53 protein-coding genes (2 of these 53 running past the window's edge) are annotated in these 56809 nt (G+C 76.7%); 27 read left to right on the top strand and 26 right to left on the bottom strand.

The window, feature by feature from the left end; translation table 11 throughout:
• From D0Z06_RS26725 to D0Z06_RS11825, 5 genes are all read left to right on the top strand, one after another.
• Positions 1 to 122: the 3' portion of a hypothetical protein gene (locus tag D0Z06_RS26725; protein WP_255419347.1), read on the top strand. Its footprint begins 13 nt before the window's first position; 122 of the gene's 135 nt are visible here — the last part of the coding sequence; its start codon lies off the left edge, out of view; its stop codon occupies positions 120 to 122.
• Positions 119 to 1432, top strand: coding sequence for an allantoinase AllB (allB, locus tag D0Z06_RS11840; protein ID WP_117377576.1), 1314 nt, complete (start codon positions 119 to 121; stop codon positions 1430 to 1432). The genes D0Z06_RS26725 and allB overlap by 4 nt, the downstream gene beginning before the upstream one ends.
• Positions 1433 to 1524: 92 nt before the next feature.
• Entirely contained in the window at positions 1525 to 2658 is a 1134-nt protein-coding gene (alc, locus tag D0Z06_RS11835; RefSeq protein ID WP_117377575.1) for an allantoicase, read from the top strand.
• 52 nt (positions 2659 to 2710) lie between these two features.
• Entirely contained in the window at positions 2711 to 3016 is a 306-nt protein-coding gene (locus tag D0Z06_RS11830) for a DUF4333 domain-containing protein (protein ID WP_158579961.1), read from the top strand.
• Between the two features lie 44 nt (positions 3017 to 3060).
• Complete coding sequence (locus tag D0Z06_RS11825) at positions 3061 to 4497, top strand: 8-oxoguanine deaminase (protein ID WP_117377602.1); 1437 nt, start codon at positions 3061 to 3063, stop codon at positions 4495 to 4497.
• On the opposite strand, the gene egtE is transcribed toward D0Z06_RS11825, so the two are convergent.
• The 9 genes from egtE to egtA form a co-directional block, all read right to left on the bottom strand.
• Positions 4494 to 5636 (bottom strand): ergothioneine biosynthesis PLP-dependent enzyme EgtE, encoded by a 1143-nt coding sequence (egtE, locus tag D0Z06_RS11820; protein ID WP_117377573.1) that lies wholly within the window; start codon positions 5634 to 5636, stop codon positions 4494 to 4496. The two genes, D0Z06_RS11825 and egtE, sit on opposite strands and share 4 nt — an antisense overlap.
• Positions 5637 to 5642: 6 nt before the next feature.
• Positions 5643 to 6428, bottom strand: coding sequence for an anti-sigma factor (locus D0Z06_RS11815; RefSeq protein WP_117377572.1), 786 nt, complete (start codon positions 6426 to 6428; stop codon positions 5643 to 5645).
• Entirely contained in the window at positions 6409 to 7053 is a 645-nt protein-coding gene (locus tag D0Z06_RS11810) for an RNA polymerase sigma factor (RefSeq protein ID WP_117377571.1), read from the bottom strand. The genes D0Z06_RS11815 and D0Z06_RS11810 overlap by 20 nt, the downstream gene beginning before the upstream one ends.
• The gene (locus D0Z06_RS11805; protein WP_117377570.1) at positions 7050 to 7709 is read right to left on the bottom strand and encodes a class F sortase; all 660 of its coding nucleotides are present in this window, start codon (positions 7707 to 7709) and stop codon (positions 7050 to 7052) included. Before D0Z06_RS11805 ends, D0Z06_RS11810 begins: the two co-directional genes overlap by 4 nt.
• A 24-nt stretch (positions 7710 to 7733) precedes the next feature.
• Positions 7734 to 8555, bottom strand: coding sequence for a DUF4397 domain-containing protein (locus D0Z06_RS11800; protein WP_117377569.1), 822 nt, complete (start codon positions 8553 to 8555; stop codon positions 7734 to 7736).
• Positions 8556 to 8966: 411 nt separating this feature from the next.
• Entirely contained in the window at positions 8967 to 9935 is a 969-nt protein-coding gene (gene egtD / locus D0Z06_RS11795; RefSeq protein WP_117377568.1) for an L-histidine N(alpha)-methyltransferase, read from the bottom strand.
• A 28-nt stretch (positions 9936 to 9963) separates the two neighbouring features.
• Positions 9964 to 10656, bottom strand: coding sequence for an ergothioneine biosynthesis protein EgtC (gene egtC, locus D0Z06_RS11790; protein ID WP_117377567.1), 693 nt, complete (start codon positions 10654 to 10656; stop codon positions 9964 to 9966).
• Between the two features lie 3 nt (positions 10657 to 10659).
• The gene (egtB, locus tag D0Z06_RS11785; RefSeq protein ID WP_117377566.1) at positions 10660 to 11979 is read right to left on the bottom strand and encodes an ergothioneine biosynthesis protein EgtB; all 1320 of its coding nucleotides are present in this window, start codon (positions 11977 to 11979) and stop codon (positions 10660 to 10662) included.
• Entirely contained in the window at positions 11976 to 13241 is a 1266-nt protein-coding gene (gene egtA, locus D0Z06_RS11780) for an ergothioneine biosynthesis glutamate--cysteine ligase EgtA (protein WP_117377565.1), read from the bottom strand. The genes egtB and egtA overlap by 4 nt, the downstream gene beginning before the upstream one ends.
• Before the next feature lie 165 nt (positions 13242 to 13406).
• Between egtA and D0Z06_RS11775 the strand changes: the two genes are divergently transcribed.
• The 5 genes from D0Z06_RS11775 to D0Z06_RS11755 all read left to right on the top strand — a co-directional run bounded on the left by D0Z06_RS11775 (position 13407) and on the right by D0Z06_RS11755 (position 17639).
• The gene (locus D0Z06_RS11775; protein WP_117377564.1) at positions 13407 to 13910 is read left to right on the top strand and encodes a DUF309 domain-containing protein; all 504 of its coding nucleotides are present in this window, start codon (positions 13407 to 13409) and stop codon (positions 13908 to 13910) included.
• On the top strand, positions 13907 to 14749 hold the full coding sequence (locus D0Z06_RS11770) for a tryptophan-rich sensory protein (RefSeq protein WP_117377563.1): 843 nt from the start codon (positions 13907 to 13909) through the stop codon (positions 14747 to 14749). The genes D0Z06_RS11775 and D0Z06_RS11770 overlap by 4 nt, the downstream gene beginning before the upstream one ends.
• 41 nt (positions 14750 to 14790) lie before the next feature.
• Positions 14791 to 15603 carry a class I SAM-dependent methyltransferase gene (locus tag D0Z06_RS11765; RefSeq protein ID WP_147332030.1) on the top strand — a complete coding sequence of 271 codons (813 nt, stop codon included), beginning with the start codon at positions 14791 to 14793 and terminating at the stop codon, positions 15601 to 15603.
• A gap of 10 nt (positions 15604 to 15613) precedes the next feature.
• Positions 15614 to 16054 (top strand): SRPBCC domain-containing protein, encoded by a 441-nt coding sequence (locus D0Z06_RS11760; protein WP_117377561.1) that lies wholly within the window; start codon positions 15614 to 15616, stop codon positions 16052 to 16054.
• A gap of 73 nt (positions 16055 to 16127) precedes the next feature.
• A complete protein-coding gene (locus D0Z06_RS11755) occupies positions 16128 to 17639 on the top strand; it encodes an NAD-dependent malic enzyme (protein WP_117377560.1) in 1512 nt (503 codons plus the stop codon).
• Positions 17640 to 17690: 51 nt separating this feature from the next.
• Here the strand turns inward: D0Z06_RS11755 and D0Z06_RS11750 are convergent, their stop codons facing one another.
• Positions 17691 to 18362 (bottom strand): zinc metalloprotease, encoded by a 672-nt coding sequence (locus D0Z06_RS11750; RefSeq protein WP_147332029.1) that lies wholly within the window; start codon positions 18360 to 18362, stop codon positions 17691 to 17693.
• A gap of 120 nt (positions 18363 to 18482) precedes the next feature.
• The gene (locus D0Z06_RS11745; RefSeq protein ID WP_158579960.1) at positions 18483 to 19691 is read right to left on the bottom strand and encodes an amidohydrolase family protein; all 1209 of its coding nucleotides are present in this window, start codon (positions 19689 to 19691) and stop codon (positions 18483 to 18485) included.
• A 133-nt stretch (positions 19692 to 19824) separates the two neighbouring features.
• Here D0Z06_RS11745 and D0Z06_RS11740 point away from each other — a divergent pair, with 133 nt between their 5' ends.
• Positions 19825 to 20679 carry an Fpg/Nei family DNA glycosylase gene (locus tag D0Z06_RS11740; protein WP_117377557.1) on the top strand — a complete coding sequence of 285 codons (855 nt, stop codon included), beginning with the start codon at positions 19825 to 19827 and terminating at the stop codon, positions 20677 to 20679.
• A gap of 93 nt (positions 20680 to 20772) precedes the next feature.
• Positions 20773 to 21420 (top strand): HAD family hydrolase, encoded by a 648-nt coding sequence (locus D0Z06_RS11735; protein WP_233517615.1) that lies wholly within the window; start codon positions 20773 to 20775, stop codon positions 21418 to 21420.
• A gap of 67 nt (positions 21421 to 21487) precedes the next feature.
• Here the strand turns inward: D0Z06_RS11735 and D0Z06_RS11730 are convergent, their stop codons facing one another.
• The 3 genes from D0Z06_RS11730 to D0Z06_RS11720 all read right to left on the bottom strand — a co-directional run bounded on the left by D0Z06_RS11730 (position 21488) and on the right by D0Z06_RS11720 (position 24707).
• Entirely contained in the window at positions 21488 to 22705 is a 1218-nt protein-coding gene (locus D0Z06_RS11730) for an MBL fold metallo-hydrolase (protein ID WP_233517614.1), read from the bottom strand.
• 32 nt (positions 22706 to 22737) lie between these two features.
• Positions 22738 to 23304, bottom strand: a complete 567-nt coding sequence (locus D0Z06_RS11725; RefSeq protein ID WP_117377555.1) for a copper chaperone PCu(A)C — start codon at positions 23302 to 23304, stop codon at positions 22738 to 22740.
• A 95-nt stretch (positions 23305 to 23399) separates the two neighbouring features.
• Positions 23400 to 24707 (bottom strand): Rieske 2Fe-2S domain-containing protein, encoded by a 1308-nt coding sequence (locus tag D0Z06_RS11720; RefSeq protein WP_117377554.1) that lies wholly within the window; start codon positions 24705 to 24707, stop codon positions 23400 to 23402.
• 157 nt (positions 24708 to 24864) lie between these two features.
• Between D0Z06_RS11720 and D0Z06_RS11715 the strand changes: the two genes are divergently transcribed.
• Positions 24865 to 25278, top strand: a complete 414-nt coding sequence (locus tag D0Z06_RS11715; protein WP_199522260.1) for a DUF485 domain-containing protein — start codon at positions 24865 to 24867, stop codon at positions 25276 to 25278.
• On the top strand, positions 25271 to 26884 hold the full coding sequence (locus D0Z06_RS11710) for a solute symporter family protein (protein WP_117377552.1): 1614 nt from the start codon (positions 25271 to 25273) through the stop codon (positions 26882 to 26884). Before D0Z06_RS11715 ends, D0Z06_RS11710 begins: the two co-directional genes overlap by 8 nt.
• 236 nt (positions 26885 to 27120) lie before the next feature.
• Here D0Z06_RS11710 and D0Z06_RS11705 read toward each other — a convergent pair whose 3' ends face one another.
• The 3 genes from D0Z06_RS11705 to D0Z06_RS11695 form a co-directional block, all read right to left on the bottom strand.
• Positions 27121 to 27345 (bottom strand): hypothetical protein, encoded by a 225-nt coding sequence (locus tag D0Z06_RS11705; RefSeq protein WP_117377551.1) that lies wholly within the window; start codon positions 27343 to 27345, stop codon positions 27121 to 27123.
• A gap of 92 nt (positions 27346 to 27437) precedes the next feature.
• Entirely contained in the window at positions 27438 to 28298 is an 861-nt protein-coding gene (locus tag D0Z06_RS11700; protein WP_117377550.1) for a manganese catalase, read from the bottom strand.
• A 184-nt stretch (positions 28299 to 28482) separates the two neighbouring features.
• Positions 28483 to 29202 (bottom strand): sensor histidine kinase, encoded by a 720-nt coding sequence (locus D0Z06_RS11695; RefSeq protein ID WP_117377549.1) that lies wholly within the window; start codon positions 29200 to 29202, stop codon positions 28483 to 28485.
• A gap of 63 nt (positions 29203 to 29265) precedes the next feature.
• Here D0Z06_RS11695 and D0Z06_RS11690 point away from each other — a divergent pair, with 63 nt between their 5' ends.
• Positions 29266 to 29943, top strand: coding sequence for a response regulator (locus tag D0Z06_RS11690; protein ID WP_117377548.1), 678 nt, complete (start codon positions 29266 to 29268; stop codon positions 29941 to 29943).
• Between the two features lie 84 nt (positions 29944 to 30027).
• Entirely contained in the window at positions 30028 to 31335 is a 1308-nt protein-coding gene (locus D0Z06_RS11685; RefSeq protein ID WP_117377547.1) for a glutamate mutase L, read from the top strand.
• Here the strand turns inward: D0Z06_RS11685 and D0Z06_RS11680 are convergent.
• Positions 31286 to 32851 carry a PH domain-containing protein gene (locus D0Z06_RS11680; RefSeq protein WP_233517613.1) on the bottom strand — a complete coding sequence of 522 codons (1566 nt, stop codon included), beginning with the start codon at positions 32849 to 32851 and terminating at the stop codon, positions 31286 to 31288. The two genes, D0Z06_RS11685 and D0Z06_RS11680, sit on opposite strands and share 50 nt — an antisense overlap.
• Before the next feature lie 100 nt (positions 32852 to 32951).
• Positions 32952 to 33464, bottom strand: coding sequence for a PH domain-containing protein (locus D0Z06_RS11675; protein ID WP_117377546.1), 513 nt, complete (start codon positions 33462 to 33464; stop codon positions 32952 to 32954).
• A gap of 85 nt (positions 33465 to 33549) precedes the next feature.
• Between D0Z06_RS11675 and D0Z06_RS11670 the strand changes: the two genes are divergently transcribed.
• Entirely contained in the window at positions 33550 to 33879 is a 330-nt protein-coding gene (locus D0Z06_RS11670) for a rhodanese-like domain-containing protein (protein WP_233517620.1), read from the top strand.
• Between the two features lie 244 nt (positions 33880 to 34123).
• The gene (locus D0Z06_RS11665) at positions 34124 to 35692 is read left to right on the top strand and encodes a glycosyltransferase family 39 protein (RefSeq protein ID WP_117377545.1); all 1569 of its coding nucleotides are present in this window, start codon (positions 34124 to 34126) and stop codon (positions 35690 to 35692) included.
• Positions 35693 to 35768: 76 nt separating this feature from the next.
• On the opposite strand, the gene D0Z06_RS11660 is transcribed toward D0Z06_RS11665, so the two are convergent.
• Positions 35769 to 36929, bottom strand: coding sequence for a glycosyl hydrolase family 8 (locus tag D0Z06_RS11660; protein WP_158579959.1), 1161 nt, complete (start codon positions 36927 to 36929; stop codon positions 35769 to 35771).
• A gap of 503 nt (positions 36930 to 37432) precedes the next feature.
• On the opposite strand from D0Z06_RS11660, the gene D0Z06_RS11655 reads away from it, so the two are divergent.
• Genes D0Z06_RS11655 through D0Z06_RS11630 form a run of 6 tightly spaced genes read left to right on the top strand, consistent with a single transcriptional unit; the run spans position 37433 to position 44755 of the window.
• A complete protein-coding gene (locus D0Z06_RS11655; RefSeq protein ID WP_117377543.1) occupies positions 37433 to 37942 on the top strand; it encodes a GtrA family protein in 510 nt (169 codons plus the stop codon).
• Between the two features lie 53 nt (positions 37943 to 37995).
• On the top strand, positions 37996 to 38727 hold the full coding sequence (locus D0Z06_RS11650; RefSeq protein WP_158579958.1) for a dolichyl-phosphate beta-glucosyltransferase: 732 nt from the start codon (positions 37996 to 37998) through the stop codon (positions 38725 to 38727).
• Positions 38724 to 40223 carry a glycosyltransferase family 4 protein gene (locus D0Z06_RS11645; protein WP_158579957.1) on the top strand — a complete coding sequence of 500 codons (1500 nt, stop codon included), beginning with the start codon at positions 38724 to 38726 and terminating at the stop codon, positions 40221 to 40223. Before D0Z06_RS11650 ends, D0Z06_RS11645 begins: the two co-directional genes overlap by 4 nt.
• Positions 40213 to 41514 carry a glycosyl hydrolase family 8 gene (locus D0Z06_RS11640; RefSeq protein ID WP_117377540.1) on the top strand — a complete coding sequence of 434 codons (1302 nt, stop codon included), beginning with the start codon at positions 40213 to 40215 and terminating at the stop codon, positions 41512 to 41514. The genes D0Z06_RS11645 and D0Z06_RS11640 overlap by 11 nt, the downstream gene beginning before the upstream one ends.
• Positions 41515 to 41521: 7 nt before the next feature.
• On the top strand, positions 41522 to 43153 hold the full coding sequence (locus D0Z06_RS11635; protein ID WP_117377539.1) for a glycosyltransferase family 2 protein: 1632 nt from the start codon (positions 41522 to 41524) through the stop codon (positions 43151 to 43153).
• An 18-nt stretch (positions 43154 to 43171) separates the two neighbouring features.
• On the top strand, positions 43172 to 44755 hold the full coding sequence (locus tag D0Z06_RS11630) for a glycosyltransferase family 39 protein (protein ID WP_117377538.1): 1584 nt from the start codon (positions 43172 to 43174) through the stop codon (positions 44753 to 44755).
• 3 nt (positions 44756 to 44758) lie between these two features.
• Here the strand turns inward: D0Z06_RS11630 and D0Z06_RS11625 are convergent, their stop codons facing one another.
• The 4 genes from D0Z06_RS11625 to D0Z06_RS11610 all read right to left on the bottom strand — a co-directional run bounded on the left by D0Z06_RS11625 (position 44759) and on the right by D0Z06_RS11610 (position 49702).
• Entirely contained in the window at positions 44759 to 45691 is a 933-nt protein-coding gene (locus D0Z06_RS11625; RefSeq protein WP_158579956.1) for a glycoside hydrolase family 6 protein, read from the bottom strand.
• Between the two features lie 464 nt (positions 45692 to 46155).
• On the bottom strand, positions 46156 to 47769 hold the full coding sequence (locus D0Z06_RS11620; protein ID WP_117377536.1) for a long-chain fatty acid--CoA ligase: 1614 nt from the start codon (positions 47767 to 47769) through the stop codon (positions 46156 to 46158).
• Positions 47770 to 47801: 32 nt separating this feature from the next.
• Positions 47802 to 48494 (bottom strand): DNA alkylation repair protein, encoded by a 693-nt coding sequence (locus D0Z06_RS11615; RefSeq protein WP_199522259.1) that lies wholly within the window; start codon positions 48492 to 48494, stop codon positions 47802 to 47804.
• Positions 48494 to 49702, bottom strand: a complete 1209-nt coding sequence (locus D0Z06_RS11610) for a cytochrome P450 (RefSeq protein ID WP_117377535.1) — start codon at positions 49700 to 49702, stop codon at positions 48494 to 48496. The genes D0Z06_RS11615 and D0Z06_RS11610 overlap by 1 nt, the downstream gene beginning before the upstream one ends.
• 53 nt (positions 49703 to 49755) lie before the next feature.
• On the opposite strand from D0Z06_RS11610, the gene D0Z06_RS11605 reads away from it, so the two are divergent.
• The gene (locus tag D0Z06_RS11605; protein WP_117377534.1) at positions 49756 to 50694 is read left to right on the top strand and encodes a DUF5926 family protein; all 939 of its coding nucleotides are present in this window, start codon (positions 49756 to 49758) and stop codon (positions 50692 to 50694) included.
• Between the two features lie 220 nt (positions 50695 to 50914).
• Here the strand turns inward: D0Z06_RS11605 and D0Z06_RS11600 are convergent, their stop codons facing one another.
• Positions 50915 to 52354, bottom strand: a complete 1440-nt coding sequence (locus tag D0Z06_RS11600; RefSeq protein WP_199522258.1) for a M20/M25/M40 family metallo-hydrolase — start codon at positions 52352 to 52354, stop codon at positions 50915 to 50917.
• Positions 52351 to 53811 carry an MFS transporter gene (locus D0Z06_RS11595; RefSeq protein WP_117377533.1) on the bottom strand — a complete coding sequence of 487 codons (1461 nt, stop codon included), beginning with the start codon at positions 53809 to 53811 and terminating at the stop codon, positions 52351 to 52353. The genes D0Z06_RS11600 and D0Z06_RS11595 overlap by 4 nt, the downstream gene beginning before the upstream one ends.
• Positions 53812 to 54055: 244 nt before the next feature.
• On the opposite strand from D0Z06_RS11595, the gene chvE reads away from it, so the two are divergent.
• Positions 54056 to 55201 (top strand): multiple monosaccharide ABC transporter substrate-binding protein, encoded by a 1146-nt coding sequence (gene chvE, locus D0Z06_RS11590; protein ID WP_117377532.1) that lies wholly within the window; start codon positions 54056 to 54058, stop codon positions 55199 to 55201.
• A 159-nt stretch (positions 55202 to 55360) separates the two neighbouring features.
• Positions 55361 to 56809, top strand: the 5' portion of a protein-coding gene (mmsA, locus tag D0Z06_RS11585) for a multiple monosaccharide ABC transporter ATP-binding protein (protein WP_117377531.1). Its footprint extends 90 nt past the window's final position; only the first 1449 of its 1539 coding nucleotides appear in the window; it begins with the start codon at positions 55361 to 55363; its stop codon lies beyond the right edge, outside the window.

Below are 56809 nucleotides of genomic sequence, written 5' to 3'. Positions count from 1 at the left end.
ACGACACCGTCCGGCTGCCGCTGCCCGGGGGCTGGGTGGCCACCGCCGGGGACGACCGCCTGCACCGCGTCACCGCCGCGCTCTCCGGGCCGGGCGCCGGCGCGGGGGATGAGGTCGCGTGACGCTCGTCGTCCGCGCCCGGCGCGTGGTCACGCCCGAGGGGGAGCGGCCGGCGGCCGTGCACACCGCCGGCGGCCGGATCACGGCGGTCACCGCCTTCGACGACGCGCCGCCGGGAGCGCTCACCCTGCCCGACGACGAGGTGCTGCTGCCCGGCCTCGTGGACAGCCACGTGCACGTCAACGAGCCGGGCCGCACCGAGTGGGAGGGGTTCGCCTCCGCGACGCGGGCCGCTGCCGCGGGGGGCGTCACCACGATCGTGGACATGCCGCTGAACTCCGTCCCCCCGACGACCTCCGTCGAGGCGTTGCACGTGAAACGGCGGGCCGCCGAGGGCCAGGTGGCCGTCGACGTCGCGTTCTGGGGCGGGGCGGTGCCGGGCAACGCCGACCAGGTGCGGCCGCTGCACGCGGCCGGGGTGGTCGGCGTCAAGTGCTTCCTGCTCGACTCCGGCGTCCCGGAGTTCCCGCCGCTGGACGACGCGGGACTGCGCGCCGCCCTGGCCGAGGTGGCCGCCGCCGACGGGCTGCTCGTCGCCCACTGCGAGGACGACCGGGTCGTCGCCGCCGCGCCGCCACCGGCGGGCACCAGCTACGCGGCCTTCCTCGCCTCCCGCCCCGCCGCGGCGGAGGAGACCGCGATCGGCCGGCTGGTGGCCGCGGCCCGGGAGACGGGGGCGCGGGTGCACGTCGTCCACCTGGCCGACGCCGACGCCCTGCCACTGCTGCGCCGGGCCCGGGCCGAGGGCGTGCGGGTCAGCGCCGAGACCTGCCCGCACTACCTGACCTTCGCCGCCGAGGAGGTGCCCGACGGGGCGACGTCGTTCAAGTGCTGCCCGCCCATCCGGGAGGCCGCGCACCGGGAGGCGCTGTGGGCGGCGCTGGCCGACGACGACGTCGAGCTGGTGGTCAGCGACCACTCGCCGTGCACCCCGGAGCTCAAGCGCCTCGACGTGGGCGACTTCGGGCTGGCCTGGGGCGGCATCGCCTCGCTGCAGGTCGCGCTCCCGGTGGTGTGGACGGGCGCGCGGGCGCGCGGGCTCACCCTCGGGCACCTGGCCCGCTGGATGGCCGAGGCCCCGGCCCGGCTGGCCGGGCTGCCGGGCAAGGGGGTGATCGCCGTGGGCCGGGACGCCGACCTGGTGGCCTTCGCGCCCGAGGAGCGGTGGACGGTCACCACCCTGCTGCACCGCCACCCGGTCACGCCCTACGCCGGGCGCAGGGTCACCGGGGCGGTCCGCCGGACGTGGCTGCGGGGCGAGCCGGTCGACGGGGCACCCCGCGGCCGGCTGCTCCGCCGCGGGGTGCCCTGAGCCCCGGGCCGCCCGCGCGACGGGCCGGGGCGGGACGGCGACCACCGGCCCCCGGCCGTGCCAGAGTGACTCCCCCCGCACCGAGGAGCCCGATGACCGACCCCGCCCGGCCGGCCGACCCCACCCGGCTGCCCGACCTCGCCTCCCGCGCCCTGGGCGGTGCCGTCGTCGCCGCCGACGACGAGTTCTTCGCCGCCAAGGAGAACCTGCTGCTGCCGCACCCGCCGCAGGCCCGCGGCGACTTCGGGCACCACGGCAAGGAGTACGACGGCTGGGAGACCCGCCGCCGCCGGTCGCCCGGCAGCGACCGGGCGGTGGTGCGGCTCGGCGCGCCGGGCGTCGTGGCCGCCGTGGTGGTCGACACCGCGCACTTCACCGGCAACTTCCCGCCCCGGGCGTCGGTGGAGGGCGCCGCGGTCGAGGGCCACCCGGCGCCGGCCGAGCTGCAGCGCGCCGACTGGCGGCCGCTGGTGCCGCTGTCGGACCTCGCCGGTGACACCGCGAACGTGTTCCCCGTCGAGCCCGACCGGCGGGTCACGCACGTCCGGCTGACCATCCACCCCGACGGCGGGGTGGCCCGGCTGCGGGTGCACGGCACGCCGTTGCCCGACCCGCGGCTGCTGGACGCCGGGCCCGTGGACCTCGCGGCGACGGAGAACGGCGGCCTGGTCACCGGGGTCAGCGACGAGTTCTACGGCCGGCCGCAGCAGCTGCTCGCCCCCGGCCCGGCCCGCTCGATGGGCGAGGGCTGGGAGACCCGCCGCCGCCGCGACGACGGCCACGACTGGGTGGAGCTGGCGCTGGCCTGCGAGGGGGTGGTGACCCTCGCCGAGCTCGACACCTCCTGGTTCCTGGGCAACGCACCGGCCTCGGCGGCGCTGACCGGGAGCGGCCCGGACGGCGACGTCGTCGTCCTGCCCCGGACGCGGCTGCAGCCCGACACCCGGCACCGGTTCCCGCTGGCGAGCGGGTCGGCGGTGCACCGGGTGCGGCTCGACGTCTTCCCCGACGGCGGCATGGCCCGGCTGCGGCTGTGGGGCCGGCCCACCCCGGCCGGCCGGGCGGCACTGGGCCGGCGCTGGTTCGACGCGCTGCCCGACGTCCCGGCGATCGAGGTGCTGCAGGCTGCGGGCGTGCCGGCCGCCGAGGCCGGGCGGCTCGTCGGGTCCCGGCCGCTGGGGGACGACCTGCCCCCCGCGGTGGCCCGCCTGGTCCTCGGCGGCTGACGGCGGCCGGCCGGTGTCCCGCACCCTCCCCTCCGCGCGCTCAGGAGCCCCCGTGTCCCCCGTCGCCCGCCGACCCGGCCGGCTCGCTGCCCTCGCCCTGCTCTGCCTCGCCCTGGCCGGCTGCGGGTCCGGCATCGAGCGGGCCGAGCTGGAGGACCTGGTCGCCCGCACCCTGGAGGGCGAGTTCGACGCCCCGGCCGACGTCTCCTGCCCCGACGGTGGCCTGGCGGCCGAGGTCGACGCCGCGACCGAGTGCACCGCCGTCGACCCGGGGACCGGCGAGGAGCGCACCCTGCGCGTCCGGGTCGCCTCGGTCGACGAGGACACCGCCGAGTTCGAGATCGTGCCCGTCGGGTGACCGGCGTGGCAGCGGTGCGGGCGCGGCCGGGCAGGATGCCCGCCATGGGGACCGCCGACCTGCTCGTGCACGACGCCGAGCTGCTGGCCACCGTGGACGCCGGCCGCCGGGAGCTCGCCGGCGGCTGGGTCGCGGTGACCGGCGGGGTGGTGAGCGGCGTCGGCGGGCCCGGGGACCCGGCGCCGCGGGCCGCCCGCCGGGTGGACGCCCGCGGCTGCCTGGTCACCCCGGGGCTGGTGAACACCCACCACCACCTGTACCAGAACCTCACCCGCGCCTACGCGCCCGCGCTGACCGGCGGGCTGTTCGACTGGCTGGTCACCCTCTACCCGCTGTGGGCCCGGCTGGACGAGGAGGCGGCCTTCGTCAGCGCGTGGGTCGGCCTCACCGAGCTGGCGCTGTCGGGCTGCACCACCTCGACCGACCACCTGTACGTGCACCCGCGCGGCGCCGGTGACCTCGTCGCCGCCGAGGTGGCCGCGGCCCGCGACCTGGGCGTGCGGTTCCACCCGACCCGCGGCTCGATGTCGCTGTCGGTGGAGGACGGCGGGCTGCCACCGGCCGCCGTCGTCCAGGACGACGACGAGATCCTGGCCGAGTCGCAGCGGCTGGTGGCGGCGCACCACGACCCCTCGCCGCACGCCCTCGTCCGTGTCGCGCTGGCGCCCTGCTCACCGTTCAGCGTCTCCCCGGCGCTGATGACCCGGACCGCCGAGCTGGCCGAGTCCCTCGACGTCCGGCTGCACACCCACCTCGCCGAGACCCGCGACGAGGACGCGTTCTGCCTGGCCACCTTCGGCCGCCGCCCGGTCGACCACCTGGCCGACGTCGGCTGGCTGGGCGAGCGGGTGTGGCTGGCCCACGCGGTGTGGCCCTCCGCCGACGAGGTGACCCGGCTGGGGGCGGCGCGGGTGGGGGTGGCGCACTGCCCGTCGTCCAACATGGTCCTGGGCAGCGGGCTGGCGCCGGTCGCCGAGCTGCGCGCCGCGGGGTCGCCGGTGGGGTTGGGGGTCGACGGGTCGTCGTCGGCCGACGCGGCGTCGCTCTGGCTCGAGGCCCGGACGGCGATGCTGCAGGGCAAGCTCCGGCACGGGGCGGCCGCGATGTCGGCCCGGGACGCCCTGGAGATGGCCACCCGCGGGGGCGCGGCCTGCCTGGGCCGGGCCGGCGAGATCGGCGAGCTGTCGGTGGGCGCCTGCGGGGACCTCGCCGTCTGGCCGCTGGACGGGGTCCGCTTCGCCGGTGCGCTGTCGGACCCGGTCGAGGCGTGGCTGCGCTGCGGGCCGGTCGCGGCCAGGCACACGGTGGTCGCCGGGCGGTTCGTGGTGGAGGACGGCGTCCCCGTGCACCCGGGGCTGGCCGAGCAGCTCGCCGTCCACCGCCGGGTCGCGGCGGGGATGCAGTTCGAGGACCCCGCTGCCCCCCACCGCTCGCAGGCTCGCGGCGGGCCCCTGCAGCGGGGCCGCACCGATGTGCCCTAGAGGGCGGTGGCCAGGGCCTCCAGGTCGTCGACCGTGGCGTCCAGGTGCGGGGAGACCCGCAGCACCGGGCCGGTCATCTCACCCGGCGCCCGCTCGCGGCCGATGGCGGTGGTCACGATGCCCTGCTCGGTGAGCAGCCGGGCCCGGGTGGTGACGACGTCCACGCCCTCCGGCGGGCGCAGCGTCGTGGTCGCCGTCGGCTCGTCCACCGGCTCGACGACCCGCCAGCCCGCGACGCCCTCGAGCACCTCGCGCGTGGCCCGGCCCAGGCCGGCCAGCCGTGCCCGGACCCGCTCCGGACCGGCCGCCAGGTGCTCCCCGACCGCCAGCACCAGCCCGACGCGGCCGGCGACGTGCGCCTCCCCCGACTCGAACGCGCGCAGCGGTGGCAGGTCCGCCGCGCCGGCCAGCAGGGGCACCAGCTCCCCGGCCACCGGCGGCCGCACGCACAGCACCCCCACCCCGCGCGGGCCGGCCAGCCACTTGCGCGAGGTCGAGTAGACGACGTCGGCGCCGACGTCGGTGTCCACGTGCCCGAGCGACTGCGCCGCGTCGAGGACCAGCGGGACGCCGGCGGCCCGGCACCGCGCGGCCACCTCCGCGGCGGGCTGGACGAGGCCGCGGTGGCTGCCGATGTGGGTCAGGTGCACCACCCGGGGCGGGTCGGAGGCCAGCAGCCGGGACAGGCCGTCGAGGTCCACCCGGCCGAGCCCGTCGACCGGCAGCGGGCGCGGCGCGAGCCCGGCGGCGCGCAGCAGGGCGGTGTTGGGCGCGTACTCGCCGGGCAGGCAGGCCACCGCGGCGCCCGGCGGCAGCCGCCAGCCGGTGAGCAGCGCGGCCAGGGCGGCCTGCGCGGACTCGACGAAGACCACGTCGGCGGCAGCCATCCCGACCAGCCCGCCGAGCACCGACCGGCCCTGCTGGAGCAGGTGCTCGGCGGTGGCCTCGGCGACGTAGCCGCCCAGCTCGGCCTCGTGCCGGGCGTGGTGCGCCACCGCCTCGAGCACCCGGTGGCTCTGCCGGCTGCAGGCAGCGCTGTCGAGGTGCCGGCCGGCCGGGCGCGGGCGGGCCGAGCGCCACGCGGCCCCGAGGTCGTCGTGGGCCGGGTCCACCGCCGGGCCGGTCGGGGCGTGCGTCACCGGGCCTCAGGACTCGAGCACGCCACGGGCCACGGAGTCCCCGGAGTGCGACGGGTCGCCGTCCAGCGGCTCGACGGAGACGTCGACCACCGGGTACTCGCCGATGTCGATGCCGGTGGGCAGGGCGAGGCTGGCCTCGTCCCCGCCCTGCACGACCCCGACCGGGACCAGCCGGGAGACCGCCTCGTCGAGCAGCCACACCTCGTAGTAGCCGTCGGGGACGTCCGCGGCGTCGAGCTGCAGCTCCAGGACCCGGCTGCCGTCGTCCCGCTCGACGACGGTGGCCTCACCGGTGGCGCCGCGGTCGTCGAGCGGCGCGAGCGCGGCGGCGGCCACCTGCAGGCCCTCGTCGCCGTCGGCGGTGCCCAGGGCGACCGCGGCGGCCCCGACCCCGATGCCGACCACCAGCGCGGCCGCGGTCGCCAGCAGCAGGCGGGAGAAGTTCGGCCGCACCACGGACCCGCCGGACGGGGACCGCGGGCCGGGCGGCGGGGGAGCCGGTGCCGGCAGGGGCGCTGGGCGCGCGGGGGCGGTGCCCCCGGCCACGAGCTCGGGCCGGGGCACCACCGAGACGCCGGTGGCCCCGGCGATCGCGGCCCAGACGGCCGGCGGCGGGGCGACCGACCCCTGCGGTGCCGCGAGCTCGGGGACGGCGAGGGCGTCGACCCCCCGCTGCAGGGAGGCCACCTCGGCCCGGCACCGGTCGCACCCGGCGAGGTGCGCCGCGTCGGTGTCCGGCAGCGGCTCGCGGAGCGCGGCCAGCGCCAGCTGCTCAGGCGTGCAGTGCGGCACCGTCCACCTCCAACCGCATCCGCAGGCGCTCCAGTGTGCGCCTGATGTGGCTCTTGACCGTCCCGAGGGGCAGACCCGTGCGATCGGCGATCTGCGCGTGGGTCAGGTCCTCGAAGAAGGCCAGCTCGATGATGCCCCGCTGGGGCTGGCCGATCTGCTCCAGCTCGCCGAGCAGCAGCACGCGGTCGGCCACCGTGCTGTCCACGGTAGGCGCGGCCGGCCCGGTCGCGGCCTGCGCCTCGGCCAGCGCGGCCTCGGTGGCGCGGCGCTGCCGGTCGCGACGGGCCCAGGTGTCGGCGATCTTGTGCCGGCAGATGCCCACCAGCCAGGCGGGCAGCGGGGCCTGGTGCGGGCGGAAGCCGGCGCGGCCGGTCCAGGCGGAGACGAAGACCTGCTGGGTGACGTCCTCGGCGTCCGGGCCCGGGCCGAAGGCGCGCACGGCCATGCCGTGGACCTGCCCGGCGAACCGCTCGTAGGCCCAGGCGAGGGCCTGCTCGTCCCCCGCGGCGAAGCGGCGGCCGATCTCGGCGTCGTCCGGCCAGGGCGAGCCGGGCGGCGGGCCGTCGTCCGGGATCACGTCCGCGACCCTAACGCGACGGCCGTCCCGCTCGAGGAGCTCGGTCATGCCAGGGGCTCCGCGACGACCACGACGTTGTCCCGGTAGCTGCCGAGTTCCGGCAGGAACGGCCCGCCGCAGGTGATGAGCACCAGCCGGGGTGGGCCCGCACGGGCGAAGAGCCGGTCCAGGGGCAGCTCCTGCTTGTGCAGGACCTCCCGGGAGACCACCCGCCAGCGGCTCGCCGTCCCGGCGGAGTCGGTCACCTCGACCTCCGTGCCGACCTCGGCACCGCGCAGCGGGGCGAGCTCGCCGAGCCCCTGGTCGGCGTCGTCCACGTGCCCGGCGAGGACCGCCGAGCCCGCGCCGCCGGGTTCCGGGCCGAAGCGGTACCAGCCGACGCGGGAGACGTCCTCGGGCAGCTGCATCTGGCCGTCGTCGGCGACGCCGACGGGGTCGACCGGGGCGTCGACGCCGAGCGCCGGCACCAGCAGGCGGGCCGGGGCGGGTACGGCGGCGGCGGTGGGCGCGGCGTCCCGGAGCGGCACCGGGGGGAGGTCGGCCGGCCCCGGCGCCGCCGGGGGCGGTGCCGGCGCCGGCGCTGCGGGGAGGACCTGCTCCACCGGCGCGCCCGCCGCCACCGGTTCCCGGTTCAGCTGCCAGGCCGTCGGCACCCCGACGGCCACGGCCAGGCCCAGGACCGCACCGGCGGCGGCGGGTCGCATGGTGGTCCCTCCCTCGCGGACGGGTCAGCGCCGGGCGGTCGCCATCCGGCCCGCGGCGACCCCGGCGGCGGCGAGGCCGGCGATCGACAGGGCGACCAGCGGCGCCGGCATGCCGTCCTCCTCGGCGGCCAGGCCCGCGGAGCCGCCCGGGACGCCGGACGGCGCGGAGTGGCTGCCGCTGATCGACTGGACGGCCAGCTCGTAGCCGGCGTCCTGCGAGCCCCACGCGTAGACGATCGTGGTGGCCCCCTCCGCCAGCTCGAGGTCGGCCGGGCCGATCACCGGGTCGGTCCCGCCGTCGGGCACGACGGAGGCGCTGATCGTGCCGGCCGGCACGGTGAGGGTCGCCTCGTTCGGGTTGCTGAGGTTGTCGACGACGACCTGGTCACCGGCGAGGACGTCGACCGCCGGGGCCGCCGCGACGTGCCGCACGGTGACCCGCGCCTGGCCCGCCTCCACCGCCGAGGTGTCGTTGACGAACGGCGTGAGGGCCGGGTTGCCCTCGGCGTCCAGGTGCGCGGCGACGGTGGCGTTGGCCCCCGCGGGCACCGACACGCCGCTGGCCGACAGGAGCGGGTCGCCCGAGTCGTCGGCCGCGTCGGCCGGGTAGAGCGCCAGGTCGTACGTGCCACCGGGCACCTCGAGCGGGCCGGCGAGGGTGCCGGGCTCGAAGTCGTCGATCAGCCGCTCGCCGTTGGCGTACACGTCGACCGGGGTGTCCGGGACTCCGTGCAGGACCGACACCGTCGCGGTGTGGTTGTCGGCCAGCGCGGGCGCCGCGCCGAGGCAGAGGAGCGCGCCGGTGGCGCCGGTGGCGAGGGCGACGGTGGTGCGGGTCCGGGTCATGGGTTGCCGTTCCTTCCGTGGTGTCTGACTGCTCTGTCACCACGTCCTTCCGGCGTTCCCGCAGGTCCGGATGCAGCCCGCGCGAGATTTCCTGGCGGGCCACCCTGTCGCGCCCCGCCGGGTGCGCTGCTCCCGCCGCTGCACACCTCGACGGCTCCTCCGTCTCTGGGTGCCGTGGCACTCAGAGACGGAGGGGCCGGGCCGCGAGGTGCACCGGCGCGCCCGGCCCCCGTCCCGAGGCTCGCCCCGAGCCTGTGAGGGGTGGGGAGGACGGGCGGCCCTCCTGCAGGGGCCCGCCGCGGCCCCGTCCCGGGCACCACCCCGAGCGTGCGAGGGGTGGGGAGGACGGGCGGCCCTCCTGCAGGGGCCCGCCGCGAGCGTGCGAGCGGTGGGGGGCAGGAGGGTCCTTTCTCAGGCGGGGACCGAGAGGGAGACCGCGAAGTCGCCGCCGGGGTCGGTCCACCAGGCCAGCGTCCGCAGCCCGGCCGCGGCGAGCTCCGCCTCGACCCGCTCCCGGCGGAACTTCGCCGACACCTCGGTGCGCATCTCCTCCCCGGCGGCGAAGGGGACGTCGAGGTCCAGGTCGGCCACCCGCACCACCTGGGCCACCCGGGAGCGCAGCCGCATCTCGATCCACTCCTCCGCCGGGTCCCACAGCGCCACGTGGTCGAAGGTCGCCGGGTCGAACCCGGCGTGCAGCTCCCGGTTGAGCACCGCCAGCACGTTGCGGTTGAAGGCGGCGGTCACCCCCGCCGCGTCGTCGTAGGCGCGCACCAGGCGGCCGGTGTCCTTGACCAGGTCGGTGCCGAGCAGGAACGAGTCGCCGGGGGACAGCGTGCCGGCCAGCTCGGCGAGGAACGCCGCCCGCGGTCCGGGTTCGAGGTTGCCGATCGTCGACCCGAGGAAGGCGACCAGCCGGCGCCCCTCGCGCGGCAGCTCGCCGAGGTGCCGGGTGAAGTCGCCGACCACCGCCCGGACCTCGACGCCGGGGTACTCCCGGGTCAGGGCCTCGCCCGCGGCCCGCAGCACCGACGGGTCGACGTCGCACGGCACGAACCGGCGCAGCGTGCCCGCCGCGCGCAGCGCGCTGAGCAGCAGGCGGGTCTTCTCCGACGTCCCGCTGCCGAGCTCGACGAGCACGTCGGCCCCCGAGAGGACGGCGACCTCCCCGGCCCGCGCCTCCAGCACCGCGCGCTCGGCCCGCGTCGGGTAGTACTCGGGCAGCCGGGTGATCTCGTCGAACAGCTCGCTGCCGCGCGCGTCGTAGAACCACCGGGGCGGCAGCGACTTCGGCGTGGCGGTCAGCCCGGCGAGCGCATCGGCGCGCAGCGCCGCGGCCGCGTCACCGGGTGCGAGGTGGGAGGTCAGCGAGATCGTCACGGGGCTCCTCGTCTCGGGCGTGCGGGGCTCAGGAGGTCAGCGCGGTCACGGTCAGCCCGTCGGGGGTGACCTCGACCAGCGACCGGTCGGGGAGGTCGGCCCACGCCGGGTCGTCGTCCCACGGCTCGCTGGCCAGGGCCGTCCCCTCGGCGGTGACCAGGGCCGAGAGGGTGTCCCCCCACGTGGTGGCCAGCAGCCGGGTGCCGTCGGCGGCCAGCAGGTTGAGCCGGGCCGCGGGGTCGGCGGCGGCCACCTCCCGCACCGTCGCCCCCAGGGCGTCGAGGCCCCGGTCGAAGACGAGGGCGGCCAGCAGGGCGCTGTCCACCGTCGACTCGGCGTCCCGCACCGGCGGGAGGGCGCCGCGCTCCACCCGGCCGTTGTGCGACAGCAGCCACCGGCCGTCGGTGAACGGCGCCGCCGCGCTCTCCTCCAGCGGCATGCCGACCGTCGCCGAGCGGACGGCGGCGACCACGCAGCCCGAGGCCAGCACGGGCGCCACCGAGGCGAACGACGGCTCGGCCCACAGCGGCCGCGCCGAGCGCCAGCGGGCCGGCCCGGGCCGGCCGGGGGTGAAGAACCCGACCCCCCAGCCGTCGGCGTTCACCGTGCCGTACCGCTGCCGGCGCGGCGCCCAGGACTGCACGAGCAGCGAGGACGGCGGCTCGAGCACCAGCGAGGCCAGCGAGCGGGGTCGGCCGAGCCAGCCGAGGTGGCGGCACACGGCTCAGGCGCCCGGCTCGTCGGCCGACCAGGCCAGCCGGAACCCGGCGAAGACCTGCCGGCGGAACGGGTGGTCCCAGTTGCGGAAGCTCGGCCGCAGGATCGAGGGCCCCACCGCCCAGGAGCCACCGCGCAGCACCCGGTAGCCACCGCCGAAGAACGGCGCGGAGTAGTCGGCGTAGAGCATGGGGCGGAAGCCGGGCCAGGGGGTGAGGTCCGAGGAGGTCCACTCCCACACGTCGCCCAGCAGCTGCTCGGCGCCGCAGGGGGAGGCGCCGGCCGGGTAGGCGCCCACCGGTGCCGGGCGCAGCGCCGCGCCGCCCAGGTTGGCCAGCGCCGGCGTCGGCTCGGAGTCGCCCCACGGGAACCGCCGGCGGCGGCCGGTCGCCGGGTCCCAGACGGCGGCCTTCTCCCACTCCGCCTCGGTGGGCAGCCGCGCGCCGGCAGGGGCGGCGCCGGTGCCGCCGGCCCAGGCGGCGTACGCCTCCGCCTCGAAGGCGGTGACGTGCTGGACCGGTTCGTCCGGGGGGAGCTCCTCGACGACGCCGAAGCGGGTGCGGCTGCCGTCGGTGCCCCAGAACTGCGGCCGCTCCAGCCCTGCCTCGACCCGGTGCGCCCAGCCCCGCGGCGACCACCACCGCGGCTGGTCGTACCCGCCGTCGGCCACGAAGGCGGCGTACTCGGCATTGGTGACCGGGACCCGGCCGAGGCGGTAGGCCGGCACGTGCACGCGGTGGGCGGGCCGCTCGTTGTCCAGCGAGAACGGCTCGTCGGCGGCGTCCGCGCCGAGCACGAACTCGCCGCCCGCCACGGCCACCGCGGTGCCGGCCACGCCCGGGCGGCCCGGGGGCAGCGGGCTGCCGGTGCCCAGCAGCGGCGGGCCGGTGCGGACGCCGAGGGCCTGCAGCATCGTCTCGTCGTGCTGCTGCTCGTGGCTGACCACCATCGCGAAGGGGAAGGGGTCGCCGTCGTCGTCCCGGCCGAGCCGCTCGAGCCGGTCGAGCACCCGGCCGCGCACCTCGGCGCAGAAGGCGCGGGCCTCCACCGGCGGCAGCAGCGGCAGCCGGGCGCGCTGCGCCCGCGGGTGGGTGAACGCGTCGTAGAGGGCCTCCACGTCCGGGGGCAGCAGCCCCCGGCAGGCCGCGTTCCCGCCGCGCAGCAGCCAGAGGTCCTCCTGCTGGCCGACGTGCGCGAGGTCCCAGACCAGCGGGGACAGCAGCGGGGTGTGCTGGCGGAGCAGCTCGGGCTCGTCGTGGTCGGTGAGCAGCAGCGTGCGCGCCCGGGCGGCGGCGAGCTCCCCGGCCAGGTGCTCCTGCAGCGTCATCGGTCGTCCTCCGGGGTGCGGGTGGCGGTCAGCAGGGCGGCGGCCGGCCCGCCGGCGCGCGCGGCGGCGCGCAGCTCGTCGCCGGGGCAGGAGCCGCGGTCGACGGCGTCGGCCAGCGCGGTGAGGTCGGGGCGCAGGGCGGCGGGGGCGGTGTCCACCGCGGCGGCCAGGCAGGCCCGGGCCGCGGCGTGCAGCGCGGGGTCGGCGAGCCCGCGGGCGGCCGCGCGGTCCCAGGCGCCGGCGACCGGTGCCGTGGCCTCGGCCGCCCGCCCGGCCGCGGCCGGCTCGTCGAGCAGCACGGCGGTGAGCGCGGCCAGGGCCGGCCACCAGGGCTCCGGGGCGGCGTCGAGGTAGCGGATCTCCAGGAAGCCGCGCAGCCGCACGGGCGGGAAGAGGGTGGTGAGGTGGTAGTCGAGGTCGGCGGCGGTCGGGCGGCGCCCGCCGAGCGGGACCGCCCCGGTCACCCAGTCGGCGAAGCGCACCCGCGACCGCACGGGCTCGGACCGCCCGGTGGGCCCGTCGCGGACCAGCATCACCGGCGCGGCGAGGGCGTACCCGGCCCACTCGGACGCCGGGTCGGCGCCGCCGAGCAGGGGGCCGCAGCGCGCCTGGTCGAGGTCGCCCCACACCCGCTGCCGGGTCGACGCCCAGCCGGTCGCGCGCCCGGCCAGCAGCGGGGAGCAGGCCGACACCGCCACCAGCACCGGGCCCAGCTGGTGGGCCAGCGACACCCGCTCGCTCCACCCGCCGCAGGGGCCGGCCTCCAGGTTCACCTGCAGCGAGGCGGTCGAGCTCATCATCGCCGTCCCCGCCGCGGCGCAGCCCACCGCGGCGAAGTGCTCCTCCATCGCGGCGTAGCGCGCGGCCGGGTTGACCCGGGCCGGCGGCCGCAGCGGGTCCGCCCCGCACGGGGCCAGCGCCAGCCGGTCGGTGGCCAGCGCGCCGGCGAGGGCGTCGCGGTCGCGGCGGAGCGCGGCGACCGCGGCGGCCGCGTCGGGCAGCGGCGGACCGGAGAGCTCCACCTGCCCCCCGGGCTCCAGGGTGACCCGGCTGCCGCCCGGCAGCGGCGGCAGTCCGGCGACCGCGCGGGCCACCCGTGCCCACGGCACCCGCGCCGCCGGGGCGTCGCGGTCCACCAGGTGCGCCTCGAGCTCCAGCCCCACCGCGCCGACCGGCCCGGGACGCAGCGCGGCCGCCATGCAGCGGGCGACGGCCTCGTCCCGGTCCAGCGCGGCCGCGCGCTCCTCGATCACCGGGGCCACGGGCCCCACCCCCTCCAGGTCCGGACCGGTCGACGTCGACCGCGGGTCGGTGCGGGGGCGGCCCGATCGTGCCGGCCGTCCTCACCACCCATCGTGCCCGCACCTGCCGACAGGACGCATCCCGTCCGGAATGACGCGCACCTACCGGCGCGCGAGGATCACCCGGTGGACGCTCCTGCCGACCGCGACCGGGCCCCCGACCGCGACCGCGACGCCGAGGGCCGGGCCCGCAACGCCCGGCCGCGCGACGCGCTGGGCCGGCCGCTGCCGCACGGCGCCGCGGGGGTCGAGCGCGCACCCGAGGGGGTACTCCGCACGCCGGCGGTCGCGCTGGCCGAGGCGCAGCGGCTGCTCGACGCCGGCCGTCCCTTCCACGCGCACGAGGTGCTGGAGGACGCCTGGAAGACCGCCCCCGAGGCCGAGCGGCAGCTCTGGCGGGGCCTGGCGCAGCTGGCGGTCGGGCTGACCCACGCCGCGCGCGGCAACGCCCGGGGGGCCGCCACGCTGCTCGACCGCGGGGCCGGCAACGTCGCCGGCTACGCCGCCGACCCGCCGCACGGCATCGACGTTCCCGGGCTGGCCGCCTGGGCCCGGCAGGCCGCGGCGGAGGCGGCCGCGGGCCGGCTCCCGCGTGCAGCGCCGCCCCGGCTGGGTAGCGGACGGGGATGAGCCAGCCAGCCAGGAGCGACGGCACGGGGCGGGCGGACGGCCTGCGGGCGGGCGCCGTGGTGGCGGCCGCGGTCGCGCAGGTCGTGGGCAGCCCCCTGGGCACGGCGCTGGCGGGTCGCAGCGTCGGCGAGGTGAGCGACGCGACCCGCTCGCTGATCACCCCGGCCGGCTACGCCTTCTCCATCTGGGGTGTCCTCTTCGCCGGGGCCCTGGCGTGGGCCGTCTGGCAGGCCCTCCCCGGCCAGCGCGGCCGGGAGGTGCACCGCGCGACCGGGTGGCCGCTGGCGGCCGCCTTCGCCGGGAACGCCGTGTGGGAGGTGCTGTTCCCCCTGGTCGGAGAGCGCTGGCCGGTGCTGCCCGCGGTGCTGCTGGCCGCCATCGTGCTGGCCGCCGCCACCGCCTGGGCCCGCCTGCAGCGGCTGCCCACCTCGGGCGCGGCCCGGGTGCTGCCGTCGGCGGTGACCGGCCTGCTCCTGGGGTGGGTGGCGCTGGCGATGACCGTCCAGGTGGCCAGCGCCGGCGTGGCGCTGGGCGCACCGGCGGAAGGCGCCGCCGCGCGCGCGTGGGCGGTCGCCGCGCTGGTGGCCGTGGCCGGCGTCGTCGCGGTCCTCGTGCTCACCGCGCAGGTCGCCGCCGGCCCGCTCGCCGCCGCGGCGGCCTGGGGGCTGGTCGCGGTCGCGGTCGCCGGGCCGCCGCTGCCGGTCGTGGTCGCCGCGCTGGCGGCGGCCGGCGTCGTCGTGGCCGCGCTGGCGCTCCGCTCGGCCGGGCTCGGCCGGGTGGGCCGCCCCGCGGGCGGGCCGGCCCGGCCGCGCGGCCGGACGGCCCTGCTGGTCGGCTGACGGGCTTCCGGACGGCTGTGACCGGGAGCACACTGCTCGCCATGGCTGCCCCCTCGACGAGGACCGCCGCCGACCGGCTCCGCGAGGTCTGGGCGGCGGGCGACTACCAGCGGGTCGGCGTCCGGCTGCTGCCGGCCAGCGAGCAACTGGTGGTCGACCTCGCCGTGCGCCCCGGGGACCGGCTGCTCGACGTCGGCGCCGGCACGGGGAACACCGCCCTGGCCGCGGCCCGCCGCGACGCCGACGTCGTCTGCAGCGACCTGGTGCCCGAGCTGCTGGAGCTGGCCGGCCGGCGGGCCGAGCTGGAGGGCCTGCAGGTGGCCACCGAGGTCGCCGACGCCTGCGCGCTGCCGTTCCCCGACGCCTCCTTCGACGTGGTCGTCTCGACCTTCGGCGTGGTCTTCGCCGCCGACGCGGAGCTGGCCGCCCGGGAGCTGCTGCGGGTGCTGCGGCCCGGCGGCCGCCTGGGCCTGACCGCCTGGCGCCCCGAGGCGCCGGGCGGGCGGCTGCTCGAGCTCGTCGCCCGGCACGCGCCGCAGGAGGCGCCCGGCGAGCCGCTGCGCTGGGGGACGCCCGAGGGCGTGACCGGCCTGCTCGGCCGCGACGAGGTCACCGCCGTCCGGTTCACCGAGCGCACGGTCGACCTGACCGCGCCGTCCGTGGCGGCCCAGTGGCAGCGCTACCGCGACTGGTTCGGCCCGGTGCACGTGGCCTGGGAGCGGCTGGACCAGGCCGGCCGCACCCGTCTCGAGACCGAGTTCACCGACCTGTGGGCGAGGTGCACGCGAGGGGGTGGAGGCGGCATCGTGGTGCCCAACACCTACCTACAGGTCACCGCCGTGCGCGCCGGATGAGGGGACAGCGATGAGGAGCTACGAGGCGGCCACCCGGATCGACGCCGCCCCGGAGGAGGTGTGGGCCCTGCTGGTCGACGTCGGCAGCTGGCGGGACTGGAACTCCGGGGTCGACCGGGTCGAGGGGCGGGTCGCGCTCGGCGAGCGGCTGACCCTGGTGGCGACGATGGTGCGGGCCAAGCCCTTCACCGTCACCGTCACCGAGCTGCGCCCGGCCGAGGTGATGCGCTGGCAGGCCGGCCTGCCGCTGGGGATGGCGGGCATCGACCGCACCTACCGGCTGGACGCGCAGGACGACGGCGGCACGGTGCTCACCGTCCGGGAGGACCACACCGGGCCGCTGGCCGCCCTGCTCGACCGCACCACCCCGGACCTCAACCCGTCGTTCCGGCAGTTCTGCGCCGGGATCAAGGCCCGGGCCGAGGGCCGCGTCTCCCGCCCGCCGACGTGACCGGCGGCGCCGCGTCGACCACTGTGACCGCAACGCGCCCGGCCCGGCCCGCGATGGGACGATGGGGCCCGCCATGAGCACCGATACCGTCCCGCCCCGCAGCCCCGACGACACCACGGTCGGCGAGCCGGCCCCGCCGACCGCGCCGCAGCGCGGCCCGGTGACGTCGGCGTCCTACTCGATCACCGTGCGGCTCACCGCCGACGGCGACCCGGCCTCGATCGGCCGCATCGCCACCGCGGTCGGCTCCGCCGGCGGCGCGGTGACCGCGATCGACGTCGTGGACTCGCGCTCCGACGGGCTCACCGTCGACGTCACCTGCTCGGCCGCCGACGCGTCGCACTCCGAGGAGATGGTCGACGCGCTGCGCGCCGTCCCCGGCGTGAGGGTCCGCAAGGTCAGCGACCGGACCTTCCTGCTGCACCTCGGCGGCAAGCTCGAGGTGGCCTCCAAGGTCCCGCTGAAGACCCGCGACGACCTGTCGATGGCCTACACCCCCGGCGTGGCGCGGGTGTGCCTGGCGCTGGCGCAGAACCCCGAGGACGTCCGCCGGCTGACCATCAAGGGCAACACCGTCGCGGTGGTCACCGACGGCTCGGCCGTGCTCGGCCTCGGCGACATCGGCCCGGGGGCCGCGATGCCGGTCATGGAGGGCAAGGCGGTCCTGTTCAAGCGGTTCGCCGACATCGACGCCTGGCCGATCGCCCTCGACACCCAGGACGTCGACGAGATCGTGCGCACCGTCGAGCTGCTCGCCCCGGGCTTCGGCGGCATCAACCTCGAGGACATCGCCGCCCCGCGCTGCTTCGAGATCGAGCGCCGGCTGCGCGCGAAGCTCGACATCCCGGTCTTCCACGACGACCAGCACGGGACGGCGATCGTCGCGCTGGCCGCGCTCCGCAACGCGCTGCGCGTGGTGGACAAGCGCCTGGAGGACGTGAAGATCGTCGTCGCCGGCGGCGGCGCGGCCGGGACGGCGATCGTGCACCTGGTGCTGAAGGCCGGTGCCCGCGAGGTGCTGGTCTGGGACCGCGAGGGCATCCTCTCCCCGGACGACGAGCGGCTGTCCCCGGCCAAGCTGGACCTCGCGCGGCGCACCAACCCGGGGTGCGCGCGCGGCGAGCTGCCCGAGGCGCTCGAGGGCGCCGACGTGTTCATCGGCGTCAGCGCCGGCAACGTGCTGCCGGTCGAGGCGCTGGCGCGGATGGCCGACGACGCGGTGGTCTTCCCGATGGCCAACCCCACGCCCGAGGTCGACCCGGTGCGCGCCCGGCAGCACGCCGCCGTCGTCGCCTCCGGCCGCTCGGACCTGCCGAACCAGATCAACAACGTGCTGGCCTTCCCCGGCGTCTTCCGCGGCCTGCTCGACGCCCGGGCCACGGAGATCAGCGACGGGATGCTGCTGGCGGCGGCCGAGGCGATCGCGGCGGTGGTCCGCGACGACCAGCTCAACGCGAACTACATCATCCCGAGCGTCTTCGACCCCGCGGTGACGCACGCCGTCGCGGCCGCGGTGGCCGAGCAGGCCCGGGCCGAGCCGGGGGCGACCGCCCAGGTCACCGACCGGACCGGCCTGACCGGCTGAGCCCCCCGCCCGTCCCCCTCCGTCGGGGGGTGGCGGTCCCGTGGCCGGTGGTCAGTCCTGCGAGCAGTCGTACGGCCCCGGGCCGGGCGGCACCGGCTCCCCGCCCTCCAGCGCCCAGGCGAAGACGTGGGCCAGCGCGTCGACGTCGCAGTCGGAGAGCACCGGCGCCCCGCGGGACGGCCAGCCGTAGCCCATGAGGTCGGTGGTCCGGTGCAGGTTGGTGGGGTGCCCCAGGCCGAGGGCGTGGCCGAGCTCGTGCAGCGCCACCCGGCCCAGGTAGGCGGGGGCGGGGGAGCCGTGGTCCAGGACGACGACGTCGGGGCAGCCCCGTCCACCGCAGCGGGCGAACCCGCCGAGGACGACGTCCCGGGTCGGCGGCACCAGGTGGACCACGATGTCCGCCGGCCCGGAGCCGGCCACCGGGTCGAGCGTGAGGACGCCGTCGAAGCACCGGTCCAGCACGTCGGCCCACGTGCCGACGGCCTCCTCGAGGGCCGTGATCTCCGCGCCGGACGCCCCCGCGTGCGCGCGGATCCCGACGGTGAGATCGGTGTGGTCCCACCAGTAGCCCGGCAGGTGGTGGTCGCCGGGCAGGGTGAGGGCCTCGGCGTCCGACTCCGGGAGCGAGCAGCTGGGCCGGAACTGCGCACCGGCGGTCGCCGGTGGGGACAGCAGGGCCACCAGGAGGGCCACCTCCACGACGGTGGCCGGTCGTCGGCGCATGACGTTCCCCTGGACCGCGGTGGGCCCGTCCCCGGCGGGGCGCGCCCCGGTGGTCCCGGACGCTAGCCGCCGGCGCGGGCTCCGGTCAGGGGCCGAGTGCCCTGCCGTGCGAAGGGCCCGCTACCCGGCGGCGAACGCCTCCCGGCCGGCGCGCCAGACGCGCTCGACGGCCCGGGTGCCGGTGACCTCCCGCCCCGGCTCGCCGCGGACCAGGAGCAGGTCGGCCCGCAGGCCCGGGGCGATCCGGCCCCGGTCGGGCAGACCGAAGGCGGCGGCCGGTGCGCTGGTCGCGGCGGCGAGGGCGGCGACGGGGGAGAGCCCGGCCGCGACGAGCAGCGCCAGCTCGTCGTGCAGGCTGGCCCCGTGCGCGGTGCCCGGGCTGGCGGCGTCGGTGCCGGCCAGCAGCGGGACGCCGGCCTCGTGCAGCCGGGCGGCGGTCGCCGTCGCGTGGGAGAGGTCGGCGCGCGCGCCCGGCGCGGCGGGGAACGCCGTCCCCAGCAGGTCGCGCGCGTGGGGGTCCAGGAGGTGCCCGATCCGGGGATCGGCGGCCAGGTCCCGGCCGCGGGCGTGCCCGGCCCGCGCCGCCAACGAGGTCAGGGTGGGGACGACGAAGGCACCGGACCGGACGGCGGCCTCGACGAACCCCGGGGAGGGCGGCTGGTCCAGGAACAGGTGGGCGAGGCCGTCCACGCCCGCGTCCAGCGCCAGCAGCGCGTGGGCCCGGGTCAGGGTGTGCGCGACCACCCGCAGCCCGCGGTCGTGCGCGGCGCGGACGAGCGCCCGGACGGTGCCGGCGTCCAGGCAGGGGACGGGGCGGCCGGTCGTCGTCCCGTCCTCGAGCACCACCTTGAGGTGGTCCGACCCCTCGGCTACCCGCGCGGCCACGAAGGCCGCCGCCTCGTCCGGGCCGCCCACCGTCGGGAACGGCGGGAGCAGGCCCTGGCCGACCAGGCGGGTGGGGTGCCCGCCGGGGGTCGTGGCGCCGAACCCCGCCGAGCGGAGGTCGGCCGCCGACGGGTCCGCCGCCGCCTCCTCCTTGGCGGACCGGGCGGCGGCGGGGTCGGCGAACATGTCGACCACCGTGGTGACGCCGAAGCGCACGGCCGCCCGCAGCGCGCCGGGGGCCAGGTGCACGTGCGCGTCCACCAGGCCGGGCAGCAGGGTGGCGCCGTCGGCCCGGACCCCGGGCAGGCCTGCCGGTGCCCCGAGCCGGTCGCCGAGCGCGGCGACCCGCCCCTCGAGCACCAGGACGGTCGTCGGGGGCAGCACGCGGTGCCCGTCGAAGACCCGGGCCCCCTCGACCAGGACGCCGGCCGGTGTGCTCCCCACCGCAGCCCTCCCCACCCCGGCCCCACGCTGCCACCGGTGTCCGCGCCGTGCCAGGTCGCCGGTCCACCCGCGCGGCCGCGGGACCACCCGTTCGGGGACGACGGCGGGCGCACCGGCGGGGGATCATGACCGGGTGCCCGAGTTGCCCGAGGTGGAGGCGCTGACCGCCTTCCTGCGCGAGAACGCCGTGGGCCGGGTGGTCACCCGGGTCGACCTGGCCGCCGTCCAGGCGATCAAGACCTACGACCCGCCGCTGCCCGCCCTCGCCGGGCTGGAGGTCAGCGGGGTCGCCCGGCACGGCAAGTTCCTCGACCTCGACGTCTCCGGCCTGCACCTCGTCCTCCACCTGGCCCGCGCCGGGTGGCTGCACTGGCGCACCGGCCTCCCCGCCGCTCCGCCCAAGCCGGGGAAGGGGCCGCTGGCGGTCCGGGTGCACCTGGAGGACGGCAATGGCTTCGACCTGACCGAGCAGGGCACCCGCAAGGGGCTGGCGGTGTACGTCGTCCGGTCGCCGGCGGAGGTGCCCGGCGTGGCCCGGCTGGGGCCGGACGCGCTCGCCGTGGACCGGGAGACCTTCGCCGCCCTCCTGGCGGGGCGCACCGGGCAGCTGAAGGGCACGCTCACCGACCAGACCGTGCTGGCCGGCATCGGGAACGCCTACTCCGACGAGATCCTGCACGCCGCGCGGCTGTCCCCGTTCAAGGCGGCGGGCCGGCTCACCGACGACGAGGTGCTCCGCCTCCACGAGGCGCTGCGGGCCACGCTCACCGACGCCCTCGAACGCCAGCTCGGGCAGCAGGCGGCGACGATGAAGAGCGAGAAGCGCTCGGGCCTGCGCGTGCACGCCCGCACCGGGCTGCCCTGCCCGGTGTGCGGCGACACCGTCCGGGAGGTCAGCTTCGCCGACACCTCGCTGCAGTACTGCCCGACCTGCCAGACCGGCGGCAAGCCGCTGGCCGACCGGCGGATGTCGAAGCTGCTGCGCTGAGCGGGGTGGTCGGGGTGCCCGGTGCGGGGGACCCTCGCAGCGGGCACTCCACCGGCACCGGCGAGCCGGCCCGCGCCCGCCACACTGGGCGCCGTGGCACCCCCGCTGGTCACCGTCGACCTGTTCAGCGCGCTCGTCGACTCCCGCGCCGGCGGCGCGGCGGCGCTGGCCCGCATCACCGGGGCGGACGGCGGGGCCCTCTACGACCGGTGGGACGCGCTGAACAAGGCCTCCCAGCGCGACGAGCCGGTCTGGGTCCCGTTCGCCGAGCACTGCCGCCGGGCCCTGGCCGCCGCGTACGCCGAGGCGGGGATCGGCCGCCACGCGGCCGCCGACACCGCCGAGCTGCTCGCGTCGGTGGGGGACTGGCCGCTGTGGCCCGACGTCGCGGCGGGCCTGCCCGCGCTGGCGGAGCGGTACCGGGTCGGCGTCCTGTCCAACGTCGACGACGCCGTGTTCGCCCGCACCCGCGTCGCGCCGCTCGTCGACGACAGCGCCGTGCTCACCTCCGAGCGGCTGCGCGCCTACAAGCCCGCCCCGGAGCTGTACCTGCGCGCCCGGGAGCGGGCCGGCGGCCGGCTGGTGCACGTGGCGACGTCGGCGCGCGACGTGCGGGGCGCGCTCGAGGCCGGCCTGGACGTCGTCCGCCTGCGCCGCCCCGGCCACCGGCTCGACCCGCACGGGCCGGTCCCGGCCCACGAGGCCGCCGACCTGGCGGAGGTGGCGGAGCTGCTCGGCTGAGGTGGCACGCGGCCGGCGTCCAGAGGCTCGCCCCGAGCCTGCGAGGGGGGAGGAGGACGGGGTCCTCTTAGTCGAGCTGGCGGCGGGCCAGCAGCCAGGACGCGGCGCGGGCGGCCACGGAGCTGCCCACCCCGGCGTCCCCCGCGGCGTCGGGTTCGTCGACCAGCGACCCGACGGCGCTCCACCAGTCCCGCACCGGGGGCGGGGCCAGCGCGTCGACCCGCTCGCCCGGCCGGGGCACCGCCACCCGGGTCCCCGAGCGCTCGGCGGCCGCGCACAGCCGCTGCACCGGCTCGGCCCAGCGGTGGAAGGCCAGGTTGAACGTGGCCCAGTGCACCGGGACGAGCAGGTCCCCGCCCAGGTCGCCGTGCGCGCGCACCGCCTCCTCGGGGTCCATGTGCACGTGCTTCCACGCGTCGTTGTAGGCCCCGACGGGCAGCAGCGCGAGGTCGAAGGGGCCCAGCCTCGCCCCGATGGCGGCGAAGCCCGGGGTGTAGCCGGTGTCCCCGCCGAAGAAGACCCGGTGGCGCGGCCCGGCCACCACCCACGACGACCACAGGGTGGTGTCGCGGGTCAGGAACCGCCCGGAGAAGTGCCGGGCCTCGGTGCAGGTCACGGTGAGCCCCGCGACCTCCGCCGACTGCTCCCAGTCCAGCTCGACGACCCGCTCCTCGGGCACGCCCCAGCCGCGCAGGTGCGCCCCGATGCCGACCGGCACGAGGAACGGCGCCGTCTGCGTGCGCAGCAGCCGGCGCACCGTGGGCAGGTCCAGGTGGTCGTAGTGGTCGTGCGAGACGAGGACGGCGTCGACCGGGGGGAGCTCCTCCAGCGGGCCGGGCACCGGGTGCAGCCGGGTGGGCCCGATCAGCGGGGACGGCGACACCCGGCTCCCCCAGACCGGGTCGACCAGCACGCGGCGGCCGTCGACCTCCAGCAGGGCCGACGAGTGCCCGTACCAGGTGACCGCCAGATCCCCGGCCTCGGCCGGCGGTTCCGGGCGCACCAGCGGCACCGGCCGGGCGGGCAGGCCGGTGTGCCGCTCCTCGTGCATCTGCCGCAGCAGGCCCCGCCGGGCGCTGGCCGGCGGCAGCGCCGGGGTGGCCACCCGGTTGTGGAACCGGCCCTCGGAGAACTGCGGCGAGCCCGCGGCCCAGGGCCGGATCTCGCGCCGGCTGGCGCCCAGCGCGGTGGGCAGGCCCCAGGCGGCGCGGGCCAGCCAGACGGCGGGACCGGCGAGGGTGGCGGCGAGGGCGAACGCGGTGCGGCGGGCAGGGGCGGACGGCACGCCCGCCAGCATCCCAGCCGGGGCGGTCCCGGTCAGTTGTCCGTGGTCGGGTCCTGCGGGGTGTCGAACTCCCCCTCGCCGGGCGGGTCGGCGGCGACCATGGCCTCCATCGTCACCTCGCCGGCGTCCTCGAAGACGAAGGTGACCTCGACCGACTGCGAGGAGCGCAGGTCCTCCGCGACGCCGAGCAGGGTGACCGACGGCGGACCCTCAGGCTCGAGGTAGGCCGTGTTGTTCGACGGCACCGGGATCGCGCCCTCGCTGCCGTCCGGTGCGACCAGCCGGGCGTCCTCGAAACCGGACCCGGTCACGTCGAGGAGCTGGTCGTCGCTGGTGCCGTTGTTGGCCAGCGCCGCGTAGAGCTGGACGTCGCTGCCCGCCTCGACCAGCCCGTCCTCCGGGTAGGCCAGCTGCAGCGAGTTGACCGAGACGCTGGTGGTGACCTGCTCGTCGGGCTGCGGGTTCCCGCCCACCACCTCGGCCTGGTCGTCCTGCGCCGGGTTGTCCGCGTCGTCACCGCACCCGGTCAGGGCCGCGGCGCCGGCGAGCAGGACGGCGGGGATCAGCTGGCGTCGGCGCAGGGGCCGGGGGGCGGGCATGGCGTCTCCAGTACGTCGCGTCCAGGTACCCGCTCCGGCTACCCGTGCGTGCCCGGCCGGAAGCCCGCCGTCACCGTTCCGCAACACGGCGCCGGTCAGGCCGCCCGGGGAAGGTCGCGGACCCGCACGGCGAAGTCGCCCAGCGCCTGCCGCAGCGCCACCCCGGGGCGGTCGGCGCGCACGTGCACCTCCTCCCCCGGGGCGAGGGGCAGGCCGGCGGCGGGCAGCAGGGCCTGCAGGGCGAGGTCCTCGGCGAGCACCCGGCGCTGGAGGGCGACCTCCCGGGCGACGTCGTCCGGCCACGGCAGCCGGGCGCCGGGTCCCGCGGAGACCAGCATCCGGGTGTGGACGCGGGTCGAGTCGGCGTCCTCCGGCTGCAGGAAGCACAGGACGGTGGTGACCGCACCGCTCTCCGCGGAGTCCAGCCGCAGCGCCAGCTGGAACGGCGCCCGGTAGGTGTAGGCCGCCCGGCGCCGGACCGGCGGGCCCGGGAGGCCCCCGGGGTGGTGCGGGGTCTCGTAGGGCCGCTCCAGCGCGGCGCGGAAGCCGCCGTCCTCCGCGGTGACGGCGAACGCGGGGATCCCCGCGGCCTCCGGCGACCCGCCGATGTCGCGGTGCACGAACGGCGCGTGCGCGACGTCGAGGAAGGTGTCGGCCAGCGGCCCGGCCGGGCCGGGGGAGCGCACGGGCGGCAGCCAGGTGCCGACGAACCGCCGGTCGCCGTCCTCGGGTACCTCCAGGGGGACGTCGGAGGGCTCGGCCGGGGCCAGCCACACCAGGCCCAGCCGCTCGCGGACCCCCCACGGCGACGGTTCGGCGGCCAGGCCGCCGTCCGCGCGCCGCACGGTCCACGTGCGGCCGAGCAGCCGCACCTGCAGCCACCCGCCCGGGCGCAGCTCGCTCGCCGGCGCCACCGGGTGCCAGGCGTGCTCGAGGGCCGGGTGCAGGTTGCCGAGCACCGGGCCCGACGGCCCCGGCGGCTCGGGTGCCGGCTCCGCAGCCGGGTCGGGGGCCCTGCCGGACGGCCGCGGGGGCACCGGGCCGGCGGTGCGCTCGGGGGCGAGCCAGACCCAGCCGTGCCGCTCCTCCACCGCCCACGGCACCGCCAGGTCGGCCCGGGGCGGCGGCGTCCCCTCCGGGCCGAGGGAGGGGATGTGCACGCAGCGGCCGTCGGCGTCGAACCGCCAGCCGTGGTGGGCGCACTGCAGGCGGCCGTCCACCACGCTCGCCGCCGCCAGCGGGACCAGCCGGTGCGGGCAGCGGGCGGGGAACGCGCTCACCTCCGCCCCCGGGCGCAGCCGGACCACGACGTACGCCCGGCCCGCCGCCCCCACCGGGACCGGTCGCGTCCCCACCTCGGCGGCACGCGCCACCGGGTACCAGCCCGTCGTCTCCTGCGGCATGCCCCCAGTGCAGCGCGCCCGCGTTCCCACCCGGTTACCGGCGACGAAAGGTCGCGCGACACGAATCGGTACCGAAGCGCAGACGGCCGGGTCGACAGGTCCCTAGAGTGACCGCGGTCACCGGATGCGGCGACCGCCAGACGACAGGGGGCACACCGTGACACCACCGGCCGAACGCAGGCTGCTGACACCCGAGGAGTACCGCCAGGCGCAGGCCTCACCCGAGTTCGCCGAGCTCCGGGCGCGCTTCCGGCGTTTCGCCTTCCCCATGACCGTGGCGTTCCTCGCCTGGTACCTGCTCTACGTCCTGCTCTCGACCTACGCGCCGGACTTCATGGCGACCGACGTGTTCGGCAACGTCAACGTCGGGGTCCTGCTCGGCCTCGGCCAGTTCGTGTCGACCTTCGCCATCACCCACCTGTACGTCGCGCACGCCAACCGCCGCACCGACCCGATCGCCGACGAGATGCGCGAACGCCTCGAGGCGCACGACTACGCCCCCGGTCACGGGGGTCACGACCGCGCCCCCGACCACGGGGTCTCCACCCGGAAGAGGTCCACCCGTGACTGACGTCCTCGCCGCCGAGAGCGCCACCATCGGCGAGCCGGCCCTCAACATCGCGATCTTCGGGGCGTTCGTCCTGATCACCCTCGCGATCACCTTCCGGGCCAGCCGGAACAACAAGAGCGCCGCCGACTACTACGCCGCCGGCCGCAGCATCACCGGCCAGCAGAACGGCCTGGCCATCGCCGGCGACTACCTGTCCGCCGCCTCGTTCCTCGGCATCGCCGGCGCCATCGCCATCTACGGCTACGACGGCTTCCTGTACTCCATCGGGTTCCTCGTCGCCTGGCTGGTGGCGCTGCTGCTGGTCGCCGAGCTGATGCGCAACACCGCCCGGTTCACGATGGCCGACGTCCTGGCCTTCCGGATGCGCCAGGGGCCGGTGCGCACCGCCGCGGCGATCTCCACCCTGGCCGTGTCGCTGTTCTACCTGCTGGCCCAGATGGCCGGCGCCGGCGGCCTGGTGGCCCTGCTGCTCGGTGTCAGCGGCGCGGTCGCGGAGGCCGTGGTCGTCGTCCTCGTCGGGGCGCTCATGATCTTCTACGTGCTCGTCGGCGGCATGCGCGGCACCACCTGGGTGCAGGTCATCAAGGCCACCCTGCTCATCGCCGGCGCGGGCGTCATGACGATCTGGGTGCTCGCGCAGTACGGGTTCAACCTCTCCGCCCTGCTCGGCGGCGCGGCCGAGGTCGGGACGGACGCGGTGCTGCGGCCCGGCGCCCAGTACGGCCTCAGCGACACCACCCGGCTGGACTTCATCAGCCTGGCGCTGGCCCTGGTCCTGGGCACCGCCGGCCTGCCGCACGTGCTCATGCGCTTCTACACCGTGCCCACGGCCAAGGCCGCGCGGACGTCGGTGGTCTGGGCGATCTGGCTGATCGGCATCTTCTACCTGTTCAGCCTGGTCATCGGCTACGGCGCCGGCGCGCTGGTCGGGGCCGAGCGGATCGCCGCCGCCCCGGGTGCGGTCAACTCGGCGGCGCCGCTGCTGGCCTTCGAGCTCGGCGGCACCGTGCTGCTCGGCATCATCGCCGGCGTCGCGTTCGCCACGATCCTCGCCGTCGTCGCCGGGCTGACGATCACCGCGTCGGCCTCCTTCGCCCACGACGTGTACGCCTCGGTGATCAAGAAGGGCGACGTCCCGCCGAACGGGGAGGTCCGGGTCGCCCGCATCACCGCGGTGGTCATCGGTGGCGTGGCGATCCTGCTGGGCATCTTCGCCCTGCGGGCCGGGCTCAACATCGCCTTCCTCGTGGCGCTGGCCTTCGCGGTGGCCGCCTCGGCGAACCTGCCGACGATCCTCTACACCCTGTTCTGGAAGCGCTTCACCACCCAGGGTGCGCTGTGGTCGATCTACGGCGGGCTCATCGCCTGCGTCGGCCTGATCCTCTTCTCGCCGGTCGTGTCGGGCGCCGAGACGTCGATGTTCCCCGGCGTCGACTTCGCCTGGTTCCCGCTGCGCAACCCCGGGCTCGTGTCGATCCCGCTGTCGTTCCTGCTCGGCTGGCTGGGCACCGTGCTCACCAAGGAGCGGCCGAACGAGGAGAAGTGGGCCGAGCTGGAGGTCCGGGCCCTCACCGGCATCGGGGCGGAGAAGGCCGTCCAGCACTGAGAGAGGACCTCCCTGCCCCCACCGCTCGCGGCGGGACCCTGCAGGGAGGCCGCCGGCGGAACCCCGGACGGGGGCCGTGCCAGCACCACGGCCTCGTGCGTGCAGGTTCGTCGTCCGAGGATCAGGTGACCTGATCCCCGGGGGTCCTGGCTCACCACCGGTGCTGAGCCAGGACCCGCAGGCGTGAGCCAGGACGACGACGCGGGCGGGCCGGGACGCGGGCCGGCCGGCCGGGGTCAGGCCGCCCGGGCCGGGTCGGCGGTGAGTGCGCGGGCCGGCTCGGGGACGGCGACGGCCGGCCGCCGGGCCGGCTGCCCGCTGCGGCGGCTGCGGACCACCCAGCGGGCGACCAGCCCGGCGAGGACGACGGCGCCGGCCGGGGCGTGCCCGCCGGCGACCGCCACGGCGACCGCGGTGGCGTAGAGGACCGTGAGGAGCACCGCGGGGAGCGGGACGTGCATCGGGGACCTCCGGGGGAGGCGCTGCGCCGGCCGGGAGCCGGACCGCGGTGGGCCCGGCCCCCGGCGCGGCGACGGCGCGGGGAGCGGTCGGCTCAGGTGAGCATGTCCTTGGCCTTCTGCAGCAGGCCGTGCGCCTCGGTCTGCGGCGTGCCGTACAGCCGCGGGTCGCCCGGGGCCAGCACCGGCGCGTCGCCGGTCGCCTCGATCGCCCGGGCGGTGAACTCGCCCTTGCCGTCGGGCATGGGGCCCCGCGCCCAGCCCCCGGCCGCCGCCTCGGCCCCGTCCGAGGCCTGGATGAACGCCCGGCCGTAGTCGCCCGGCTCCTCGTCGAACGGGAAGGCCTCGGGGACCGGGAGGCCCTCCAGCCCGTCGTCCTTCAGCTCCTCGATCGCCGCCAGCCACTGGTTCTGGTGCATGTGGTCGCGGGCGATGAGGAACCGGAGCATGTCCTTGACCCCGGGGTCGTCGGTCATGTTGTAGAGCCGGGCGACCTGCAGCCGGCCCTGCATCTCGGCGGTGGCGTTGTAGTGGAAGTCGGCCATGAGGTTGCCGCTGGCCGTCACGTACCCGCCGCTCCAGGGCAGGCCCATGCTGTCCCGGAAGTAGGCACCGCCCCCGTTGACGATGGCGTGCTGCGGGTTGGTGTTGCCGAAGCCGGCGGCGGCCTCCTTGGACCGGTCGGCGGCGTCGGGCTTGAGCGGCTGGTGGTCGAGCAGCCGGTCGATCATCGTGACGATCATCTCGACGTGCGCCAGCTCCTCGGTGCCGATGGCCAGGAGCATGTCCTTGTACTTGCCGGGCAGCCGGCAGTTCCAGCCCTGCAGCAGGTACTGGGTGGCGACGGTCATCTCGCCCCACTGGCCGCCGAGGATCTCCTGCATCCGGCGGGCGAAGGCGGGGTCCGGACCGTCCGGCTTGGCCTCGTACTGCAGTGCCTGGGTGTGGGTGAACACAGCGCTCTCCCTGCGTCGTCGTGGCACCACCGCTGTGGTGGCAGGGGGGAGGTGCCCGCGCCCGCTGGCCCGCCCGTGCCGCCCGCTGGCCCACCGGTGCCAACCTCCGGGCGGAGCGGCGCGGCCCCGTCCAGAGGCTCGCCGCGAGCCTGCGGGTGGTGAGGAGGACGGGGTCCTTCATCGGTCAGCGGTCGGGGAGCTGCACGGTGAGCGTCAGGGCGGCGCCGTCGTCGTCCCACACCACGCGGCCCCCGAGCTCCCGGGCCTGCCGCTGCACCGACCACAGCCCGAGGCCGGTGAGGTCGGCCGGGGGGACGTCGGTGCGCAGGTGCCCCACGACCCGCTCGGGCCGGGCCACCGCCTGGGTGAGCGCGAGGTCCACCCAGCCGGGCCGGCACCGCACCAGCAGCCGCACGGGGGCGCCGTCGCCGTGCCGGTGCGCGTTCTCCAGGAGGTTGGTGAGGATCCGCTGCACCCGCGCGTCACCGACCCGCACGTCCCCGGCGCAGCCGCGCACCTCGACGGCGAGCTGCCCGGCCGGCAGCCCGCTGCCGGCCACCGCCGTCCGGACGACGTCCCCGAGCCGGCGGTCGGTGTGCCGGGGCGGGGCGCCGCCGGTGGCAGCCGCGGTGCGCAGCATCGAGGAGAGGTGGGCGGCCTGCGCGCGGGCGAGGTCCAGCACCTCGGCCGCGGGCAGCCCCGGGCGCCCGAGGGCGGCGAGGAGGGACTCCAGCGAGGCCAGCGGGCTGCGCATGTCGTGGCACAGCGCCCGGACGACGGCGTCCTCCGGTGTCGGCGGGGTCCGCCGCGGGGCGCGGCGCAGCCGCCGGTGCAGCAGCGCGCCGAGGTCGGCGAGCAGGTGCGCGCGGTCGGCGGGGGACAGGGGGTTGGCGACCAGGGTCATGGGCACCTCCGGGGGCGGGTCGGTCAGCGACGCCGGCCCGGGCTGACCGACGAGGGGGAACCCGTGACCGACGCCGGGCTCCGGCGCCGACCCGAGGTCGACGTCCTGCTGGTGGACGACCACCCGCTGTTCACCCGCGGGCTGGCGCTCCTGCTGCCCGAGGTGAGCGACGGGCGGGTGCGCGTCGTGGGGACGACGGACGACGCGGCCGCGGCGGCCGCGCTCGTGCGCCGCCAGCACGCCGACGTCGCAGTGGTGGACCTGCACATGCCGCCGCCGGGCGGGACGCGGGCCATCGCCGCGATCCGCCGCGCCGACCCGCTGGCCCGCGTGGTCGCGCTGTCGGGGCTGGCCGAGCCCGCCGCCGCCCTGGAGGCCCTGCGCGCCGGTGCGTCGGGCTTCCTGCCCAAGACCTCCGACCCCGAGGCGCTGGTGCGCCCGCTGCTGGCCGTCCTCGACGGCTGGTCGGTGCTCCCCGAGGCGCTGCTGCGGCAGCTGCTCGACGACGCCGCGCCGGCCGGGGGCCAGGCGGTCGCCGACCGGCTGAGCGCCGAGGAGCGCCGGCTGTGGCGGCTGGTCGCCGACGGGGTGAGCACCGTGGAGATCGCCACCACGCTGCACGTCTCCGAGCGCACCACCAAGCGGATGGTCGCGGCGCTGCTCCGCTCGCTGGGCGTCTCCACGCGGGTCGAGGCCGCCGCCCTGGCCGGGCGGGTGCACCTCGGCGACGGGCATGGGTGACCGCCGAACCGGAACCGGTGCGTCACCCATCGTCCGCCCCGCTACCCGGGCCGGAGATCAGCACACCCCGTCTAGGGTGCTCCGGTGACCGGGGTGGCGTGCGTCGACATCGGGTCGACCTGGACCAAGGCGGCGCTCGTGGACGTGCCGGGCGGCCGGCTGCTGGCCACCGCGCAGGCGCCGACGACCCTCGACGACGTCGTGGCCGGGGTGCTGTCGGCGACCGCGGGCTGGGACGCGCCGGTGCTCGCCTGCTCGAGCGCCGGGGGCGGCCTGCGGCTGGCGGTCGTCGGCTACGAGGAGCTCATCAGCGCCGAGGCCGGGCACCGCGCGGCTCTCTCCGCCGGTGCCCGGGTGGTGCACGTGGCCGCCGGCCGGCTCGACCGGGCGGTGCTGGCCCGGCTGCGCGCGGCCGCCCCGGACGTCGTCCTCCTGGTCGGTGGCACCGACGGCGGGGAGGCCTCGGTGCTGCGGCACAACGCGGCCGCGCTGGCCGCCCTCCGGTGGCCGGTCCCGGTGGTGCTGGCCGGCAACGCCGCGGTCCGGGAGGAGGTGGCGGCCACGCTGGCCGGTGGCGGTGTGCCGGTGACCGTGGCCGGCAACGTGCTGCCCGACATCGGCCGGCTCGAGCCGGCCTCGGCGCGGGCGGCGATCCGGGCGGTGTTCCTCCGGCACGTCATCGGCGGCGACCGCCTCTCCACCGACCCCCGGCTGGCGGGCTGGGTCCGCACGGTGACCCCGGACGCCGTGCTCGCCGGGGTCACCGAGCTCGCCGCGGCGCGCTCGGGCCGGCCGGCGCCGGGGGTGGTCGTGGTGGACGTGGGCGGGGCGACCACCGACGTCCACTGCGTGCCCGACCCCGACGCCGAGCAGGCCGCGCTCGGCCGCGAGGCGGTCGGCGTCCCGGCCGCGCGGCGCACGGTGGAGGGTGACCTGGGCGTGGCCTCGAGCGCCGGTGCGCTGCGCGCGGCGGCGGCCGCCGAGGACGTGCCGCTCGGCGGTGACGCGCCGCTGGACCTCGGCGCCGCGGCGGTCACGGTCGCGCTGCGCCGGCACCTGCGCGGGGAGGCCGCGTACGGCCCCGGCGGGGCCGGGGTGCGCACCTGCGGTCTCGTCGTGCTCTCCGGCGGGGTGTTCCGGCACGCCTCCGGGTCGGCGCTCGCGGACGCCGTGGCCCGGGTGGCCGCCGACCGCGGGGGCGCCGGGGCGGTGCTCGAGGGCGCCGCGCTGGTCGTCGACCGGCGCTACGTCCTCGCCGCGGCGGGCCTGCTGGCCGGGGAGCACCCCGGGGCCGCGGCCGGCCTGCTCGCCGACCTCGGCGAGGAGGTCGGCGGCGCGGGGGTCAGCGGGGCGCCAGGGCACCCGCCCACGGTCCCGAGGCCGCCGCGGTGAAGTCCGGGACCTCGCCGGCGGCCATGTCCACCGCCGCGTAGCCGCCGCTGCCGGCCCCGACGCACGCGGTCACCGTGGCCAGCCCGGCCCGTCGCTGGAACGGGCTCTGCCGGACCTGCCACCCCACGACCGCCCGGCGCTCGAGGACCGCCTGCTCGCGGACCAGCCACCCGCTGCGGACGGCGAGGCTGCGCGGCCCCACGGCGTGCCCCAGCGCGGCGTAGCGGCCCAGCCCGATCGGGACGCCGAGCAGGGTGAGCGCGATCCCGGCGGCCAGCGGCACCCACCAGCCGAGCGCGGCGAGGGCCACGGCCCCGAGCGCGGTGAGGGCCAGCCCGGTGCCCAGGGCGCGCGCCAGCCGGCGGCGGCGCGCGGCCGGGGGGTGCCGCCGCAGCTCCCCCGGGTCGTCGACCAGCCGGCCGAGCAGCGCGGCGGCCTCGGTCCGCGGGCCCAGCGGCAGCAGCTGCCCGCGCCGGCCGGCCTGCCCGAGCCCGGTGACCAGGGCGGTGACCCGGGCCGCCCGCACCCACCGCATGCCCAGGCCCTCGCTGAGCGTCCCGCCGCGGATCCGGTCGATCTCCAGCTCGGTCTGCCGCCGGGTGACCAGCCCGCGCTCGGCGACCAGCGAGCCACCCCGGCGCACCAGCCGGAACCGCCAGTTCACCAGCGCGGCGCCCACCACCGCGGCCGCGGCCAGCAGCACGAGCCCGGCGACCGCCCCGACGACGAGCACGAGCGCGCGGACCTCGCCGAGGTCGGGGCCGGGGATGTCCGGGCGCAGGGCCCGGGGCAGCTCGTCGAGGAAGCGGAACAGCGCGCCGAGGGCGGCCAGCGGCACGACGAGGTAGCTGCCCACCAGGGGGGCGTACAGCAGCCAGCGGGTGTCGAGGCGGGCCACCACCTCCTCCGGCGGCGGGCCCGGCGCGGGCACCCCGGGGGCGGGCGCGGCGCCGTCGGGCCGGCGGGCCAGCAGGTGGGCGCGCAGCCGGTCGCCCTCGGCGGGGGTCACGCCGTCGACGAGCAGCTCCTCGGCGTCCGTGCCGACCGCGCCGGCCGCCGCGTCGACCCGCACCCGCACCAGCCCGAGCAGGCAGTGCAGCAGCGGCGTCTCCACCTCGACACCGCGGATCCGGTCGTTGGGCACGGTGCGGACCGAGCGGGTGAGCAGGCCGCGGGTGACCACCGTCGACGTCGGCCCGTCGAGGTAGGAGAAGCGCCACCAGGAGAGCCCGGCCGCGGCCAGCGACAGCGCCGTGATGACGGCGGCGAGCAGGACGACCGTGCCCATCCCGTCGAAGCCGGTCACGGCGGCCACCGGGATGAGGGCCGGCACCAGCTGGCGGGCCTGCCGGAAGGTGATCGTGTGCGCCAGGACGACCCGCGGGGACGTCCGGCGGGCTGCGCCGTCCGCGGGCCCGGCGGTCCCCGGTGCGTCGTCCGCGGGCCCGGCGGCCACGGGTGCGTCGTCCGCGGGCCCGGCGGCCACGGGTGCGTCGTCCGCGGGCCCGGCGGCCACGGGTGCGTCGTCCGCGGGCCTGGTGGCCCCCGGGGCGCCGTCCGCCGGCGCGCCGTCCCCGCTCCGTGCCCCGCCGAGGCCGCTCACGTGCCCCCGCCGCTCACGTCGCCTCGTCGCGGACGGCCTCCGCGCGGAGGGCGAGGTCCTCGGCCACCCGCTGGGCCACGTCGTGCTCCAGGTGCCAGATGCGCACCGTGCCCTGGCTGGACGCGGTGAGGACGGCGACGGTCGCCAGGCCGAAGAGCTGCTGGAGCACCCCGCGGGTGACGTCGACGGTCTGGATGCGGGAGATCGGCACCAGGGTCCAGGTCTGGCTGAGCCAGCCGGTGCGGGTGAACACCGCCTCGCCGGTGACCTCCCACCGGTACACCCGGTGCTTGAACCACGGCCGGATGCCGATCGCGACCACCGCGTACACGGCGAACCCGACGGGGACCAGCCAGCGCAGCAGCGGCAGCGGCGTGCCCGGCTCGGGCGGGACGAACAGCAGGAACGCGACGACGGCCACTCCCAGGAACAGCGCGCTGATCACGCTCTCGGTCACCCAGAGGCCGATGGCCGAGCGCGGCAGGGACCACGCCGGGTCGCGGGCGGGCGCGGAGGCGGTGCTCATCACCCCCATCCTCCCCCGGCGCCGGAGGCCGGAGCGGCAGCGCCCCGGCGGCCGCCGCCGGGGCGCTGGCACCATGGGCCGGGTGATGCCCCAGCAGGTCCCGACCGTGCCCGCCGCCGAGGTCCCCGAGGACGCCGTCGTCCTCGACGTCCGCGAGGACGACGAGTGGGTGCACGGCCACATCGACGGTGCGACGCACGTCCCCATGGGCCAGGTGCCGGCGCGGCTCGACGACCTGCCCGAGGGCGACCCGGTGCACGTCGTGTGCCGCAGCGGTGGCCGCTCGGCGCGGGTCGCGGCGTGGCTGAACGCCAACGGCTTCGACGCCGTCAACGTCGCCGGCGGCATGGGGGAGTGGGAGGCGGCCGGCCGGCCACTGGTGAGCGAGACCGGCCAGGCCCCCTTCGTCCGCTGAGGTGGCGTGGATCCGTCGGCGTGACGTCGGCGTGACGTCGACGGACCCACTCCGCCCGGCCACCGGGAGGGTCGCTCGACACGCAGGGGACGGCGTGCCCCGCGGCGGGATCTCCGAGATCACGACGGGAGGCGTTCCCGGTGCGCCTACCGTGGTGGCGGTCGCTGCCCTCCGCCCACGGGGGGCGCCCGTCTGCGCGGCGCACCGTCGCACCGGCGTTCCACCGTGACCTCGGGGACCCACCATGAGCTCAGCGAACGAGCGTTCGACGACCACCGCACCGCCGCGTGCCGGCGCGACGGGCGCCTCCGCCGTCGACACCGCCGAGACCTCCTCGCGTTCGCCACGCCCCGCTCCCCGGCGGCTCCTGGGCCACCTGCCCCTCGCCGCCGTCCTGCTGCTCCAGGCGGTCATGGGCCTCCGCCTCGGCAACTCGGCGTTCCAGGACGAGGCGCTGTACCTCTACTACGGCCACCTGGCGCTCGACTCCTGGCTGCACGGCGCCGAGACGTACGGCAACCCCGCCGCCTGGTTCACCGGGGCCCCGCAGCTCTACCCCGTGCTCGCCGCGGTGCTGGACGGCGTCGGCGGTCTGGAGCTGGCGCGGCTGTTCTCGACGCTGTGCATGCTCAGCGCGACGATCGCGGTCTACCGGACGGCCAACACCCTCTTCGCGCGGCCGGGGGAGGTGCGCGTCGGCGTCTTCGCGGCCCTGGTGTTCGCCGTCAGCGGCCCCGTCCTCGTCCTCACCCGCTTCGCCACGTTCGACGCGCCGTCCTACGCCGCCGTCGCCTGGGCCCTCGCGATCGGTGTGCGGGTGGCCCGGGGGGAGCGGGAGCGCGACCGGTGGTGGGCGGCGCTGGTCGGCGGGCTGCTCGCGCTGGCCGTGCTGCTCAAGTACGCCTCGGCGATCGACGCGCCGTTCGTCCTGCTGGCCATCGCCGCCAGCACCCTCGACGACCCCGCCCGGCGCTGGAGGGGCCTGCGGACGAGCCTCGTCGCGGGGTCGACGGCGCTGGCCGTCCTGGCGCTCAGCGCCCTCACCTGGGCGCGACCGCTGCTGGAGGGCGTGGTCGACAGCACCATCCTGCGCCAGAGCCTCGCGCCGGAGACCACGGCGCAGCTGCTCGGGAGGGTCGTCGGCGACGCCGGCCCGGTGATCGCCCTCGGCCTGCTGGGCGGCCTGCTGCTGCTGCGCCGCCGTCCCGCGCTCGGCGCGGTCCTCCTGGTCGCGAGCGTCGCGGCACCCCTCTACCAGGTGCACACGGGCGAGTCGGTCTCCCTGCACAAGACCGTGGTCCTCGGCCTGGTCTTCGCGGCCCCGCTGGCCGGGCACCTGTGCGTGGTGCTGGTGGAGCGCTGGTGGGGTACCCCGCTCGTCGCCGTCGCGCTGCTGGGCTCGCTGCTCCACGGCGCGTCGGTGTCGGAGCGGATCTTCACCAGCTGGCCGGACACCACGCCCCTGGCCAGGGCGCTCACGCCGATCGTCGAGGCCGCGCCGGGGGTGCGGATCGCCGGGGAGAACCCGGAGCCGCTGCAGTACGCGCTGCGGGAGCAGACCCTGCCGCTGCAGTGGGTGGCCACCTACCCCGGCGCGTTCGAGTACCAGGGCCTGTCCGACCTGCCCGCCTTCGAGCGAGCGCTCGCGGACCGGTACCTGGGGGTGGTGTTCCTCGACGGCGCGTCGGAGATCGGCCGGCAGCTCGAGCCCCGGATGGCCGGCCTCGGGTACACGCGCACGGCGGTCGTCCGCACCCCGGACGGAGGGCACGAGTGGGGGATCTGGCAGCCCTCCGGCGACCCGGCCGGCTGACCCCGACGGGTGCACGTCGCCACGGGTGCCCGTCGCCCGGCCACCGGTCCCGTCCCCGCCGTCCCGGGCGCGGTCCTCACCGCGCCAGCGGGGCGGGCGGGCACCCCCCGAGCACGTCGTCGGTGAGCAGGAAACGTCCCAGCGCGGCCCACGCCGCGCCGTAGTAGCTGGGGTCCGTCTGCACGAGGTGGTCGGCGTCCACCAGTTCCTCGGCCGCGCGCGCGGTGTCCCCGGCCGCGGCCACCGCCGCCGCCTGGCCGGCGGCCGCGACCACCGACTCGCCCTGGGTGACCGGTGAGCCGCCCAGGTCGAGCTCCGCGACGTCGCCGCCGCGGTCCAGGGGGACGAGCATGTCGGCGGCCAGCGCCCGGTCGGCCGGGTCGCAGGACTCGGCGAAGCGGATCGGCGTCCGGGCGGCGTCGTAGCCGTACCGGACGTCCACGCCCCGGCCCATCGCGCCGGGCATCGCCTCGACGGTGCCGTCGGCGCGGACCTGCGCCCAGTCCGGCGGCAGCGGCGCCTGCTCCAGCAGCGAGCCCGTGACCGCCCGGCTGCCCGCCGTCAGCTCGGCCCAGCGGGGGTCGCCGGAGGCCGCTCCGAGCAGCGCGGTCGCCCCCGGTGAGGCGTAGCTCGGGTTGTAGGCGTAGGGCTCGCTCGTCGCCCACTGGCCGGCGAGCAGGATCCGGCCGGCGCCGGTCTGCACCGTCTCCAGGTCGAGCACCGCCCGGCCGAGGTCCAGCCCCGCGGTCGTGTACCGCGGTTCCCCGAACCGCTCGCCGGCGAGGACGAGTGCGCGGGCGGCGTCGAGATCGGCGTCCGCGGCGGCCGACGCGTCGACGACCCCGCCCTCCGCCCAGCGCCAGCTGAGCAGCCCGTCGGGGCGCTGCAGGTTGTCGCGGGCCCAGGTCCAGGCGGACTCGAAGGTCGCCGCATCCCCGAGGGCCACCGCGACGAGCATGGCGTAGGCCTGGCCCTCGCTGACGGTGTCCCCGCCCTGGTCGGTGCGCACCACCCGGCCGTCGTCGTCGACGTACCCGTCCAGGAAGGCCCGCCCGGCCTCGTCGGCCGTGTAGGTGCGCAGCTCCGGCGCCGGGGGCGCGGAGCCGGTCGACGGACCCGCAGCGGTGCCCGGCGGGGCGTCGCCGGCCGGGTCGCCGTCCGGGTCGGCCAGCAGGGCGGCGAGCAGCACCGCGAGGACGCCGACGGACAGCAGGGCGGTGATCAGGCGCTTGCTCAACACAGGACCTCTCGACGGTTCCCGACGGACGGCGACGACGGCCCGGGGAGCAGGGCTCCGCCGACAGGGCGGGCGCCGTGGGGACCGTGGCTCGCACCGGCCGGCGTCCGGGTCCGCGGCCACGCCGGGTGCCCGGCCGGCGGGACCGGCGCCGGCCCGGCACCTGGGGCGCACGGTACGTGCCCTCCGGCGGCAGCTCCGTTACCGGATCGTTATGCGAGTTGCCGGTGGCGGGCGCGGTGCAGGCGGCTGACCAGCGTGGACGCCATCCCGGCGGTCGTCCCGGGCGCGGCATCCTCTCGCCCTGTTCACCCCCGCGACACCCTTCGACCGGCGATTCGGTCACGCCCCGTGGGTGAGTCGCTGCCGGTCGCGCAACGGGCCGGGAGGCCGGAACGGGACCGCCTGAATCCCCGTACGGTGACGCCCGTACCACGGGGGTGCTCAAAATCCGGCGTGCTCCTGGCCTACCTGTCTGTGTCGGCCTGCTCAGGAGACGTCCCATGCTGCCTGCCCTCTGGCGTGCCCACTCCGCACGGTTCGCCGTCGTCGGCCTGACCGTCACGGCGCTGCACCTCGCGGTCTTCGTGCTCGTGTCCCCGTGGTCGGTGCCCGAGGTCGCCAACGTCGCCGCCTTCCTCACCGCGACGCAGGTCAACTTCGCGCTCAGCTACCTCTGGACCTGGTCGTCGCGCCGTCCCGTCGGCCGGGAGACCGCCGGTCACGTCGTCCGCCGCGCGGTCCTGTTCAACGGCTCGGCGCTCGTCGGGTTCTGCGTCAACGCGGCGGTGTTCTCGACGGCCTACCGGGTCGCCGGTATGCCGCCGCTGCACAGCGCCGTCGTCGCGACCGCCGCCAGCGCGGCCGCGAACTTCACGCTCAGCTCCCGGGTGGTCTTCACCCGCCGGCCGGTCCGCGACGTCGCGGACGCCGCAAGCCCCCTGGAGGCCGCGCCTGCGGACCTCCGCACCCCGCTGCCCGCCGAATCGGCCACGGGCCGGGGTCGCGCATGAGGCCCGAGCCAGCCGGCCTCCTTCTCCCCTGTTCCTGGAAGGTGCCACACCCAGTGCATCCGTCGACGCCCGATCTCGACATCGTCGTCCCCGTCTACAACGAGGAGGCCCGGCTCGGGGCGACGCTGCGCGCCCTGACCGCGCACACCGCCACCCTGCCCCTGAACGCCCGGGTCACCGTGGTCGACAACGGCTCGGTCGACCGCTCCGCCGAGGTGGTCGACGAGGTGGCGGCCCGCGCCCCGGAGAACACGGCGCTGCGCCTCATCGGGTGCGCGCGCCAGGGCAAGGGGGCGGCGGTGCGCCGCGGCATCCTGGCGGGCACGGCGACCTGGCGGGGCTTCTGCGATGCGGACCTGTCCACCCCTCCGCAGGTCCTGACCGAGGTCCTCGCCCACCTCCGGGAGGGGCGGCCCGTCGTCATCGGCTCGCGGCGCGCCCCCGGCGCGAGCTACGCCGTCCGCCAGCCCCTGGTCCGGCGGCTCGGCTCCTCCACCTTCCGGACGTTGACCCGGCCCCTCGTCGGCCAGGTCGCCGACACCCAGTGCGGCTTCAAGTTCTTCACGGCCGAGGCGGCCGAGGCGATCTTCCGCCGCGTGCGCGCCGCCGGCTTCGCCTTCGACGTCGAGGTGCTCGCCGTGGCCGCCCGGCTCGGCATGCCGGTCGTCGAGGTGCCGGTCCGGTGGACCGACCAGGCCGGCTCGTCCTTCCACGTGTGGAGCCACGGCCGGCGGGTCGTCTCCGAGGTCGCCGCCGTGCGCGCGGCCCTCGGGAGGATGTCGTGAGGCGCGCAGCACGCGGCTCCGCCGTGGTCGTCCTGAACTGGCGGGACCGGCGGCACCCGGCGGCCGGCGGCGCCGAGCTCTACTGCCAGCGCGTCGCCCGCGAGCTGGCCGGGCGCGGGCGCTCGGTCGTCCTCGTGACGAGCCGCCCGGCCGGCACCGCGGCGCGGGAGAGCCTCGACGGCTACTCCGTCCGGCGGATGGGCAGCTGGTGGAGCGTCTACCCGCTGGCCCTGCTGTGGCTGGTGCGCCACCGCTCGTCGATCGGCCAGGTCGTCGACTCGCAGAACGGCATCCCCTTCTTCAGCCCCCTGGTCGTCGGGCGCCGCACGCCGGTGGTCCTGCTGGTGCACCACGTCCACCAGGACCGCTTCGCCCGCGCGCTGCACCCGCTGGCCGCGCGGCTGGCGCGGTGGCTCGAGGGCCCTGCGAGCCGTCGCGCGTACCGGCACCGGACCGTGGTCGTCCTCTCCCCGTCGGCGCGGACGCAGGTCCGGCGGCGGTTGCGCTTCGACGGTGCGATCAGCGTCGTGCCCACCGGCGCGGACACGTTCGGCGTGCGCAGCGAGCGCTCGGCCACACCCCGGGTCGTCGTGGTCGGGCGCCTGGCGGCGGACAAGCGCCTCGGGTCGCTGGTCGACGCGATGGCCGAGGTCCAGCGCCGGTTGCCCGACGCCGAGCTGCACCTCGTCGGCGAGGGGCCGGTGCGCCGGGAGCTGGAGCAGCGGGTCGAGGCGGCCGGGGCACGGGTGGTCTTCCACGGCCACCTGCCCGACACCGAGCGGGACGCGCTCCTCGGCACCGCCTGGCTGACCGTCAGCGCCTCCGACGGCGGGGACTGGGCCGTGTCGCTGGTCGAGGCCAACGCCGCCGGTGTCCCCGCGGTCGCCCGGCGGGTCAGCGGGCTCCGGGACACCGTCCGCCACGGCGAGACCGGGTGGCTCGTCGACGGCCCGGGCGACGGGCTCGCCGAGGTCATCACCCGGGCGCTCCTCACCCTCGCCGACCCGGTGGTCGCCGGGGTGGTCGGTGCGCGGGCACGGGCGTGGGCCGCCCGCTTCACCTGGGCGCGGACGGCGGACGGCGTGCAGCAGGCGCTCGACGCCGAGCAGGTGCGCCTCGAGCGGCGGTTGCGCGGCGAGCGCGAGCGGCGGACGGGCAACGACCTGGTCGTCGTGCTCAGCGCTGCCCGGTCCGCGCTGCCCGCGGACTGGCCGTCCTCGCGACGCGCCGGTGACGTCTGGGTCTCCGACGGCACCACCGTGCGCGCGCTCCTCGCCGGCGCGGACGAGGGGGACGTCGAGGCCGTCCTCGCCCGGCTGGGCATCCGCCGGGACGACCCGTCGATCAGCGTGCTCGTCGCGCGGCACGCCGACCTCCTCGGCGGCCGGCACCTGCTCGACGAACCGGGGGTGGAGCTGGTGGAGGTGGCCGGGCACCCGACCGCTGCGCTCGGGAACCAGCGACCCGACGGACGAGGGCGCCGGCATGCGGCGTGACGAGAGGGTCGTCCCGGACGTGCTCCCGGACGACCGGTCCCCCGTGCAGGGCCTGGGTGCCGGACGCCGGCGGCGGCGCCGCCGGGCGCGGCGCCGCCGCATCATCGCCGCTGCGGCCGCGATCGCCGTGGTGCTGGCCGTCGCGGGTGGCGTGCGCCTCGCGGACGACGTCCAGCGGGCCGCCGCGGTGATCGCGGCCGACCGGCCGATGGTCGCCTCCGACAAGACGGTGCTGGCCGACCTGTGGCGGGTCTACGCGGAGACCCACCTGGAGCCGGGCACCTCTCGCACCCTGGACCTGCAGGACGGTGCGGTGACCACGTCCGAGGGCCAGGGCTGGACGATGCTGCGCGCCGCCTGGATGGACGACCAGCAGACCTTCGCCGCGAGCTGGCAGTGGGCGAAGGACATCCTGCAGCGGGACGACGCGCTGCTGGCCTCGCGGTTCGGCCGGCTGCCCGACGGCTCGTACGACGTCCTCGACCAGACCTCTGCGACCGGCGCCGACACCGACGTCGCCTTCGCGCTGCTGATGGCCTACTCGCGCTGGCAGGAGGACGACTACCTCTACGACGCGCTCCCGCTCATCGAGGCCCTCTGGGAGCGGTCCGTGATCGAGGTCGGCGGCCGGCCGGTGCTGGCGGCCGACGACCGGCAGCGCGCCGAGGAGCAGGTGCTGGTCAACCCGTCGTCCCTCGCGCCCTACGCCTACCGCGTCTTCGCGCGGGTGGACCCGGAGCACGACTGGGCCGGCCTGGTGGACAGCTCCTACGCCCTGCTGGAGCAGCTCGCCGGCCAGCCGCTGGACGCCGGCCGGGCGGCCGGCCTCCCGCCGAACTGGGTCCGCCTGGACCGCCGCACGGGGCAGTTCGGCGCCGCGGGCGGCGACCTGACCACGCGGTTCGGCCACGAGGCCCTGCGCCTGCCGTGGCGGCTGGCTCTGGACCACGCCTGGCACGGGGACGAGCGCCCCCTCCGGCTGCTCGAGGGTCAGGCTGCGCTGGCCACCAGGTGGACCGAGGAGGACCGGCTCGTGGCGGCCTACCGCCGGGACGGGACGCCGGCCGCCGACCGCGAGTCCCCGGCCCTCTACGGCGGCGCGATGGGCTTCTTCAGCACCGTCCGGCCCGATCTCGCCGACGAGATCCACGCCGAGGAGCTGCTACCGCTCTACGACCCGGACACCAAGGACCTGACCGAGCCGCTCGGCCTCCACGACTCCACCTGGGTGTGGTTCGGGATGGCGTTCCACCTGGACGAGCTGCCCGACCTGACCGTCACCGAGGAGTGACCGCACCGTGAACCCCACCCCCGTCGCGGCCTCCCGTCCCGACACCCGCACCTTCCTGCAGTACGTCCCGAACCGCGGGTTCCTCGTCGCCAACGTCGTGCTCGCGATCGTCTACACGCTGGTCATCGCCTTCGCGTTCGAGCACGGCAACCGGGTCCTGCTGGCGGCCCTGCTGGCGACCGAGGCGTTCCACCTGGCCCAGATCATCGGCTACTGCTGGACCGTGTGGCGGCGCGACACGGCCCGCGCCTTCGCCCCCGGCTTCGACGCCCCGGTCGACGTCTTCATCACCGTCTGCGGCGAGCCGGTCGACATCGTGCGGGAGACGGCGAGGGCCGCGCAGGCCATGACCTACCCCCGGCCCTTCACGGTGCACCTGCTCAACGACGGGCTGGTCGCCGGCAAGGAGAACTGGCGGGAGATCGAGGAGCTGGCCGACGAGCTGGGCGTCACCTGCATCACCCGGGTGACGCCGGGCGGGGCGAAGGCGGGCAACATCAACCACGCCCTCAGCTGCACCAGCAGCCCGTACTTCGTCGTCTTCGACGCCGACCACGTGCCGCACCCGGACTTCCTCGTCGAGGTCATGGGCTACTTCGTCGACGAGCGGATGGGTTTCGTCCAGACGCCGCAGTTCTACGCCAACCAGGACCAGAACCGGGTCACGCGGGTGGCCTGGGACCAGCAGACGCTGTTCTTCGGCCCGATCATGTCGGGCAAGAGCCGGCTGGACTCGGCGTTCATGTGCGGCACCAACATGGCCGTGCGGCGCAGCGCGATCGCGGACGCCGGGGGCATGTGCGAGTTCAACATCGCCGAGGACTTCCTCACCTCGCTGTTCATGCACGAGCGGGGGTGGAGGAGCGTCTACGTGCCCAAGGTCCTCGCCGAGGGCCTCGCGCCCGACGACTTCCTCAACTACTACAAGCAGCAGTTCCGCTGGACGCGCGGCAGCCTCGAGGTGATCTTCAAGTACAACCCGCTGGTGCGGCGGGGCCTGAGCTGGCGGCAGAAGCTGCAGTACCTGCTCTCGGCCAGCTACTACCTCTCCGGTTCGGTCATCCTGCTCGACGCGGTGCTGCCGATCATCTACCTGCTCACGGGGGAGACCCCGATCGTGACGGCGACGATGACCCTCGCGCTGGTCTTCGTGCCCTACATGTGGATCAACCTGTACGTCCTGCAGCGGACCAGCAACTTCACGTACAGCTACCAGGCCATCGCCTTCTCGCTGAGCGCGTGGTGGCTGCAGATCACGGCGATGGCCGCGGTGCTGGCCAACCGCAAGACGTCCTTCGCCGTCACCAGCAAGGCGACCCACGACGGTGCCCGGCCCAACTTCCTGCGCCTGGTGGTGCCCCAGCTGACCTACGCGGCCGTGGCGGCGCTGGCGCTGGCGGTCGGGCTCGCGCGGGAGGGGGCCAGCGCCTCGCTGGTGGCCAACGTCGCCTGGCTCTCCGTGCACCTGGCGATCGCCGTCCCGTTCGTCGTGGCGGCCTCCCCCTCCCGCGGGCCCCGGCGCGCACCGCTCGTCCAGGCCCCGGCCCCCGCCCTGCCGGCTGCGGCCGCGGGTGACCGGGCGACGGCGCACCCCACCCCCCCGTCGATCGAGCCGGCCCTCCAGCCGGCGCACGACTGAGCCGCCGCGAGGAGCGCCGTGCCCACCGATCTCCTGCCCGCCCCGCCGTCACCGGCCGCGGGCCCACGCCCCCGCAACCGCCGGGAGCCACGCCTCGTCGCCCCCCGGAGGGCCGGGGACCCCGTCGTCGTGGTGCTCGTCCACCTGCTGTGCCTCGGCCTCGTCGTGCTGGGGGCCCGCATCGAGTTCCTCCGCAACTCGATCCGGCTCGACGAGGCGCAGAGCCTCTGGCAGACCAACCACAGCTACGACGACCTCCTGCGGATCATCGCCGAGGACGTCCACGTCCCCCTCTACCACCTGCTGCTGCGCACGTGGCGCCTCGTGCTCGGCCCGGAGATCGAGACGGCGCGGCTGCTGTCCCTGGTCTTCCTCCTCGCCGCCGTCCCGGTCTTCTACCTGGTCGCACGGCAGGTCCTGAGCAGGCCGTGGGCGCTGTTCGCCCTCGTCGTGTTCAGCTGCGCACCCCTGCTGCACTGGTACGGCAGCGAGGCGCGGATGTACTCGATGCTGGTCCTCGTCACCCTGGTCAGCCAGTACTTCTTCCTGACCCTGGTCCGCACGGACCGGACCGCCCCGTGGATCGGCTACGCCGCCACCGCCGTCGTCGGCGTCTACGTGCACTACTTCTTCGTCTTCGTCCTGGTGGCGCAGGGGCTGTTCCTGCTGGCGATGTGGTCGCGCCTGCCCCGTCGGGCCCTCGTGCGCATGGCCGGGGCCGCCGTGCTCGTGGGGCTCGCGTTCCTGCCGTGGTTCCTCTACTTCCGGGCCAACGGGTCCGCGTCGGGCACCCGACCCAACCTCCCGAAGCCCTCGTCGGTCGACTACTCGAACGTCTACTCCCAGTTCCTCGTCGGCTTCCAGAGCGACGCCATCAACACGACCGTGCTGCAGATGTGGCCGCTCCTCGTGCTCGCCGCGCTGGCCAGCGTCCGGGTCGGTGCCAGGCTCGACCGGGCGACGGGCTACCTGGTCGTGGCCGCCTTCGTGCCGGTGCTGATGGCGTTCGTGGTCAGCCACCTGGTGACGCCGTTCTTCCTCTCCCGGTACATGATCGCGGCGCTGCCGGCGTTCCTGCTGCTGCTGGTGAAGTTCGCCAGCAGCCTCAGCCGGCCGGTGGCCCAGGGGCTGGCGGCCGCCCTGCTCGCCGGCGCGGTGCTCGGCACCGTCGTGCAGGCGGCGAACCCCGAGACCCCGGTCGCGGAGGACTACCGCACCGCAGCGGAGCTGGTCGAGGACGACGCCACGCCGCAGGACCTCGTGGTGCTCAGCTCGCCCTTCACCGTGTACCCGTTCGAGTACTACTACGACGGCACCGCCCGGGTCACCACCCTGCCCGAGTGGGACCGGGAGGGCGGGATCCCGGCGTTCGACCCGGCCCGGCTGCCCGAGGACGTGGCCTCCCTCGCGGCCGGGCACCAGTACGTGCACCTGCTGCTCAGCTACGACCAGGGCTACGAGGAGGAGGTCTTCCAGTACTTCGAGGGCACCTTCGAGCGGACCGCCTCCTACAGCCCGTCGCCGGGGATGCAGCTGCTCGTGTACCGCGTCGGCTACAGCGAGCTGCCGCCGGCGGGCGAGCTCGAGGACTTCGGGGGGTGACCGCTAGACCGCCGCGCGCATGAGCGCGACCGCGTACGAGGGCCAGAAGGTGCCGGCCGCCGGACCGCCGTTGCAGGTGCCGTCCGACTCGCCCGGCGTCTTCACCCACAGGTAGGCGTCGACCCGGAGCTGCCCGGTGGAGCTCGTCGGTCGCTGCCCGACCGCCCGGCCCGCGGGGTTGCACCAGTCGCTGCCGGGGCCGTTGCCGTTGCGGCTGGTGTCGACCACGAAGTGGACGCCGCCCAGGAGGGCCGAGACCTGCCCGCCGTAGGTCACGTTGCTCGCCGTCGTCTGGAAGTTCGAGACGTTCAGCGCGAACCCGTCCGCGCCGCGCACGCCGGCCGTCCGCAGCCGCTCGGCCATCGTCACGGCGTCGACCCAGTTCGAGTGCCCGGCATCCAGGTAGGTGTGCGTGCCGGGGTTGCGCTCCAGCGCGTCGACGGCCGACCGCAGCATCCCGAGCCGCTCGGCCTGGTCGCCGCAGAGCTGGGCCAGCGCGTCCGGCTCGACCACCACGACCGCCTCCGCGGTCCCGATGCCGTCCGCGACCGCCTGCACCCACTGCAGGTAGGCCGCAGGGGAGTCCACGCCGCCCGCGGAGTACCCGCCGCAGTCGCGGCCCGGGATGTTGTAGGCCACGAAGACCGGCACGCGCCCGGCCGCGCGGGCGTCGCCCACCACCTGGCGGACGGTCGACGCGACGTCCCCGCTCCACGACCCCAGCCACGTCGCCGTGGGGATCTGCGCCAGCTCGCGCAGCAGTGCGGCGTCCTCGGGGCTGGTGCCCGGCTGCGCCGCGGCACGGGCAGCGCCGGGGTTCGAGCCGTGGAAGGTGTCCCCGGCCAGCGGGTTGTCCGTCGGGGTGGCCGGGGCGGCGGCCGGGGTGGGCGGGACGGTGGTCGGGGTGGGTGCCGGGAGCACCGGGGCGCTCGGCACGCTGGAACTCGACGCACCGGACGGGGAACCGGGCGTCGCGGCGGTGTCCGCGGGAGCCCGGGCGGTCGTGGCCGTCCCGCGCGACGGGGGCCTGCTCGCCACCGGGCGGGAGCGCGCCGGGGCCGGAGCCGCCGTGGTCGTGGGCGCGGGCCGGACCTTCCGCACCTGCTCGAGGGCGGGCTCTGCGGAGGGGGACGCCTCGGGGACCAGGAGTGCCGGCGTGACCAGACCTGCGCCGATCACCACCGCAGCGAGGCCCGAGGCCCACAGCCGGCGCGGAGCCCGCTCGGCCCGGTGCCTGGTGAGGGAGGTGGCCGACGCCGGCCCGATGGTGCTCACGAACGGACGGTAACCACATCATTGCTGCAAGTCACCAGTGATGAACGCTCGTGCCACTCCAGCACCAGCGGTCGATGAGCGGAGTGCCCCGGGCGAGGTCTTCTCGCACGGGGCACTCCGCCCGGCTACGAGGTGGGGTACTCGGCGAAGCGGCTGCGCAGGTCCTTCTTGGAGAACTTGCCGACGCTGGTCTTGGGGACCTCGTCGATGAACTCCACGGCGTCGGGCAGCCACCACTTGGCGACCTTCGGCTTGAGGAAGTCCAGCACCTCGTCCTCCGTCATCGTCTCGCCCTCCTTGACGACGACGCAGGCCAGCGGGCGCTCGTCCCACTTCGGGTGCGGGATGCCGACGACCGCGGCCTCCTTCACCTTCGGGTGGCTCATCAGCACGTTCTCGAGGTCGACGGAGCTGATCCACTCACCGCCGGACTTGATGAGGTCCTTGGTGCGGTCGGCGATCCGGATCGAGCCGAAGGAGTCCATCGCGGCGACGTCCCCGGTGCGCATCCAGCCGTCGTCGGTCGTCAGCGTCACGCCGGCGTCCGGGTTGTAGTAGTCCTGCGCGCACCACGGCCCGCGCACCTGCAACTCGCCGGTGGCCTTGTCGTCCCACGGCTGCGGCTCGAGCGTCTCGGCGTCGACGATGCGCGCCTCGACGCCGAGGAACGGGATGCCGGCGCGGGCGCGCTGGTCGGCCTTGGCGGCGTCGTCGAGGTCGTCGAAGCGCGGCGGCAGGATCCCCGAGGAGGCGACCGGGTGGGTCTCGGTCATGCCCCACGCCTGCAGGATCGGCAGGCCGACCTGCTCGCGGTAGGCCTCGCTGAGCGCCTTGGGCACCGCCGAGCCGCCGCAGCCGATGTCGCGCAGCTTGTGCGGCCGGCCCGCCAGGTGCGGCAGCACGCCCTGCCAGATGGTCGGGACGCCGGCGGTGAAGGTGACACCCTCCTCGACGATCAGGTCGGCGAGCGCCTGCGGCTGCATCATCGCCCCGGGCATGACCAGCGAGGCCCCCCCGGCGGGCGCGGCCTGGGCGATGCCCCAGGCGTTGGCGTGGAACATCGGCACCACCGGCATGGCGACGTCCCGGATCCCCAGCCCGAAGGCGTTGGGCATGAGCACGCCCATCGTGTGCAGGAACGTCGAGCGGTGCGAGTACACGACACCCTTCGGGTTGCCGGTGGTGCCGCTCGTGTAGCACATCGAGGCCGCGCGCCACTCGTCGTCGACGTGGAAGTCGACCGGCGAGGCCTCGGCCAGCAGCGCCTCGTAGTCGAGCACCCGCGGGTCGTCGGGGATCTCGTTGTCCCCGCCGTCGTCCATGACCACGACCTGCCGGACCGTCTTCATGGTGTCGATGAGCGGCCACAGCAGCGGCAGCACGCTGCGGTCGACGAAGACGACCTCGTCCTCGGCGTGGTTGGCGATGTAGGTGAGCTGCTCCGGGAACAGCCGGATGTTGAGCGTGTGCAGCACCCGCCCGCTGCTCGGGGCGGCGAAGTACAGCTCCAGGTGCCGCTGGCTGTTCCAGCCGAAGGTCGCCACCCGCCCGTCGGCGCTGATGCCGAGGGCGTCGAGCACGCCGCCCAGCCGGCGGGTCCGCTCGGCCCACTCGGCGTAGGTCACCCGGGTCACCCCGTTCGGGCCGGCGGTGGCGATCGTGCCGTCGCCGTAGTGCTGCTCGACGTGCCGGAAGATCGCATCGATGGTCAGGGGGTAGTCCTGCATCAGGCCACGCATGGCGCGATCGTGCCAGTGACCTGCCCCACGATCTACCGGTGAGCACCCCGGCCCCCCGCGACCGGCCGGCGGGGCGGCCGTTCCAGCTCGCGCAGGGCGTCCGCGCCCACCCAGCGCGCCCCCCGCCCGCCGGACCGCAGCCCCTGCGCCGTCGCGACGGCGCGGGCGCGCAGGCCGGGGCTGCGCTTGCCCACCTGCCGCAGCGCCCAGCTGGCGCCCTTCCGCACGAGCGGCCGGTCGTCGTCGGCCCGCTCGGCGACCGCGCGCAGGAACGGCTCGAAGCGGTCGTCGTCCGACCCCCGGTCGGCCACCGCGAGCCCGGCCATGACGGCGAACCCGGCCCGCTTGACGAACGGCTCGGGCCGCGCGCTCCACTCCAGCGCCTTCGCCCAGGCGTGCGGGGTGCGCCGCACCAGGTTCTGGCAGACCTGGTCGCACAGGTCCCACGAGTCGAACGCGGCGGCCCACGCGTCGAGCTGCCGGCCGTCGACCGCGGCCGGGTCCTCGACCATGCCCGCGAGGATCCGGGCCTCGTGGACGCCGGAGTCCCACAGGGCGGCGGCCAGGTCGTGCGAGCGGCCCAGCTCCCGCGCCAGCCCGCGCAGCTCGGCGACCGTCACGCCGAGCACGTCGGCGCCGCCGATGCCGTACCGGGCCATCCCCGCCCGCCGCGCCGGGTCGGCCAGCGCGCGCAGCCGGGCGAGCACCGCGGCGGGGTCGGCCACTACCGCGCCAGGACGACGGGCAGCTCGGCCAGGCCGCGGATGACGAACTCCGGGCGCCGGCGCGGGGGTGCGGCCGGCTCCAGCCGCGTGGTGCGCGCCAGCAGCGCCCCGAACGAGGTCTGCAGCTCGACCCGGGCCAGCGGCGCCCCGATGCAGAAGTGCACGCCCGCGCCGAAGGAGATGTGCGGGTTGTCCGCGCGGCCGACGTCCAGGGCGCCCGGGTCGGCGAAGACCGCGGGGTCGCGGTTGGCCGCGCCGAGCAGGGCCGCGACCTTCTGCCCCTCGCGCACGGTCACCCCGGCGAGCTCGACGTCGGCGGTGGCGGTGCGCTCGAACAGCTGCAGCGGGGAGTCGAAGCGCAGGAGCTCCTCGACCGCCGTGGGCAGCAGCGCCGGGTCGGCGCGCAGCCGCGCCAGCTGGTCGGGGTGCTCCAGCAGGGCCAGCAGCCCGTTGCCGCTCACGTTCACCGTCGCCTCGTGGCCGGCGTTGAGCAGCAGGATGCAGGTGGTGACCAGCTCGTCCTCGGTCAGCCGGTCGCCCTCGGCGTCGCGCACGGCCACCAGGGAGCTGACCAGGTCGTCGCCGGGGGCCGCCCGGCGCTCGGCGGCGAGCTCCCGCAGGTAGGCGACGAACTCCGCCGCGGCGCGCTCGGCGGCGTCCTCGACGGCCGTCGTCCGGCCGTACTCGTACATCTTCACGATGGCGTTGGACCACGGCCGCAGCAGCGGCCGGTCGGCCTCCGGGACGCCGAGCAGCTCGGCGATCACCGCCACCGGCAGCTGCTCGGCCATGCCGGAGAGGACGTCGACCGGCTCGCTGCCGGCCGAGCGCTCGACCAGGCCGTCGACCAGCTCGCGGGCGAGGTCCTCGACCCACGGCCGGAGCCGCTCGACGTGCCCCCGGGCGAAGGCCGCGCTGACCAGGCGGCGCAGCCGGGTGTGGTCCGGTGGCTCCATCTCCAGCAGCGCGTTGCGGTGGATCAGGTTGAACTGCCCGAACCGCTCGGCGGGGACCCGGTCCCGCCAGATGCGCCCGAGCCGGCGGTCCCGCAGCACCGCGTTGCTCTCGGCGTGGGTGAACGCCAGCCACAGGCCGAGCCCCTCGTGCCACTGCACCGGCGCCTGCTCCCGCGCCCGGGCGAACGCCGGGTAGGGGTCGGCGACGACGGCTGGGTCGGAGAGGTCCAGCGGGACGGCGGGGGCGGCCACGTCCCCGGAGGCTACGACGGGACCCCGCGGGGCACCCACCTACCCTCGTCCCCATGGCCCGCTCCGCGACCCGCAAGCGCCCCGCTGCCCCCGCCGCCGACGACGGCGGCGTCAACCCGAAGGCGCCCTGCCCCTGCGGCTCCGGCCGCCGGTACAAGCACTGCCACGGCTCCGGGTACGCCCCGCCGGTGACCCGGCCGTTCGAGGGCCTGCCGGGGGAGCCGCACTGGGTGGCGCTGCGGGAGCTGGTCCCCGCGGCGACCGTGCCGCTGCGCACCGCCGACGGCCGCGAGGTCACCCTCGCCAGCGTGCTCCCCGGTGGCGCGCCGGCGCTGGTCCGGGCCAACGGCGAGATCCTGCTCGGCGTCCAGCTGCAGGCCTCCTCCGACGACGTGAGCCGCGACCTCGGGACGGCGCTGGCCGCCGCGCTCGAGGCCCCGGAGGGCGCCCCCGTCGACCCGGGCCCGATCGGCGGCGCCGGCTCGGCCGGCCCGCGCCTGCAGGAGCTGGTCGACCTCGGGGCGCCGTTCGAGGTGACCGTGCACCCCGACTTCGCCTTCTGGCTGGAGGGCACCGAGCCCTCGGCGGCCGCCCGGGCCGGCCTGGAGCAGGCCAACCAGGCCGTGCTGCCGACCGAGCTGCTGCCCGGCCTGGGGGCGGCCTACTGGGTGCGGCCGGGCAACGAGCGGGCGCACCTGCGCTGGGTGCGGCCCGAGCCGGAGGAGCGGCTGCTCGACGCGCTGGCCCGGCTGCGCGCGTCGGGGGAGGTCCTCCTGGGGGAGGGCACCCGGTACGCGGGGGCCTTCCGGGCGCACGGCCTGCTCGTGCCGGTGTGGGACCTGCCCGCCGACACCCCGGCGGCCGCGTGGACCGAGCCGGCGACGCGGTTCCAGGAGCGCCTCGAGCGGGCGCTGGAGGTGACCGACCCGCTGACCGCCGACGAGCGGCGGGCCCGGGCCGGCCTGCTGTCCCGCCAGATCACCCTGCGCTGAGCCGCCTCGCCGCCCCTCGCCTCCCCCCGCCCCTTTGTCGCCCCTTCTCGCCCCTTCTCGCCGTGATCATGGGCTTCTTGCCCGGGACACGCGCCGACACGCCGCGGCGGCCGGCCACATCCCCATGATCACGGCGGGCGGCGGACGGCGGGCGGCGGGCGGCGGGCGGGCGGGATCACGGCGGGCGGCGGGCGGCGGGCGGGATCGCGGCGGGCCGGGGCTACAGCCGCCGGATCAGGTGCCGGTGGAACACCGCCCCGCGGTGCAGGGCGTCCACCCGGATCCGCTCGTCGGCCGCGTGCAGCGCGGCCAGCTCCTCCCGGGTGAGGTCGAAGGGCATGAACCGGTAGACGCTGTCGCTGATCGCGCAGAAGTGCCGGGCGTCGCTGGCCTGCACCATCACGTACGGGGCCACGGCGGCCTCCGGGTACACCGCCCGCACCGCGGAGGTGAGCGCGGCGAAGGCCGCGTTGTCCGTGCGCGAGACCGGTGACGGGTCCTCCCCGTCGACCACCCGCACCTCCACCGCCGGGTCGTCCACGACCCGCCGCAGCCGCTCGACCGTCGAGGCCACCGTCTCCCCGAGGGCGATGCGCACGTCCAGGTGCGCGCGGGCCCGGGTGGCCAGCACGTTGCGCGCCCGGCTGCCCTCCAGCTGGGTGACCGCCGCGGTCGTGCGCACCAGCGCGTTGGCCTCCCGGCCGGCCCGCGCCAGCACCGACCCGAGCAGCGGCCGCAGCAGGGCCGCGTGGGCGAACAGCGCCCGGTACCCGGGGGTGGCGGCGCGGCCGAGCGCGTCGACCATGCCGAGGACGACGTCGTCCACGCGGACGGGGAACGGGGCGCGGTCCACCCGCAGCACCGCGCGGGCCAGGCGTGCGGTCGCGCCCCCGGGCACCGGCGCCGAGGCGTGCCCGCCGGGGTCGGTCACCGACAGCTCGATCCCGGCCCGCCCCTTCTCGGCCAGGCCGACGACGGCCACCTGCCCGGCGACCCCGGGGAACACCCCGCGCACCACCGCCCCGCCCTCGTCGAGCACCAGCCACGGCCGGACGCCGAGCCGCCGCAGCTCGGCCACCGCCAGGCGGGCGCCCTCCCCGGCCACCTCCTCGTCGTGCCCGGAGGAGATCCACACGTCCCGGGCCGGGACGAAGCCCTCGGCGGCCAGCGACTCCACGGCCTCGAGGACCGCGACCAGGCTGCCCTTGTCGTCGATCGCGCCGCGCCCGTGCACCACCCCGTCGGCGACCCGCCCGGAGAACGGGTCGCCCGACCACGCCTGGCCGTCGACCGGGACGACGTCGTGGTGGGCCATGAGCACCAGCGGGTCCCCGTCGGTCCGGCCGGGCCAGCGGTGCAGCAGCGCGCCGTCGCCCAGCACCCGGAGCTCCAGCACCCGGTGGGCGTGCGGGTAGAGCTCGGCCAGCCGCTCGCGGAACCGGGCGAACGCCGCCCGGTCGACCGCGCCCGGGTCGCGGGAGGAGACCGTCGGGATGCGGATCAGCTCGCCCAGCCGCTCGGCCATCCCGGCGGCGTCCAGGCCGCCGGCGTCGGCGGGGTCGGTGTCGACCGGCACCGGCCGGAACCGCGCGACCCGTCGGGCGGCGGCCGCGACCGCCCCGGCCGCCACCGCGCACCCGGCCAGCAGCGCCGGCCTCACGGCGCGACCGCCGGGGCCGGATCGGCGAACGCCCGCCGCGGCACCACCAGCAGGGCGAGCGCCGCCAGCAGCGCCGTCCCGCCGCAGACCGACCAGACGGTCACGTAGCCGCCCAGCGAGCCGGCCGTGCCCGCCGTCCCGTCGGCCAGCGTCGGCGCGCCGGTGGCCAGCGCGACGGCGAAGGTGGCCGAGGCGAACGTCCCGCCGAGCACCTTGGTGGTGTTGGTCAGCCCGGTGGCCACGCCGGTGCGGCCAGCCGGGGCGGCCGTCGCCGCGGCCGCGGGGAGGGCGGCGACCAGGGCCCCCGACCCGGCGCCGGCGACCACCATGCAGGCCAGGACCTGGGGCAGCGTCGTCGAGAACGGCACGAGCAGCAGGTACCCCGTGCCGGTGAGGACCGCCGCCCCGACCAGGGTGCCGCGCGGGCTGGTCCAGGCCGAGACGCGGGCGAACAGCAGCGCGCCGACCAGCAGGGAGACGACGTAGCCGCCGATCACGACCGAGACCGAGCCGGTCGAGAGCCCCAGGCCGTAGCCGTAGACCGCCGGGTCGGTGCGGGCGTAGGTCGACAGCGGGCCCTGCGCCCCGAGCACGCTGACGCCGAACAACCCGGCGGTCAGCTGCACCGGCCACATCGCCGGGTCCCGGAACAACCGCGGGTCGACCAGCGGGTCGGGCCGGCGCAGCTCGTACCGGACGAACGGGACGACGAGCAGCACGCCCGCCGCGGTGAGCAGCCACGGCCACGCGGCACCGTCGGCCAGCCGGACGGCGGTCAGCCCCCCGGTGACCACGAGCAGCACCAGCGCCAGCAGCACCGCACCGCCGCTGTCGACCCGGCCGTCGCCGCGGGCACCGGCCTCCGGCACCCGGAACGCCACGACCAGGCACACCCCGACCACGAGCACCGCCGGGACGACGAGCACCAGCTGGACCCGCCCGGCCAGCGCGGTGCCGAGCTGCCCGGCGCCGAGCGCGCCGACGATGGCCCCGGCCTGCAGCGCGGCGACGATCGCGCCGGTGGCCCGCCGGGTGCGGGCGGCGGTGTCCGGCAGCCCGCGGGCCCGGGCGTGGATGAGCGCCACCTGCAGCGGCAGCCACGCGGTGTAGACCCCCTGCACCGCCCAGGCGACGAGGAACACCGGGAAGGACGACGCGACCGCGAGCGTGGCGGTGGCCGCCGCGGTGACCACCGCCGAGGCCAGCAGCACGCGCCGGTGGCCGTGCACGTCCCCCAGCTTGGCCAGCACCGGCACCGCGATGGCCGAGAGCATGAGCTGCGCGGCCTCGAGCCAGTTGACGTCGGCGTCGGTGATCGACAGGTGGCGGGCGATGTCGGTGAGCAGCGGGACGTAGTAGCCCTGCAGCACGCCGCTGGTGAACTCGACGGCGACCAGCCAGCCGACCAGCCCGCCGCCGAGCCGGCCGGCTCCGCGGACCCCGCGCGTCCGTGCCACCGTCGGCCCTCCCGCCGCCTCGCGTCGCCAGAGTTACCGGAGAGTAGCCTCCGGGCGCCCGCCGGCACCGCCCACCACCTCGGACGGGCGACCGGCGGGTGACGGCAGCGTTACGTGACCGTGACGGTCGGATCGGTGACAGGTCTTGACGCGGCCCAGTTGTTAGCGCTCACACTAGTGGCGCCCGCCACGGGTGCGGCCTGCGCCCGGTGCGAGCGCGCAGAGATCACGAGAAGGAGTCCACGTGCGAAGCAAGCTCGGTGTGACCGCCGCCGGCGCCGTCCTGGCGCTCGGCCTGGCGGCCTGCGGCGGCGAGGGTGCCGGTGGCAGCGGGGGGGCGGGCGGCGACGCCGCCCCCGAGGACCTGCTGGTCGGCGTCTCGATGCCGACCCAGACCTCGGAGCGGTGGATCGCGGACGGCAACTCCGTCCAGGAGCAGTTGGAGGGGGCCGGCTACCAGGTCGAGCTCCAGTACGCCAACGACGACATCCCCACCCAGTCGCAGCAGATCGACCAGATGATCACCGAGGGCGCCGACCTGCTGATCATCGCGGCCATCGACGGCACCGCGCTGTCGAGCCAGCTCGAGAACGCCGCGTCGAACAACATCCCCGTCATCTCCTACGACCGGCTGATCCGCGACAGCGAGAACGTCGACTTCTACGTCAGCTTCGACAACTTCCAGGTCGGCGTGGCCCAGGCCAACGCGCTGCTCGCCGGCCTCGGCGTCCTCGACCGCAACGGCGAGCGCACCGACGTCGCCGGGCCGTTCAACGTCGAGCTGTTCGCCGGCTCGCTGGACGACAACAACGCGCACTTCTTCTACGAGGGCGCCATGTCGGTCCTGCAGCCGCTCATCGACGAGGGCGTCCTGACGGTGAAGTCCGGCCAGACCGCGATCGAGCAGATCGCCATCCTCCGCTGGCAGCAGGAGACCGCCCAGCGGCGGATGGAGGACCTGCTGACCTCCACCTACAACGACGGCTCCGTGGTCAACGGCGTCCTCTCGCCGTATGACGGCCTCTCGCGCGGCATCATCACCGCCCTGCAGAACGCCGGCTACGGCACGCCGGAGCGGCCGATGCCCGTCATCACCGGCCAGGACGCCGAGATCGCCTCGGTGAAGCTGATCGCGGACGGCACCCAGAACTCCACGATCTTCAAGGACACCCGCCTGCTGGCCGAGCAGGCCGTCGTCGCCGCCGAGGCCTTCCTCGAGGGCGAGGAGCCCGAGGCCAACGACACCACCACCTACGACAACGGGGTGAAGGTCGTCCCCTCGTACCTGCTCCCGGTCGAGACGGTGTTCGCCGACAACATCCAGTCGGTGCTCGTCGACTCCGGCTACTGGACCCAGGAAGAGGTCGCCAGCGGCCAGGCGCAGGACTGACCTCCCGCCCCACCGAGCCCGGTCGGGTCCGGCAGCACCGGCTGCCGGACCCGACCGGCACCACCGGGCGGGGGGCGCACGGCCCACCCGCCCGGGTCCTGCACATCCGGTCCACCCACCCGCGGGCGCGCGCGGCGCGCACGAGGAAGACGGAGTCCCATGGACGACCACATCCTGGAGATGCGCTCCATCACCAAGACCTTCCCCGGCGTCAAGGCGCTGGAGGACGTCAACCTCGCCGTGGAGCGCGGTGAGATCCACGCGATCTGCGGCGAGAACGGCGCGGGCAAGTCCACGCTGATGAAGGTGCTGTCCGGGGTCTACCCCGCCGGCAGCTACGACGGCGAGATCGTCTTCGACGGCTCCCCGGTCCGCTTCGGCGGCATCCGCGACAGCGAGCACGTCGGCATCGTGATCATCCACCAGGAGCTCGCCCTGGTGCCCTTCCTGTCGGTCGCCGAGAACATCTTCCTCGGCAACGAGCGGCGCGGCCGCGGGGGGCTGATCGACTGGAACAAGGCGCACGCCGAGGCCGACGAGCTGCTGCGGTCGGTGGGGCTGCACGAGAACCCCGAGACGCCGGTGGGCCAGCTCGGCGTCGGCAAGCAGCAGCTGGTCGAGATCGCCAAGGCCCTGTCGAAGGACGTGCGGCTGCTGATCCTCGACGAGCCGACCGCGGCGCTCAACGACACCGACTCCGAGCACCTGCTGGGTCTGCTGCGCGCGCTCAAGGAGCGCGGCATCACCTGCATCATGATCTCGCACAAGCTCAACGAGATCACCGCGATCGCCGACAGCGTCACCGTCATCCGCGACGGCCGGACGGTGGAGACCCTCAGCCTGCACGCCGGCGAGGTCACCCAGGAGCGCATCATCCGCGGGATGGTCGGCCGGGACCTGGAGAGCTACTACCCCGACCGGGAGTCCCACCCCGGCGAGGAGGTGCTGCGGGTCGAGGACTGGACCGTCTGGCACCCGACCCAGGACCGCAAGGTCGTCGACGGCGCGAGCTTCGACGTCCGCGCCGGCGAGGTCGTCGGCATCGCGGGGCTCATGGGCGCGGGGCGCACCGAGCTGGCGATGAGCGTCTTCGGCCGGTCCTACGGCCGGAACATCAGCGGCCGGCTGTTCATGCACGGCAAGGAGGTCCGCGCGCGGACCGTCGCCGAGGCCATCGACGCCGGCATCGCCTACGCCACCGAGGACCGCAAGCGCTACGGCCTGAACCTCATCGAGGACATCCGGCGCAACGTCTCCGCCGCCGCGCTCGGCAAGCTCTCCCGCCGGGGCTGGGTGAACGGCAACGAGGAGATCAAGGTCGCCGAGGAGAGCCGGCGCGGCATGAACATCAAGGCGCCGAGCGTCACCTCGGTCGTCGGCAAGCTCTCCGGCGGCAACCAGCAGAAGGTCGTGCTGTCGAAGTGGCTGTTCACCGACCCGGACGTGCTCGTCCTCGACGAGCCCACCCGCGGCATCGACGTCGGGGCGAAGTACGAGATCTACACGATCATCAACCGGCTGGTCGCCGCCGGTAAGGCCGTGGTCGTCATCTCCTCCGAGCTGCCCGAGCTGCTCGGCACGTGCGACCGCATCTACACCCTCTCGGCC

Origin of the sequence: Geodermatophilus marinus (genome assembly GCF_003428645.1) — a bacterium.
Taxonomy (GTDB): domain Bacteria; phylum Actinomycetota; class Actinomycetes; order Mycobacteriales; family Geodermatophilaceae; genus Geodermatophilus.
The sequence above is the reverse complement of the archived record's forward strand: the minus strand, read 5'-3'. Positions and strand labels throughout refer to the sequence as shown.

Excerpts from the sequence above, each read along its gene's own strand:
- alc (WP_117377575.1), top strand. The coding sequence starts at position 1,525 with ATGACCGACCCCGCCCGGCCGGCCGACCCCACCCGGCTGCCCGACCTC.
- D0Z06_RS11825 (WP_117377602.1), top strand. The coding sequence starts at position 3,061 with ATGGGGACCGCCGACCTGCTCGTGCACGACGCCGAGCTGCTGGCCACC.
- D0Z06_RS11810 (WP_117377571.1), bottom strand. The coding sequence starts at position 7,053 with ATGACCGAGCTCCTCGAGCGGGACGGCCGTCGCGTTAGGGTCGCGGAC.
- D0Z06_RS11805 (WP_117377570.1), bottom strand. The coding sequence starts at position 7,709 with ATGCGACCCGCCGCCGCCGGTGCGGTCCTGGGCCTGGCCGTGGCCGTC.
- D0Z06_RS11800 (WP_117377569.1), bottom strand. The coding sequence starts at position 8,555 with ATGACCCGGACCCGCACCACCGTCGCCCTCGCCACCGGCGCCACCGGC.
- egtB (WP_117377566.1), bottom strand. The coding sequence starts at position 11,979 with ATGACGCTGCAGGAGCACCTGGCCGGGGAGCTCGCCGCCGCCCGGGCG.
- D0Z06_RS11770 (WP_117377563.1), top strand. The coding sequence starts at position 13,907 with ATGAGCCAGCCAGCCAGGAGCGACGGCACGGGGCGGGCGGACGGCCTG.
- D0Z06_RS11765 (WP_147332030.1), top strand. The coding sequence starts at position 14,791 with ATGGCTGCCCCCTCGACGAGGACCGCCGCCGACCGGCTCCGCGAGGTC.
- D0Z06_RS11760 (WP_117377561.1), top strand. The coding sequence starts at position 15,614 with ATGAGGAGCTACGAGGCGGCCACCCGGATCGACGCCGCCCCGGAGGAG.
- D0Z06_RS11755 (WP_117377560.1), top strand. The coding sequence starts at position 16,128 with ATGAGCACCGATACCGTCCCGCCCCGCAGCCCCGACGACACCACGGTC.
- D0Z06_RS11750 (WP_147332029.1), bottom strand. The coding sequence starts at position 18,362 with ATGCGCCGACGACCGGCCACCGTCGTGGAGGTGGCCCTCCTGGTGGCC.
- D0Z06_RS11725 (WP_117377555.1), bottom strand. The coding sequence starts at position 23,304 with ATGCCCGCCCCCCGGCCCCTGCGCCGACGCCAGCTGATCCCCGCCGTC.
- D0Z06_RS11720 (WP_117377554.1), bottom strand. The coding sequence starts at position 24,707 with ATGCCGCAGGAGACGACGGGCTGGTACCCGGTGGCGCGTGCCGCCGAG.
- D0Z06_RS11705 (WP_117377551.1), bottom strand. The coding sequence starts at position 27,345 with ATGCACGTCCCGCTCCCCGCGGTGCTCCTCACGGTCCTCTACGCCACC.
- D0Z06_RS11695 (WP_117377549.1), bottom strand. The coding sequence starts at position 29,202 with ATGACCCTGGTCGCCAACCCCCTGTCCCCCGCCGACCGCGCGCACCTG.
- D0Z06_RS11675 (WP_117377546.1), bottom strand. The coding sequence starts at position 33,464 with ATGAGCACCGCCTCCGCGCCCGCCCGCGACCCGGCGTGGTCCCTGCCG.
- D0Z06_RS11670 (WP_233517620.1), top strand. The coding sequence starts at position 33,550 with ATGCCCCAGCAGGTCCCGACCGTGCCCGCCGCCGAGGTCCCCGAGGAC.
- D0Z06_RS11665 (WP_117377545.1), top strand. The coding sequence starts at position 34,124 with ATGAGCTCAGCGAACGAGCGTTCGACGACCACCGCACCGCCGCGTGCC.
- D0Z06_RS11655 (WP_117377543.1), top strand. The coding sequence starts at position 37,433 with ATGCTGCCTGCCCTCTGGCGTGCCCACTCCGCACGGTTCGCCGTCGTC.
- D0Z06_RS11640 (WP_117377540.1), top strand. The coding sequence starts at position 40,213 with ATGCGGCGTGACGAGAGGGTCGTCCCGGACGTGCTCCCGGACGACCGG.
- D0Z06_RS11620 (WP_117377536.1), bottom strand. The coding sequence starts at position 47,769 with ATGCGTGGCCTGATGCAGGACTACCCCCTGACCATCGATGCGATCTTC.
- D0Z06_RS11605 (WP_117377534.1), top strand. The coding sequence starts at position 49,756 with ATGGCCCGCTCCGCGACCCGCAAGCGCCCCGCTGCCCCCGCCGCCGAC.